Consider the following 56339-nt stretch of genomic DNA (forward strand, 5'->3'; position numbering starts at 1 on the left):
CGCAGTCGCTGATCCAGCGCTTCTCCGAAACACGCCGCCGTCATCCGCTGTCGGGTTCTACCGCGCATGATGCGGACGTCGGCCTGCTCACCTCGCTCGCGGAAGCGATCGAACGTGAACGCGAATTCGTCGCGGGTCTCGCGGAATTCGGGCATCAGATCGACACCAGCAATCTGCGCGCGAACGTGTTGCGCGCGTGGGTCAAGCGTTTCATCGAGCAGGAAGATGCGGGGCTCGTGCTGATGTTCGAGTCGTTCGGCTTCAAACGCGGCGTGCCGCTCGACGCCGATTTCGTCTTCGACGTACGCACGCTGCCGAACCCGTATTACGATCACGAATTGCGGCCGCTTACGGGCCTCGACAAACCGGTGATGGATTTTCTCGATGCATTGCCGGTTGTGCATGAAATGATCGACGATATCGAGAAGTTTCTCGCCAAATGGCTCCCACATTTCCGCGACGACAATCGTAGTTATCTGACCGTCGCGATTGGTTGCACGGGTGGCCAGCACCGTTCGGTGTTCATCGCGGAGACGCTTGCCGCGCGTCTCGCAGCCTCGGCGAATGTCATTGTGCGGCACCGCGATGCGCCGGTCGACGCCAGCGCATCATCGAAGTTAGTGGCTTAACCGGCCGCATCGCGCGGCCTTAACTCGAAGCGTTGCGCCATGTCTTCTACTTCTACTGTGCTTGCCGATGTGCCGCTGTTTCCGCTGCATACGGTGCTGTTTCCCGACGGCCTGCTGCCGTTGAAGATCTTCGAAGCGCGCTATCTCGACATGGCGCGCGACTGTCTGCGCGAGAAAACGCCGTTCGGCGTGTGTCTGCTGAAAAGCGGCGCCGAGGTCGCGCGTGAGCAGGAGCCTTCGGTGCCCGAAGCAATCGGCTGTCTGGCCGAAATCGAAGAGTGCGATGTCGAAGCCTTCGGCATGCTGCTGATTCGCGCACGCGGCACGCGGCGCTTCCGGCTGCTGTCGCATCGGGTGGAACACAATGGCTTGCTGGTCGGCATGGCCGAACCGCTCGGCGAGGATATGCCGCTCGAAGGCAACGAACTGCTGGCCAAATTCGGCGCATGCGCGGAAGTGCTCGAGCGGATCATTGCCACGATCCGCGAGCGGGACGCCGATAGCCTGCCGTTCGCGGAGCCGTTCAGGCTCGAAGATCCGTCGTGGGTGTCGAACCGGCTCGCCGAAGTGCTGCCGATCGCGTTGCGCGCGCGTCAGAAATTGATGGAATTGCAGGACGCCGGCGCACGGATCGATGTGGTTCATCACTACATGCAGCAGCATCAACTGCTTTGAGTGCGTTGCGAAGCTAGCGCTAAAGAGGCACGTTCCCGGCAGACAGACGTACAAGCCACTTCTCGCCGGCGATTGGCCGGCGATTGATCAGATCAACGAACCCTGCAAGCCTTCCAGCAGCTTGCGCACCGGCGCCGGCACACCAAACGAATCGAGATCGCTCAACGGGACCCACGCGGTGTCCGCGTCACCTAGCACGGCCAGCGCGCCTACCTCGCGATCCAACTCGGCGAGGCGTGGCTCGATATCCAGCTTGAAGTGCGTGAACACATGCGTGAGCGGCGCCAGCGGCGAGACCGCGCCGTCGCCGCCGAACGCGCGCGCACGCTCGGCGAGCGCGGCTTCGTCGGGAGCTTCGGGCAGGCTCCACAAGCCGCCCCAGATGCCCGACGGAGGCCGCTTCTCCAGCATCACCGCGTTGCCGTCGCGCAGCACCAGCATCCAGGTGCGACGCGTCGGCACGGTTTTCTTCGGACGTGCCGTGGGCAGTTCGCGCTGACGTCCCGTTACGTTGGCTACACAGTCGACCGCATACGGGCAGCGCAAACAATCCGGCTTGCCGCGCACGCACAGCGTGGCGCCGAGGTCCATCAGACCTTGCGTGTAGGCGCTGACTTCGTCGTCCGACGCGTTGAGCGGGAGCAGCGATTCCGCCAGCGTCCACATCGCGTTTTCGACTTTCTTTTCGCCGGTAAAACCTTCGACGCCGAATACGCGCGCCAGCACGCGCTTCACATTGCCGTCGAGAATCGTCGCGCGCGCGCCGAACGCGAACGACGCGATCGCCGCCGCCGTCGATCGGCCAATGCCCGGCAATTCCGCAAGCTCTTCGACCGAGGCCGGAAACGCGCCGCCATGCCGCTCGACGACGGTTTGCGCGCAGCGATGCAGATTGCGCGCACGCGTGTAGTAACCGAGGCCGGCCCACAGCGCCATGACGTCGTCGACCGGCGCGGCGGCGAGCGCGGCGACATCCGGACAACGCGCGAGAAACTTCGCGTAGTACGGAATCACCGTCGACACCTGGGTCTGCTGCAGCATGATTTCTGACAGCCAGATGCGGTACGGATCGCGCGTGTTCTGCCACGGCAGATCGTGACGCCCATGCTGACGCTGCCACGCGATCAGCCGCGCGGAAAAATCAGACATGACCGGGAAAGCAGCCTGGGGCGCAGCGGACGAATTCAAACGCGGTGTTAAGCGAGAAGGCATTGAGGAATTAACGCTGACAGGTGGGACAGAAATACGTGGAGCGCTGCCCCTGCACGATCTGTTTGATCGGCGTTTCACACACGCGGCACGGCAGCCCCGCGCGATCATAGACGAAATAGTCGAGCTGGAAGTATCCGCTTTCGCCGTTGCTGCCGACGAAATCGCGCAGCGTGCTGCCGCCCTTCTCGATCGCGGCGGCGAGCGTTACGCGCACGGCGTCAGCAAGCAGGTCGTAGCGCACCAGCGAGACGCGGCCCGCCGCCGTGGTCGGCCGGATGCCGGCGCGAAACAGACTCTCCGACGCGTAGATATTGCCCACACCGACCACGATTTCACCGGCCAGCAGTGCCTGCTTCACCGACACCTTGCGCCCGCGCGTGAGACGATGCATCAGCGCACCGGAGAACGCCGGCGAAAACGGCTCGACGCCAAGCCCGGCGAGCAGCGGATGCTCGAGCACGTCGCCGGCTTCACGCGAATGCCATAGCACCGCGCCGAAGCGCCGGGGATCGCGATAGCGCAGAATGAATTCGTCGAAAATCCAGTCGACGTGATCGTGTTTCGCCGCGGCCGGCGGATGCGGCACGTGACGCAGCACCCGCAGCGTGCCAGTCATGCCAAGGTGCACAATGAACCAGCCCGCGTCGATTTCGAACAGCAGATACTTGCCGCGCCGCTCGACCTTACGGACCACACGGCCGCGCAAGGTTTTCGCAAGCTCGGCCGGAATCGGCCAGCGCAGCGCGGGCGTGCGGATATCGACGCGTTCAACCTTGCGGCCGGACACATACGGTTCGATTCCCCGTCGGGTAACCTCAACTTCTGGCAACTCTGGCATGTCTAACTGGTCTGCAACTTGCGTGAGTGGTTGTGCGCGTATTGTAGCGAGCGCGTTACAATCGACCGAAACATTGAACGGATTTCCATGAACTTGTCCTTCGTGAAGCTGTTTTCGAAGCGCCCGGCTAGCGCATTCCGCGTGCCGCACGCCGTGTCCGCCCGCCGGATGCTAGGTGCTGCCGCGCTCGCGGTCTGGGCGCTGGCCGCCGTGCCCGCGCACGCGCAGGACCCTTCCCCAGACTCGGATGACACTTCGGTCACCCTGCCGGACCCGCTTGGGCCCGCATCGGCTGAAGACCAGAAGTCTCTGCCGAATGTGCCGCTGACAAGTCAGATCGTATTCCAGGTGCTCGCCGCCGAAGTCGCGTTGCAACGCGACCAACCCGCGCCCGCCTACCAGACCTATCTCGCGCTCGCGCGCGACACGCACGATCCGCGCATGGCGCAGCGCGCCACCGAAATCGCGCTGGCCGCGCAAAGCCCGTCGGACGCACTGGCCGCCGCGCAGTTGTGGCAGCAGTATGCGCCGAGTTCGGAGCGCGCCGCGCAACTCGACGCGTCGCTGCTCGTGTTGTCCGGCAAGCCTGACGACGCCGAGCCGATCCTCGCCCGCGAACTCACCAAGGTGCCGGCCGAAAATCGCGGCAGCGCGATTCTGGCGTTGCAGTTGCTGCTCTCGCGCGGACCGAATCGCGTTGGCGGGCTGCACGTGCTGCAGGACCTGTTGAAGAACGACATGGACCGGCCGGAAGCGCAATTGGCTATCGCACGTCAGCAGATTCAGGCGGACGACGCGCCGGGTGCGCGCAAGTCGCTCGAACAGGCGCTCACGCTCAAGCCGGACTACCTGCCGGCCGCGTTGATGCTGTCGCAAATGGGCCCGGAAGAGCGCAAGGAAGGCATTGCGTCGCTCGAAAAGTACGTGCAGCAGAATCCGAAATCGCATGACGCGCGTCTCGCGCTCGCGCAGATGTATCTCGCGAGCGACCGTCTGGACGACGCGCAGAAGCAGTTCGAGACCATGCACAAGAACGACGCGAAAGATCTCACGCCGCTCATGGCGCTCGCGTTGATCAAGATCCAGCAGAAGAATTTCACCGACGCGCAAACGTATCTGACGCAGTACGCGCAGCAGGCCGAGAAAACGCCCGGCGCGGATCCGGGCCAGGCGTATATCTACCTGGCGCAGTTGTCGCTGGAGCAGAAGAACGAGGCTGCCGCGGGCGACTGGCTGAACAAGATTTCGCCGCAAAGCCAGCAATACGTGCCGGCGCAGATCACGCGCGCCCAGTTGCTCGCCAAGCAGGGCAAGACCGACGACGCACGCAAGCTGCTGGCCAATTTGCCGGCGTCCGATCCGCGTGACCAGGCGCTGATTGCCCGCACCGACGCGGCGATCCTGTTCGACGCGAAGCGCTACCCGGAAGCGGAGTCGCGCCTGCAGCAAGCCACGGCGAACTTCCCCGACGATCCCGATCTGACCTATGACTACGCGATGGCCGCCGAAAAAACCGGCCATTACGACGTGATGGAAGCGCAGTTGCGCAAGCTGATCCAGACGCAGCCGGACAATCCCCAGGCGTACAACGCACTGGGGTATTCGCTGGCCGATCGCGGCCAGCGTCTCGCGGAAGCGGACAAGCTGGTCGAGAAGGCGTCGTCGCTGGCGCCTAACGACGCATTCATCATGGACAGCGTCGGCTGGGTCAAATACCGCATGGGCGATACGTCGGACGCGATCAAGCTGCTGCGCAAGGCGTACGACATCCAGCCGAACGCCGAAATCGGCGCGCATCTCGGCGAAGTGTTGTGGAAAACCGGCGCGCAGGACCAGGCGCGCGCGGCCTTCCGCGACGCCCGCAAGCTCGAACCGGATAACGACACGCTGGTCAAAACGCTTCAACGACTTCAGGTGAACGATCTTTGATGCGTCTTTCCCGTTTGCTTTCCTTTCCCCGGGCGCCGCGTGGCGCGGTGCTCGGATTCGCAGCGGCGACGGCTGTCGCGTTGGCTGGCTGCGCGTCGGTCACGCCGAAAGGGCCGTCCACGTCGAATGCGGCGACTTCCGTGACCGCGCAAACCACCCGCGCTTATCAAGGCCGCTTCGCGATCCAGTACAACGATCAGAACGGCCAGCAGCGGAACGCGTACGGCAACTTCATCTGGCAGGAAACCGGCGACACCGTGACCCTGCAGTTGCGCAATCCGCTTGGCCAGACGTTGGCAATCGTGACGTCGTCGCCGGCGTCGGCCACGCTCGAACTGCCGAACAAGCAACCGCTCACCGCGGATAACGTCTCCACGTTGATGCAGAACGCGCTCGGCTTCGCGTTGCCGGTCGAAGGGCTGCGTTATTGGCTGCAACCGTCGCCGGCGCCGACTTCGCGCGCCAGGACCGAGAAGGATCCGGACCAGCCGTCGCGTCTGAAGCAGATCACGCAAGATGGCTGGACGATCGACTACCTCGCGTATGCCGACGCTCCGGCCACTGGCGTGAAGCGCCTGAACCTGAGCCGCTCGGAACCGCCGCTCGACATCAAGCTCGTGCTGGATCAGTAACGCATCGACTCGCGCCGCGCCTCGACTGATGTCGTCGCGCGGCCTTGCTTTTTAGCGCCCCTATGGCGCACGTAGCCTCGAATCACTCATGATTGAAACCAGCGATTCGCTGCGCGATTGCCTCGCGCCCGCGAAACTCAACCTCTTCCTGCACATCACGGGCCGTCGGCCGGATGGCTATCACACCCTGCAAACGGTCTTCCAGTTGCTCGACTGGGGCGACACGCTGCACTTCAAACGTCGCGACGACGGACTGATCACGCGTAGCACCGAGATCACCGACGTACCGGCGGAACACGACCTCACAGTACGCGCCGCGACGCTATTGAAGGCGCATACGGGCTCGCGCGAAGGCGTCGACATCGAAATCGACAAGCGCCTGCCGATGGGCGCCGGCCTCGGCGGCGGCAGCTCCGACGCGGCGACCACGCTGCTTGCGCTGAACCGTCTGTGGAAGCTCGATCTGCCGCGCCTGGAACTGCAGGAACTGGCGCTGAAACTCGGCGCGGACGTGCCGTTCTTTGTTTTTGGAAAAAATGCGTTCGCAGAGGGTGTCGGCGAAGCATTAGCCGTTGTACAATTGCCGCCGCGCCATTTCCTAGTAGTGACGCCGAGAGTTCAGGTTCCCACTGCAGCGATTTTTTCCGAAAAAGCGTTGACAAGAGATTCGAAACCTCTCATAATTACGGACTTTCCTGCAGAACTTAGCTGCAACACTGAATGGCCGGAAAGTTTTGGCCGGAATGATATGCAGCAGGTTGTCGTAGGAAAATACGCGGAAGTAGCGCAAGTGCTGCGATGGTTTGAAAACGTCGCGCCAGCGCGGATGTCTGGATCAGGTGCAAGTGTCTTTGCAGCGTTTCGTAGTAAAGTTGAGGCAGAGGCGGCGCAAGCCAATCTACCCAGCGAATGGAACAGCGCAGTGGCCGCCAGTCTAGAGCAACATCCACTCTTTACTTTCGCGTCATAGTTTTGCGTCATCGAACGAAACTCCACGTTCGGTGAGGCTCAAAGTTAGTGTAGGGGAGTCGCCAAGTTGGTTAAGGCACCGGATTTTGATTCCGGCATTCGAAGGTTCGACTCCTTCCTCCCCTGCCAAAAATTCTCGCATTTCCCTCGCCCCCAGCCTGAAGTAGGTGCACGATGAGCAGCCATGACGGCCTGATGGTTTTTACTGGCAACGCAAATCCCGCGCTTGCACAGGAAGTCGTCAAAATCCTCGGTATTCCCCTCGGCAAAGCAATGGTTAGCCGTTTCTCGGACGGTGAAATCCAGGTCGAGATTCAGGAAAACGTGCGTGGCAAGGATGTTTTCGTCCTGCAGTCCACATGCGCACCGGCGAACGACAATCTGATGGAACTGATGATCATGGTCGATGCGCTCAAGCGCGCATCCGCTGGCCGGATCACCGCAGCCATCCCCTACTTCGGTTATGCCCGTCAAGATCGTCGCCCGCGTTCCGCGCGCGTCGCCATTTCGGCGAAGATCGTGGCGAACATGCTGGAGATCGCGGGCGTCGAGCGGATCATCACAATGGATCTGCACGCTGACCAGATTCAAGGTTTCTTCGACATCCCGGTCGACAATATCTACGCTACGCCCGTGCTGCTCGGCGATCTGCGCAAGCAGAACTACGAGAACCTGCTGGTCGTTTCGCCGGACGTCGGCGGCGTGGTGCGTGCCCGGGCTTTGGCGAAGCAACTGAACTGCGACCTCGCGATCATCGACAAGCGTCGCCCGAAGGCGAACATTGCCGAAGTGATGAACATCATCGGTGAAGTCGAAGGCCGTACCTGCGTGATCATGGACGACATGGTCGACACCGCCGGCACGCTCTGCAAGGCAGCTCAGGTTTTGAAGGAACGCGGTGCGAAGCAGGTGTTCGCTTACGCTACCCACCCGGTTCTGTCGGGCGGTGCAGGCGAGCGTATCGCCGCTTCCGCACTCGACGAACTCGTTGTCACGGACACGATCCCGCTCGGCGAAGAAGCCCGCTCGTGCGCAAAGATCCGTTCGCTGACCAGCGCCGGTTTGCTGGCCGAAACGTTCTCGCGGATTCGCCGCGGCGACTCGGTCATGTCACTGTTCGCTGAAAGTTAAGTATTTGCGAAGGCGCCGCGCGCCGCTTCAGGCGGCCCGCGGCGCTTTTGCACAATCGGCATGAACGAACGAAGGTTTGTGCCGCAGCTCTGGGGCCTCAGCCATAAAGGCTTGGAGGCCCCGTTTTTACTGCCTGGTCGCGGGCAGTGCATTGGAGATTCAACATGAAAGTAGTCGCTTTCGAGCGTTCTTTGCAAGGTACGGGTGCGAGCCGCCGCCTGCGTATCGCGGGTAAGACCCCCGGTATCGTATATGGCGCTGGTGCTGACACGCAATTGGTCGAACTGGACCACAACGCACTGTGGCACGCGCTGAAGAAAGAAGTTTTCCACTCGTCGATCCTCGAATTGGAAGTGGCAGGCAAGTCGCAACAGGTTCTGCTGCGCGACGTGCAATACCACCCGTTCCGTCAGCTCGTGCTGCACGTGGACTTCCAACGTGTCGACGCGAAGAAGAAGTTGCACACCAAGGTGCCGCTGCACTTCATGAACCAGGAATCGAACCCGGCAGTCAAGCTGTCGAGCGCGGTGATTTCGCACGTCATCAACGAAATCGAAATCGAGTGCCTGCCGTCGGCACTGCCGGAATTCCTCGAAGTTGATCTGGCAACGATCGAAGCAGGTCACTCGGTTCACGCCAAGGACATCAAGCTGCCGGCAGGTGTGTCGCTGGTTGCTCACGTCGAAGCGGAAAATCCGGTGATCGCAGCTGCAACGATCCCGGCTGGCGCAATCGCTGAAGGCGACGCTGCCGCTGCTGCTGAAGGCGAAAAGCCGGCTGCTTAAGAATGCCTCAGGCAAAGAACAAGTAATCCTCTCGATCCGTTTCAATGAAACGGTCGACGTGACCCGCCGAGGTTCGCCCCGGCGGGTTTTTTTTCGTTTTCTTTTCGGCACGGCGGCGTTCAGCTACCGGGCCAGACGGACCAACGCAATCATGATCAAGCTGATCGTCGGGCTCGGCAATCCGGGCGCCGAATACACCGCGACGCGCCACAACGCCGGCTTCTGGCTGGTCGATCAATTGGCGCGCGAAGCAGGCACGACGCTGCGCGACGAGCGGCGCTTCCACGGTTTCTACGCGAAGGCGCGGCTGCACGGCGAGGAAGTGCATCTGCTGGAACCGCAGACCTATATGAACCGCTCCGGTCAATCGGTGGTGGCGGTGGCGCAGTTCTTCAAAATTCTGCCCGACGAGATTCTGGTCGCGCATGACGAGCTCGACATGCCGCCCGGCAGCGTCAAGCTGAAACTGGGCGGTGGCAGCGGCGGCCATAACGGTCTGAAGGACATCACCGCGCATTTGTCGTCGCAGCAATATTGGCGACTGCGGATCGGCATTGGACATCCGCGTGACCTGATTCCCGAAAGCGCGCGTGCCGGCGCCAAGCCGGATGTCGCCAATTACGTGCTGAAGCCGCCGCGGCGTGAAGAGCAGGACGTCATCGATGCATCGGTTGAACGCGCGCTCGCTGTCATGCCGCAGATCATCAAGGGCGAACTGGAACGGGCGATGACGCAGCTGCATCGCAATCCGTGACCGATCTCTGATCTGCCCTGCGTTGGCCTGGTATAGGTTGACTTGCCCCGTCTCGCCCCGCTCATAGCGGGGTTTCACGCCGCATCGCCCTCGATAGGAGAATCGCTTGAGCCGCTATTGGAGTGACGTCGTTCATCGCCTGACGCCGTATGTGCCGGGCGAACAGCCCGTGGCCGCGCATCCGGTGAAGCTGAATGCGAACGAGAATCCCTATCCGCCGTCACCGCGCGTGGTCGAGGCAATCCGCCGCGAGTTGGGCGAAGCCGGCGAGTCTCTGCGGCGCTATCCGGATCCGACGGCGCTCAAGCTGCGCGAAACAGTGGCCGCGCATCATGGCATCCGCGCCGAGCAGATCTTCGTGGGCAACGGCTCGGACGAAGTGCTCGCGTTCACGTTCCAGGCGCTGCTGAAGCACGACGAGCCCTTGCTGTTCCCGGATATCACGTACAGCTTTTATCCGACCTACGCGCGGCTGTTCGAGGTGGAATATAAAACCATTCCGCTGGACGACAGCTTCGCCATTCACGTCGACGATTACGCGACGCCGAATGGCGGCGTCCTGCTCCCGAATCCGAACGCGCCGACGGGCCGTCCGCTGCCGCTCGCCGATATCGAGCGTCTGGTCGCGCGCAACACCGATTCCGTCGTGGTGATCGACGAGGCCTACGTGGATTTCGGCGCGGAGTCAGCCATCGCGCTGCTGGACCGCTATCCGAATCTGCTTGTCATTCAGACCGTGTCGAAGGCGCGATCGCTTGCCGGTATGCGCGTCGGCTTTGCGTTCGGCCATCCGGCGCTGATCGATGCGCTGAACCGCGTGAAGGACAGCTTCAACTCGTATCCGCTCGACCGGCTGGCGCAGGTCGCCGCCACCGCAGCCTATGAAGACGACGCGTGGTTTCGCGACCATTGCGCCAAGGTGATTGCGAGCCGCGAGCGGCTGGCCGCGGGACTGACGGCGCTGGGTTTCGAGGTGGTGCCGTCGGCCGCGAATCTGCTGTTCGCGCGCCATGAGGGTTACGACGCCGCCACGCTCGTGTTGCGGCTCAGGGAGAGGGAGATTTTCGTGCGCCATTTCAAGGCGCCGCGCATTGACCAGCATTTGCGGATATCGATCGGCACCGAGGCCGAATGCGAGATTCTGCTGGCCGCGCTGCGCGATATTTTCAGCGCGTACATCGGGTAACCGAGCGCGCAAAGCAGGACGCGCGGGGATTAGGGCTCTGCACCTAGTGCGTCACGCAAAGCTCAACCCCAAAAGCAAACGGCGAGGCCCAAGCCTCGCCGTTCATCCACTCTCGCACCGCGCTAACTCACGCGATCACGCCTCTTTCGCCGCCACCAGCGCGTGGTACTTCGCCATCAACCCATCGGGCGTTTCCAGATGCTCGGGATCGCGCGGAATGCACTCCACCGGACACACCTGAATACACTGCGGCTCGTCGAAATGGCCGACACATTCGGTGCATTTCTTCGGGTCGATCACATAGATTTCCGGGCCCATCGAAATCGCGTCGTTCGGGCACTCGGGCTCGCACACGTCGCAATTGATGCACTCGTCGGTAATCATCAAGGCCATACTTCTCTCACTTCGCGCCGGCCGCAGCCGGCTTTGATCCGTCAAACCAACAGTTTACGCCGGTTACGGTTGTCCCGCCGACGCCTCACCGCTGGTATCCAGCGCGGCGACCTTCTCTTTCAGCCATTTTTCGACGGACGGGAACACGAATTTGCTGACATCGCCGCCCAATTGCGCGATTTCTCGCACGATGGTGCCGGAGATGAACTGGTACTGATCGGACGGCGTCATGAACATGGTTTCGACGTCGGGCAGCAGATAGCGGTTCATGCCGGCCATCTGAAACTCGTATTCGAAGTCCGACACGGCGCGCAGGCCACGCACGATCACCCGCGCGTTATTGCTGCGCACGAAGTCCTTCAGCAGGCCCTTGAAGCTCATCACCTGAACGTTCGGGTAGTGCCCGAGCACTTCGTGAGCGATGTCGAGGCGCTCCTCCAGCGTGAAGAACGGCTTCTTGTTGCGGCTGTCGGCAACGCCCACCACCAGCGTGTCGAAAATGCTCGACGCGCGCCGCACGAGGTCTTCGTGACCGCGAGTCAGCGGGTCGAATGTGCCCGGGTACACGGCGACTACCATGAGACTTCTCCTCTCTTCAGACATAGGGGCACGTCAAAGCGTCCATCCGACGCCGTCGGCACCGACCGCGCACGTAACGGCAAACCGCCCGGCGCTTGTTATGGAACGCGCATTATTCCTTATTTTCGCGCTGCAGCAAATGAAAGTGGACAGCGCCCGCCTTCCCTTGCCGCACGATTTCCCAGCCGGCTAGCGTCTCGTTGCCTTCGAGTTCGAGCGCTTCGCCCGTTTCCACGTACAGGAAACCTTCGGCGCTGATCAACGGCACGGCCAGCGCGAGCGCCTTGTCGAGCAGACCGGCGTCGAATGGCGGATCGAGAAACACCACGTCGAACGAGCCGGGCGCAAGGCTTGCAGCAAGCCGCAGGCCGTCTGCTTCGGCGATTTCGATGGTCCGCGCCGCGAGGCGTTCCTGATTCGCGCGCAGCTGGGCGGCGGCGCGCGTATTGCGCTCCACCATCAGAACCCGCGCCGCGCCGCGCGAAGCCGCCTCGAAGCCCAGCGCGCCGCTGCCGGCGAACAGATCGAGGCAGCGCTGACCTTCCAGATCCTGGCCGAGCCAGTTGAAGAGCGTTTCGCGTACGCGGTCGGGCGTGGGGCGCAGGCCGTCGAGGTCGAGCACGGGCAAGGGTGTGCGCTTCCAGTCGCCGCCAATGATACGGATGGCGTGCGGCTTGCCGCCTTTGGACGAAGCGCCGTGAGCGCGTGAAGATGAAGAACGGGGCATGCAGTTTCAATGACGTGGTGTGGGCGCCCGCCACGCCGATGCGTGAGGGCCGGAGCGCCAACGTTACCACAGGGGCGCGCGGCGTCCAGCCTGGCCGTTCGGCCGATACGACGGGCGGCGGCGCGCCTGATAAAATGTGCGGTTTCCAGCGCCTTGCATCCCGCATCGCAACGCTGCCTGCCGCTCCCACCGGTCACCACGCCAGATCATGTTCAGCTTTTTCAAACGATTCAAGGGTTCGAAAGAGTCCGATAACGCGCCAGAAGAGTCGCAGTCCGCGCCGGAAGGCGAGGCGCCCGAGCGCGCGGTAGAGACGCCGGCCGCGCCTGTCGCGCCGGCGGCGCCACGTCCGGCGGTGGCTTCGGCCGCTCCTGCTTCTGCCCCGGCTCCTGTGGCCGCTCCAATCGAGCCGGAGCCGGAAGAAGCCACGCTCGAAGAAGAATACGAATCCGCGGAAACCCCAGAAACCGTCGAAATCGTCCCGCCTCCCGAGCAGGACGCAGGCGCCAAGCGCTCGTGGCTAACACGCCTGAAAACCGGCCTGTCGAAAACGAGTTCCAGCCTGACCGGCATTTTCGTCAACGCGAAGATTGACGACGACCTCTACGAAGAGCTCGAAACCGCGTTGTTGATGTCCGACGCGGGCGTCGGCGCCACCGAGTTCCTGCTCGAGTCGCTGCGTGAAAAAGTGCGCGCTGAGCGCCTCACCGATCCGCAACAGGTGAAAGCGGCGCTGCGCACTCTGCTGATCGACCTGCTCAAGCCGCTCGAAAAGTCGCTGATGCTCGGCCGCGCTCAGCCGCTCGTCATGATGATCGCCGGCGTGAACGGCGCGGGCAAAACCACCAGCATCGGCAAGCTCGCCAAGCATCTGCAGAGTTTCGACCAGTCGGTGCTGCTGGCCGCCGGCGACACGTTCCGCGCCGCCGCGCGCGAGCAATTGGCGATCTGGGGTCAGCGCAACAACGTCACGGTCGTGTCGCAGGAAAGCGGCGACCCGGCGGCGGTGATCTTCGACGCGGTCGGCGCCGCGCGAGCGCGCAAGATTGACGTGATGATGGCGGACACGGCCGGCCGTCTGCCGACCCAGTTGCATCTAATGGAAGAGCTGCGCAAGGTGAAGCGCGTGATCGGCAAGGCGCAAGACGGCGCGCCGCACGAAGTGCTGCTGGTGATCGACGCGAACAACGGCCAGAACGCGCTCGCGCAAGTGAAGGCTTTCGACGACGCGCTCGGCCTCACCGGCCTGATCGTTACCAAGCTCGACGGCACGGCAAAGGGCGGTATTCTCGCCGCAATCGCGCGGCAGCGGCCGATTCCGGTGTATTTCATCGGCGTTGGCGAAAAGGTCGAGGATTTGCAGCCGTTCAGCGCGGAAGAGTTTTCGGACGCGTTGCTGGGCGGTTGAACGACGCGAACCTCCTGACGCAGCCGTAGGCGAAACGCAGCGACAAACGAAACTCGGCAACAAGAAGACGCAACAAGCAAAAAGGGCACTCCGCGGAGTGCCCTTTTTACCTTCAACCCCTCACCTCACTCAGCGTCCGGCTGCGCGCCAGGCGCCGCGCGAGCAAACGGGTCGAGCTGCATCGCGTGATCGTAGATGCGCTGAATCGTCGGAAACTTCGCCGTATCGACCTTGAAGCGCTGCGCATTGAACACTTGCGGGATCAGACAGGCGTCCGCGAGCGTCGGTGTGTCGCCGAAACACAGCTTGCCGGTACGTGGGTCGCCGGCCAGATGGGTCTCCAGCGTCGCGAAACCCGCTTCGACCCAATGCTTGTACCACGCGTCTTTCGCATCTTCATCCACGCATAGCGTGTGCTTCAGATACTTCAGCACGCGCAGATTGTTCAGCGGATGAATCTCGCACGCCACCTGCAACGCCACCGAGCGCACATACGCGCGCTCGGCCGGCGTCCCCGGCAACAGCGGCGGCTCCGGATGCGTTTCCTCCAGATACTCGATGATCGCGAGCGACTGCGGCATCACCTCATTGCCGTCGACGAAGGTCGGCACGATGCCGTCCAGGTTCACCTTGCGATACTCCGGCTTCAACTGCTCGCCGCCATCGCGCACCAGGTGCACCGGCACGTAGTCGTACGGCAGGTTCTTCACGTTCAATGCAATGCGCACGCGGTAGGACGCCGAGCTGCGGAAGTAGCTGTAGAGCTTCATATTGTCTGTCTCCTCCGGCATGCCCTCAGACCACGCGCACACTGAATTCGCCGAGTCCGTCCACGCCGCCCTTCATCAGGTCGCCCTGCACCACCGCGCCAACCCCTTCCGGCGTGCCGGTGAAAATCAGATCGCCGGTTTGCAGTTCGAACAGCGTCGACAGATACGCAATCGTCTCGGCCACCGACCAGATCAGTTGCGACACGTCCGAGCTTTGCTTTTCCTCGCCGTTCACCGACAACCAGATCGCGCCCTTGCCGACGTGATCCACCGTCGTCACCGGATGAATCGGGCCCAACGGCGCCGATTGGTCGAAGCCCTTCGCGGTATCCCACGGACGGCCCAGCTTTTTCGCCTCGGCTTGCAGATCGCGGCGCGTCATGTCGAGACCGAGCGCGTAGCCATAGACGTGATCGAGTGCGCTGTCAGCCGGAATGTTCTTGCCGCCCTGGCCGATCGCCGCCACCAGCTCCATCTCGAAGTGAACGTTTTTCGACCGGGACGGGTACGGGAACTCGCCGGTCGTGCCGGGTGCGACGTATAGCACGGCATCGGCCGGCTTGCTGAAGAAGAACGGCGGTTCGCGGTCGGGATCATGTCCCATCTCGCGCGCGTGCGCCTCGTAATTGCGGCCCACACAGTAGATGCGACGCACCGCGAATTGCTCGCTGGATCCCACGACCGGCACCGCGACCTGCGGTGCGGGTGCAAATACGTAACTCATCCCGTTCTCCGTTGCTTGATGTGTACCGCTGCGGTGTGCCGCCGCGGCGGCGCTAAAACATCGAGTGTAACGCGCGGAAAAGCGCCACGCGCGGCAGTCGGGCAAGCGCGCGCGGTGGCGGCGAATCCGGCGCGCGGTCTCGCCAAAGCGTCATAGATGCGATACTCACACCGAACACCGTCCTTTGAATACCGTGGCAGACCGCTCCAGGCGGCACGCCACCTCGTCCCCCGCGCCCGATGACCGACTCCGCCGACACCGTCACCCCCTTCCCTTGCGCCCGATTCATCAAGGAAATCGGCCGCGGCCCGAACGGCGCCCGCGCGCTGACCGCCGACGACACGCGCTCGCTCTACAGCGCGATGCTCGATGGCCGCGTGGCCGAGCTCGAACTCGGCGCGGTGCTGCTTGCGTACCGCGTAAAAGGCGAGACCGCCGATGAACTCGCCGCGATGCTGGCCGGCGCCCATGCGTCGTTCGAGCCGATTCATCTGCCGCACGGCGAGTTCCGGCCGGTGTCGATCCCCAGCTACAACGGCGCGCGCAAGCAACCCAACCTGGTACCGTTGCTCGCGCTGCTGCTGGCGCGTGAAGGCGTGCCGGTGCTGGTGCACGGCGTCACCGAAGATCCGGGTCGTGTGACCAGCGCGGAAATCTTCACGCATCTGCAGATTCCTCACGCACACGAGCACGCCGATATCGAAGACGGTCTCGCCGAGCGGCGTCTCGCGTTCGCGCCGATCGGCGTGCTCGCCCCGAAACTCGCGCGCCTGCTCGCGCTGCGGCGACGTATGGGCGTGCGCAATTCAACGCATACGCTGGTGAAGATCCTGCAGCCGTTCGCGCCGGCTGGACTGCGCCTCGTGAATTACACGCATCCGCCGTACCGGGACAGTCTCACGCAACTGTTCAACACGCATCCCGACGCGGCCACGGGCGGTGCGCTGCTGGCGCGCGGCACCGAAGGCGAAGCGGTGGCCGACACGCGGCGTCAGGTGCAGGTCGACTGGTTGCACGACGGCGTCTGCGAAACGCGCGTGCCGCACGAGCGCTCGTCGCCGGATGCGCCCGAGGTCGACTTGCCTGAGGCCAAAGACGCGCCGACCACCGCCGCATGGATCGCCGCCGTGTTGCGTGGCGAAGCGCCCGTCCCGAGCGCGATCGAGCGGCAAGTCGAACTGATCGTCGACGTCGCGAGAATGCCGGTTTGATGGACGCTACGCTCAGCAGCTCGGCCCGCAAAACGGCACTCGTTTCAGGAGACGCGGGCGCTGCGGGTTGACACACCGCCGCGCGCTGTCTTAAATTAGCTCCCATGCGTTCCCTTCCGAACCCCCTCCGAATTAGCTTCGGCCGCCTGGCGCGGCCCCTATCGCTACGTCTAGCGTAAGTCAGACGTAGCGCTGCGCAGCGGCCACCCGCAGGGGTTGCGCCACGCACAGTCCTCCCGGCAGTCCCAGCAGTTTCCGCGTCACCCCAAACCGTAGTTCTTCACAACCTGTAGTCGTTTGCATTCGTCCGTTTACCGTTCGGACGAAGCGCGAGGGTCATATGCACGTTGCATGGGCATCATCCACGTCCGTTTTCGTCGTCACCATGACGCTGTTCGTTCGCGCCCGTTCGTTGGTGCCGCTAGCCATCGGCTGGCGGACCGTGCACCCGTGGCAGTCCGCCAACCGCTCGACGCCACACCCTTTCGCACACGACACAACGAACGAGGCCCGACATGTTGCGCAATCCCGCTGAAAAATACCGTCCCTTCCCCACCGTGCGGCTGACCGGCCGCAAATGGCCGAGCCGCACGATCGACCACCCGCCGGTCTGGATGAGCGCCGATCTGCGCGACGGCAACCAGGCGCTGATCGAACCGATGAACGCCACGCAGAAGCTCGAATTCTTCGAGATGCTGGTGGCGATCGGCTTCAAGGAGATCGAGGTCGGCTTTCCGTCGGCCTCGCAAACCGACTTCGATTTCGTGCGCAAGCTGATCGAGGAAAAGCGCATTCCCGACGACGTGACCATCGAAGCGTTCGTGCCGTCGCGCGCCGAGTTGATCGCGCGGACCTTCGACGCGCTCGCGGGCGCGCCGCGCGCCATCGTCCATTTGTATAACGCGATCTGTCCGTCGTTCCGGCGCATTGTCTTCAACCAGTCGAAGGCCGAGATCAAGGCGCTGACCGTGGAAGGCACGCGCGTCATCAAGGAACACGCGCAGGCGCGGCCGGAGACGCAGTGGACCTTCCAGTACTCGCCCGAGACGTTCAACACGGCGGAACTGCCGTTCTCCCGCGAGGTTTGCGACGCGGTCGCGCAGACGTGGCGGCCCACGCGCGATCGCAAGATGATCGTCAACCTGCCCGCGAGCGTCGAAGCGGCGACGCCGAACGTGTTCGCCGATCAGATCGAATGGATGCACCGCAATCTCGGCTATCGCGACAGCATCGTGTTGTCGGTGCATCCGCATAACGATCGCGGCACGGCGGTGGCCGCGGCGGAGCTGGCGCTGATGGCGGGCGCGGACCGCGTCGAAGGATGTCTGTTCGGCAACGGCGAGCGCACCGGCAATCTGGATCTCGTCACGCTCGCGATGAATCTCGACGCGCAGGGCGTCGATTCAGGTCTGGATTTCTCGGATATCGACGCGGTGCGGCGTGTCGTGGAGCGCTGTAACCAGCTTCCGGTGCATCAGCGGCATCCGTATGCGGGCGTGGCGGCGATGCAGGTAAAGGCACAGCGAGGCGATAGCGTCACGGGCGAGGAAACCGTGACCGAGGAAGAAACCCTGACCCATGGGGCTGGTGTCGGGGTGGGACAAAGCGGCGCAGGTCAGCAACGCATTGCCGCGTGAGATTGGCACGCCAGGCGAGGTGAGGTGAGATGAGGCGTTGCAACCCACGCGCCCTCGCCTCTGAAGGCCGCGCGCTCACAAGGCGCAACCGGCCGTGAAAAATAAAGCGTGAGCCCACAAGGCTCACTCGATTGCACAACGGGTCGCCTGCCACGCGATCAACCGCCATTGCCCGTCTTCCTGCGTATGAATGGCCGTGTAGGCAATCGGAAACAACAGCGCGCCGTTATTCGCTTCCATCTCGATCAACGCACGGCCGGTCACGACGCAGGTCTCGCGGCCGACCGGCAGGACCTCTTGCGACTGCACCTCGATCTGCCGGTAACGCCGCCGCCCGGCGGTGATTCCGTCGATGAACTGCCGCTTCGTTTCCCGCTTGCCGTTCGTATGGACATAGCTGACGTTATCCGCGAGCAGCGCGTCGAGCGAGGGCCCGTCGCCGTCGACCATCGCACGGAAGCGCTCTCGCTCGAGCCCGCGAATCGCTTCGATCATCTTTGCCACCATCGCTCAGCCCCTCGCACCGGTGAGCCGAACGTGGCCACGGTCGTCAGAAGTTATATTGCAGATATAGCTGGTGGAAATTTATACCAGGATTCGGCTCTTTGATACCACCGTTGGAAACATGCTGGAAACGGTAGCCCGCCTGGTACTGCTGGTGGCTGCCGAACTGCAGGCCCACGCCCGCCATGTCGGCGAACTGGAACGCGGTGCCGAGCGTGAACTTCTCGGACAGCCGCGGACTCGACAGCAGCCGGATGCCCGCGCCCAGTTCGGCGTACGGACGCAGCGACCCGCTTCCCTTGATGAAGCGGATGATCGGCGTCACACCGACTTCGCCGATGTTGTCGTGCACATTGCCTTCGTTGGTGTGCCACCAGGCCACGTGCGCTTCGCCGATCAGCGAGAAATGCCAGTCGCCGATCTGCCACCAGGTCAGATTCGGATCCCAGACGAAGCCGAGATCGAGTTTCTTGACGTGCCGGTCGCCGAGACCGCCGGCGATCTGCACGCCGAACTGGTCGGCCGAAGCCGCCGCCGAAGCGCCGATCAACAACGCCGCACACGCGGCTTTTAGCGCCAGACCACGCAACACATCGTTCTTATTGTTCATCTAACACCCGATCTCCGCCGAACGTTAAAGAATCTGCAACCGTTCCCTTATTCTAAAGACAAAGTCGGATCGATGGATCGTATGAAGAAACCTAAGTTTTCACAATTAGTCACTTCAAAATCAGCAAAAATCGGTCAGTTATAAGAGTGAAGGCGAATTGTCAGGTAAGTTATACGACTCGAGCATGGCCTGCGCGGGAAGCGTATCATGGCTATTGAAATCCAAATTTCAATAGGGATTTACGGAACTTGGATGTCCCTACGGCCTCTAAGTATTAGCACTCGGGAAATCAGAGTGCTAACATCCAACGCTGGAGTCGTTTACCTGAATACGCTTTTGTCTGATTCCAAAGGAGTTTTCCACGTGAGCCATGCAATGACCCTTCCGAGTACTCTGAGCCCGTCGGCGGCTAAGGCCGCTTCGGCAGGTGCACTGGCGCTCTCGCATTCCTCGCTGCTGCCCGGTCAACTGGGCAATATCGACGCCTACATCCAGGCCGTTAATCGGATTCCGATGCTGACGCCGGCGGAAGAACGCCAGTTCGCCACCGAATTTCGCGAGCAGGACAACCTCGAGTCCGCGCGCCGTATGGTGCTGTCGCACTTGCGGTTGGTCGTGTCGATCGCGCGCAACTATCTCGGTTACGGCCTGCCGCACGCCGACCTGATCCAGGAAGGCAATATCGGCCTGATGAAGGCCGTGAAGCGCTTCGACCCGGAGCAGAACGTGCGCCTCGTGTCGTACGCCATGCACTGGATCAAGGCTGAGATCCACGAATACATTCTGCGCAACTGGCGGATGGTGAAGGTCGCCACCACCAAGGCGCAACGCAAGCTGTTCTTCAACCTGCGCAGCCACAAGCAGGGACTGGGCGCGTTCACGCCGGACCAGATCGACGATCTGGCCAAAGAGCTGAACGTGAAGCGCGAAGAAGTCTCCGAAATGGAAACGCGTTTGTCGGGCGGCGATATCGCGCTCGAAGGCCAGGTTGAAGACGGTGAAGAAGCGTACGCGCCGATCGCCTATCTGGCCGACTCGCATAGCGAACCGACCGCCGTGCTGGCTTCGCGCCAGCGCGACAAGCTGCAAAGCGACGGTATCGCGAGCGCGCTGGACGCACTGGACGCCCGCAGCCGCCGCATCATCGAGGCACGCTGGCTGAAGGTGGAAGACGACGGTTCGGGCGGCTCGACGCTGCACGAACTCGCCGACGAGTTCGGCGTATCGGCGGAACGGATTCGCCAGATCGAAGCCAGCGCCATGAAGAAGATGCGCGGCGCGCTGACCGAATATGCGTAAGGCTTAAAACCTTCGCAAAAAAGGCACGCCGCCAGGCCAACGCCAACTGGCCGCAAAGCCCCGCCCTCGCAAGACGGCGGGGCTTTTTTTCGTCCGCGCGGCGACGCCTTCACTGCGCTCAACCCCTTTCGTGGCCTTGCCCACCCGGCATACGTTTTCTTGACGTAACACAAACCAGATAGCAATACTGTTCAGACGGGGCGAGCCTAGCGACCCAATGCCGCAGCGCTTAAATGATGCGCATAGGGTTCTGCTCCTAGAATCGGGATGCACTCGCCAGACCGCTCGAAGCGGCCTGGATCCAGCCGGACTCACCGGCGTGAAGTCGCCTTCGACCGATCATGACCATAGCCCTCAAACGCAACAGCCGCCCCCGCTCGAACCTGCGAAAACGGTTCGACCGCTGGGTGCGCGGTCCGACGTTGGCGCGGGACATCGCCATCGTCCTCGCCATCAAATTTGCACTGCTGATGGCGCTCAAATACGCATTTTTCAATCATCCGCAGGCGGAGCATATGTCGCTGCCGCCTGAACAAGTCGCGCAGATGCTGCTGTCCGTGCCTGCCTCGCATTCGTCCCAAGGTGATCAACATGCCCGTTAGCGAAGTCGTAGAACTATCGCGCCTCCAGTTCGCCATCACGGCGCTTTATCACTTTCTGTTCGTGCCGCTCACGCTCGGCCTGTCGTGGCTGCTCGTCATCATGGAATCCGTCTATGTGATGACCGGCAAGCAGATCTACAAGGACATGACCCAGTTCTGGGGCAAGCTGTTCGGGATCAACTTCGCGATGGGTGTGACCACCGGGCTCACGCTGGAATTCCAGTTCGGCACCAACTGGTCGTACTACTCGCATTACGTCGGCGATATTTTCGGCGTGCCGCTCGCCGTTGAAGGCCTGATGGCGTTCTTCCTGGAATCGACCTTCGTGGGGCTGTTCTTCTTCGGCTGGAAACGGCTCTCGAAAGTGCAGCACGTCATGGTCACGTTCCTCGTCGCGCTCGGCTCGAATCTGTCCGCGTTGTGGATTCTGGTGGCCAACGGCTGGATGAACAATCCGGTCGGCGCCACCTTCAACTACCAGACCATGCGGATGGAGCTCGACAGCATTTTCTCCGTGCTGTTCAACCCGGTCGCGCAGGTGAAGTTCGTGCACACCGTGTCGGCCGGTTATGTGACAGCGTCGATGTTCGTGCTCGGCGTGTCGTCGTGGTATCTGCTCAAGCGCCGCGACACCGAGTTCGCGCTGCGCTCGTTCGCGATTGCCGCCGGCTTTGGTCTGGCATCGACGCTGTGCGTGATCGTGCTCGGTGACGAGTCCGGCTATCGCACCGGTGAAGTCCAGCAGGTGAAACTGGCCGCGATCGAATCCGAATGGGACACCGCGCCGGCACCGGCACCGTTCACGATCATCGGTATTCCGAATCAGAAGGAAGAACGCACGGACTACGCGGTCCGGATTCCGTACGCGCTCGGCCTGATCGCCACCCGTTCGGTCGATGAACCCGTGGTCGGCCTGAAAGACCTGATGGCGCAAAACGAAGTGCGCATCAAGAACGGCATGCTGGCCTACGCCGCGCTGCAAAAGCTCAAGCAGGGCGACGCCACCGACGAAGCCAAAGCCGCCTTCGACGCGCACAAGAAAGACCTCGGCTACGGCCTGATGCTCAAGCAGTTCACCGCGAACGTCACCGACGCCACACCGGACCAGATCGTCCAGGCGGCGAAGAAGACGATTCCGCCGGTCGCCCCCGTATTCTTCTCGTTCCGTCTGATGGTGGGCCTCGGCATCCTGTTCCTTGCAACCTTCGTGACGGCGTTCTGGTTCTGCGCGCAACGCTCGTTGCTGCTGGAAAAGCGTCGCTGGTTCCTGCGCTGGGCCGTGTGGGCGATTCCGTTGCCGTGGCTCGCGGCCGAGTTCGGCTGGATCGTCGCGGAAGTGGGCCGTCAACCGTGGACGATTGCCGGCATCTTGCCGACCAACCTGTCCGTGTCGAGCCTGACGCCGACCGATCTGTATCTGAGCATCGGCGGCTTCGTGGTGTTCTACACCGTGCTGTTCATCATCGAAATCATGCTGATGTTCAAGTACGCGCGCCTGGGACCGTCGTCGCTGCATACGGGCCGCTACCACCACGAACTGGAACAGCCGCTGAATCAGCCGCTGCCGACCAACACGGCCGCCTGATGCGCCGCCACTGAGCATCAAGGGAAAAGATCATCATGGATTACGCAACCCTCAAACTGATCTGGTGGGTGCTGATCGGCGTGCTGCTGATCGGCTTCGCGCTCACCGACGGCTTCGACATGGGCGCGGCGATTCTGCTGCCGTTCATCGCGAAGACCGACGCCGAGCGACGCATTGTCGTGAACACGGTCGGCGCGACGTGGGAAGGCAACCAGGTGTGGTTCATCACGGCCGGCGGCGCGATGTTCGCGGCATGGCCGCTGGTGTACGCGGCCTCGTTCTCGGGCTTCTACTTCGCGATGTTGCTGGTGCTGTTCTCGCTGTTCTTCCGGCCGGTCGGCTTCGACTACCGCAGCAAACGCGAAGACCCGCGCTGGCGCAGTGCATGGGACTGGGCGCTGTTCGTCGGCGGCTTCGTGCCTTCGCTGGTGATCGGCGTCGCGTTCGGCAACCTGCTGCAAGGCGTGCCGTTCTCGTTCGATACCGACCTGCGCGTCACCTATCACGGCGGCTTCTTCGCGTTGCTCAATCCGTTCGCGGTGTTGTGCGGACTGGTGAGCGTGTCGATGCTGGCGGCGCACGGCGCGGCCTTCGTGAAGATGAAGTCGGACGGCGTGGTGGCCGAGCGGGCCTCGCTCGCGCTGCGGATCGCGTCGCTGGTGGGCGTGGTGCTGTTCCTGATTGCCGGTGTGTTGATCGCGACGGTGATCGGTGGCTATCAGGTGATCGACGCGCCGCCGCTCGATTCCGTCGCTAACCCGCTGATGAAGAACGTGATCGGCGCGCCTGGGTTGTGGCTCACCAACTACGCGAACTATCCGTGGATGGTCGCCGCGCCGGTGGCGGGTCTGGTGGGCGGTGTGCTGGCTTTGCTGCTGGCGCGCTCGCGGTTCGAGAAGAGCGCGTTTCTGGCGACCTCGCTGATGATCATCGGCGTGATTCTGACGGCGGGCTTTTCGATGTTCCCGTTCATCATGCCTTCGTCGCTCGACGGTCGCAGCAGTCTCACCGTGTGGGATTCGACGTCGAGCCGCATGACGCTGCAGATCATGCTGGTGGCCGTCATCATCTTCCTGCCGCTGATTCTGATCTACACCAGTTGGGTGTATCGCGTGATGCGCGGCAAGGTGACCGCCGCAGCACTCGAAGAAAACCAGCATTCGATGTATTGACCGGCACTACGCTTTTAATGGGAGTTTGTGATGTGGTATTTCAGTTGGCTGCTTGGGATCGGCGTGGCGTTGGCGTTCGGCATCATCAATGTGATGTGGCTGGAGTCGCGCAAGCCGGTGGAAGCTAAGGTTAAGACGCGCTGAGGCGATGTGGACCGGCTGCGATGAAGCCGGTCGGTTAACGCAAAAACGGCACCTTGAAGAAACTCAAGGTGCCGTTTTTTATTGCTGCGTGCTGCGTCGGCTTGAGTCGGGACGGCGCGAGCCGCCCCACTCCGTTACGACGCAGTTACGCCATCACCGCATCACGCCGGCAAAGGCGAAGCAGCGCCGCCATTTGACGACATACGCGTCGCCAGCACCGCCGCATAGCGCTGCGCCGAATCGCCCACTACGATATGGAACGTATCCGCCGAGATCCATGCCGTATCGAGCGTAGCGAGCCGCTGACGATCCACAGCCGACGGATCGCGCACGACCACACGCAAACGCGTTGCCGCGACCGCATCCAGCGACACCACGTTGCCCGCGCCGCCGAACACGGCGAGCCAGCGCAGCGGATCCGGGTCGAGCGGACCACCGTGCCCACCCGCAACCGCCGCAGCAGCCACCGGCGCAGCAGCAGGCGCAACACTCGCCGCCCTCACCGCCTCACCACCACCCTGCGCGATCACCGTACGAATTTCATCCGCGATGATGTCCGCTTCCGGCCCGATGATCACCTGCACATTGCCCGAACCGCGCTTGAGCACACCACGCGCGCCGATCGTCTTCAGATCGTTCTCGGAGACCAGATTCGAATCGACCACCGACAAACGCAAACGTGTCGTGCAAGCATCCACGTTCGACAGATTCGCCGCGCCACCCAGCGCCGCGATATACCGCTGCGCACGCGGCACTGCCGCACCGGCCACCGGCGAAACGAAACCGCCGGCCTCGAACGATCCGACCTGCTCGTCAGCGGCAGCGGGTTCGCGACCCGGCGTCGCCATGTTGAACTTGCGGATGAAGAAGCGGAACAGCCCGTAATACACCACCGAATACACGATACCGATCGGAATCGCCATCCAGCCCTTCGTCGACAGGCCGTAGTTCAGCACGTAGTCGATCGCGCCGGCCGAGAACGTGAAGCCGAGGTGGATGCCGAGCGCCGAGCAGATCGCAAGCGACAAGCCGGTCAACAGCGCGTGAATCACATACAGCACCGGCGCGAGGAACATGAAGCTGAATTCGATCGGCTCGGTCACGCCCGTCAGGAACGAGGTCAGCGCCATCGAGAACAGCAAGCCGCCAACCATCGCACGGCGTTCCTTCGGCGCTTCATGGAACATGGCCAGACACGCGGCCGGCAGACCGAACATCATGATCGGGAAGAAGCCCGTCATGAACGTACCGGCAGTCGGGTCGCCCGCGAAGAAGCGGTGCAGGTCGCCCGTCACCGCGACGCCGCCCGGCGGCGTGAACGTGCCGAACACGAACCACGTCAGCGAATTGAGAATGTGATGCAGACCCGTGACGAGCAGCAGACGGTTCAGCACGCCGAACACGAACGCGCCGAGCGCACCCGCGGTGGTCAGCCAATGGCCGGCCGTATCGATCACGGCTTGCACCGGTTGCCACACGTACCCGAACGCTATGCCGAGCACCAGGCAGACCAGCCCCGTGACAATCGGCACGAAGCGTTTCCCTCCGAAGAACGCGAGGTAATCGGGCAGCTTGATGTCCTTGTACTTGTTGTACAACAAGCCCGCGACAACACCCGCGATGATCCCCGACAACACGCCCATGTTGAGCTTGTCGTTGATGTCCTTCATCACCGCGACTTCGATCAGATAACCGATCGCGCCCGCGAGACCCGCCACACCGTTGTTGTCTTTCGCGAAGCCGACCGCCACGCCGATTGCGAACAGCAGCGGCAGGTTGTCGAAAATCGCGCCGCCGGCGTCGGCGATCATCTTGATGTTGAACACATCAGGTTGGCCGAGGCGCAGCAGCAGGCCGGCAACCGGCAGCACCGCAATCGGCAGCATCAGCGCGCGTCCCAGGCGCTGAATCTTCAGAAACGGATTCCCATCCATCGATACCTCCAATCCTTAGTCTCGTGGTCGACTGTTTGTCGTTGAATTTTCTAGCTACACGTCATCGTTGTGCGAAGCTGGCTGCGGACTATGTAGTGCTCAGTCCAGCGGCCAGGTTTCGCGGCTTACTGCTCTTACCGCCTGTGCCGATTCGAGCGCCAAGGCATCCTGGGCGCGCTGGCGACACAACTGATAATCGAGATTGCGCACGCGCGCTTTGATGCCCGGCACCGACACCGGATCGACCGACAGTTCGGTCACGCCGAGGCCGACCAGCAGCGGCATCGCCACCGGATCGCCCGCCAGCGCGCCGCACACGCCGACCCACTTGCCGTGCTTCGCCGCGCCTTCTACCGTGGCCGCGATCAGGCGCAACACGGCCGGATGCAAGCCGTCGGCTTGCGCGGCGAGGTCGGCCTGGCAGCGGTCCATCGCGAGCGTGTACTGCGTCAGATCGTTGGTGCCGATCGACAGAAAGTCCGCGTACTGCGACAGTTGATCGGCCAACAACGCCGCCGACGGCACTTCGATCATTACGCCCACTTCGATCGGCTCCGTGCGGCCCAGTTCGCGGGCGAATTCGTCGATACGTTTGCGGATGCGGATCAACTCGCCGGCGTCGGTCACCATCGGCAGCAGAATGCGTACGGCGCCGAGCGGCTGCACAGCCAGCAGACCGCGCAACTGATCGTCGAGCAGATCCGGGCGCACTTGCGCGAGGCGAATGCCGCGCAGGCCGAGCGCCGGATTCGGTTCGGGTGGCAGCGTCAGGTAATCGACTTCCTTGTCGGCGCCGACGTCGAGCGTGCGAATGATCGCGGTGCGGCCGCTCAACGCGTCGACGATCGACTGATAGCTCTGCCGATGTTCGTCCGTGGTCGGTGCCGCCGCGCGGTGAATGAACAGCAGTTCGGTGCGCAACAGGCCGACGGAATCGGCGCCGTTGTCGACGGCGATCTTGGCGTCGTCGAGCGTGGCGATGTTCGCGGCTACTTCGATCGCGCGACCGTCGGCGGTCACGGCGGCTTGCTGCGACGTGCGGCGGTTCACTTCACGCACGTTAGCGAGGCGGCTGCGTTCCGTGCGAGCACGTTCCACATCGACTTCGGTCGGCGCGAATTCCAGACGGCCGGTGGTCGCGTTCACCACGACTTGCGTGCCTTCGGGAATCGCGTGCAAGGCATCGCCGACTGCGACGAGCGCGGGAATCCCGGCCTGACGCGCGAGAATCGCCGCGTGCGAGGTCGCCCCGCCGCGTGCCATCACCAGTGCCGTGACGCGCGAGCGATCCAGCGTCGACAGATCCGACGGCGTGAATTCTTCCGCCGCGAGCACGGCTTCTTCCGGCAGCACACGTGCCGCCGCGTTCGTATAACCCAGCGCACGCAGCACGCGCTTTTCAATGTCGCGCAGATCGGCGGCACGTTCGGCGAGCAACGCGTCTTCAATATTCGACAGGATCGCGATCTGCGCGCGAATCGCATCGCGCCACGCAAAACCGGCGCTCTTGCCGAGGCTGATCAGATCGCGCGCCGCGTCGAGCAGCGTCGGATCTTCGAGCAACACGCGATGCACCGCGAAAATCCCCGCCTCGCCGACCGCGCCGCGTTGCGACGCATCGCGCACCGTCGTGCCGAGGTCGGCGTCGACGGTGGCAATCGCCTTGTCGAGCAAACGGCTTTCCGCCGCCGACGTGCCGTTCGCCTTCTCCGGCGGATCGATGTCCGCGTCGTCCCAGCGCACCAGCTTGCCGACCGCGACGCCCGGCGCCGCGCACACACCCGCGAGCGTATTCGGCGCGAGCGCTTCACCCGCCGGACGCGCCACCGCTTGCGGCGCGGGCGAGCTTTGACGTGCCGGCTTCTCTTCGACTTCGCCGTGCGCTTCACGCGTCAATTCATGGGCGATCGCTTCGATCGCGGCCTTGGCTTGCGGGCCGACGCCGAGCAACTCGACGGTCGCACCTTCGCCCGCACCCAGGCCGAGCAAACCGACCACGCTTTCGATCGCCGCCTTGCGTCCTTCGTAACGCACTTCGACGCGCGCGTCGAAACCGCGTGCCGCTTCACGGGCACGCGCCGCCGGACGCGCATGCAAACCGCCCGCGTGAACCAGCGTGACCTGCTGACGCGCTTCTTCCGTCACATTCGTGGCACTCGCCTGGCGCGACGCTTCGGCGACTGCGCCGTCGCGGGCACGCAGCACCAGCAGCGGCGTTTCGCCGGCCTTCAGCATGCCGCCTTCCACGCGTTCGACGATTTCGAACGCATCCGAATTGGCAATCGCGATCACCGACACGAGGCTCGGCGCATTCAGCGCGACCTGGTCCTGATCGAACTCGATCAGGATGTCGCCGGCACGCACATGGGCGCCTTGCGCGACCATCGGCGCAAAACCCTTGCCGTTCAGTTCGACTGTGTCGATACCGATATGCAGCAGGATCTCCGCGCCTTCGGCGGTGGCCAGCGTGACCGCATGACCCGTGCGCGCGAGATGCGTGACGGTGCCGTCGCACGGCGCGACGAGTCGCCCCTCGAGCGGATCGACGCCGATGCCGTCGCCGAACATGCCGCCCGAAAACACAGGGTCGGGCACCTTCGCCAGCGGCACGACCGGACCGGTCATCGGCGCGAGCAAAACAATATGGCCTGCAGTGGGGCTCATCAAGCGGGACTCCTCGACACGTCGCATCTGATTTCTCGTCAGTGAGTTTCGGTGACTTTGTTGAGATGGCGCGGCGCATCGGGATTGCGCCCGCGTGCGGCGGCAAGGCCGGCGGCCATCACGTAAAAGGACAGGATCGCGGCGATCGGATCGAGCGCCGCATGAGCGGTAGTCGCGAGCGGCAGCGTGGCTTCCGCCACGTCGGCGGGCGCCGCGAGCAGCACGTTGGCGCCCCGCGCGCGCATGTCGCGGGCGAGTTGCAGCAGGCCGGCCTGCTCGGGTCCGCGCGGCGCGAACACCAGCAGCGGATAGTCGCGGTCAATCAATTCCATCGGACCATGACGCACTTCCGCGCTCGAAAACGCTTCGGCCTGAATGCCGGAGGTTTCCTTCAGCTTGAGGGCGGCTTCCTGCGCGATCGCGAGACCCAGACCACGGCCGATCACGATCATGCGTTCGACGCCGCGCAATTCGTCGACGGCCTTCGACCAGTCGAGCGTACCCGCCGTTTGCAGCGCGTCGGGCAGCGTGTTCAATGCGGCGAGGAGGTCGGCGTCTTGCTGCCAATGCGCGACCAGTTGCGCGGAGATCGACAGCATCGCGATATAGCTTTTGGTGGCCGCGACGCTCAGTTCCGGACCGGCGACGAGCGGCAGATGCCATTCGCACGCATCGGCCAACGGCGAGTTCGGCGCGTTCACCGCGGCGACGGTCAGCGCGCCGGCTTCGCGGAGCGCTTGCATCGTGCCGACCAGATCCGGGCTCTTGCCCGATTGCGAGAACGCCAGCGCGAGCTGATCGCGCACTTGCAGCGGCGCCTGCTGAAGCGTCGCGACCGACATCGGCAGCGACGCGACCGGCACGCCGAGGCGGCTCATGGTCAGGCTGGCGAAGTAGCTCGCCGCATGGTCCGAGCTGCCGCGCGCGACGGTGAGCGCGACATGGCGCGGCTGCTGCGCAAGCTTCGCGGCCAAAGCCTCCACGCGCGAGGTGTCCGTGAGTTGCGCGGCGACCGTTTCAGCGGACGCCAGCGCCTCTTTAAGCATATTCGACAATTGCTTCTCCTTCGACGTAAGTCGCGCTCAACGCCAGTTCACGATCGAACACGACCACATCGGCCCACGCGCCGCGCGCGATGCGGCCGCGGTCTTCGATGCCGAGATAGTCGGCGGCGTAGCGCGACAAACGGTTTGATACATCGGCGATCGGCAGGCCGATCGAGACGAGATTGCGCAGCGCCTGATCCATGGTCAGCGTGCTGCCGGCGAGCGTGCCGTCGGCGAGACGCACGCCGCCGAGGCACTTGGTGACGTGCTGGCTGCCGAGGCGGTATTCGCCGTCCGGCATGCCGGTGGCCGAGGTGCTGTCCGTCACCACATACAGACGCGGAATCGCGCGCAACGCGGCGCGGATCGCGCCCGGATGCACGTGCAGCAGATCGGGAATGATTTCGGCGAATTCGGCGTGCGCGAGCGCGGCGCCGACGAGGCCGGGATTGCGGTGATGCAGCGGCGACATCGCGTTGAACAGATGCGTGAAGCCGCAGGCGCCGTGCTTGAGCGCGGCGACGGCGTCGTCGTAGGTGCCGAGCGAATGGCCGAGCTGCACGCGCACGCCGCGCGCCGCCATCGCGGAGATGATCTCCATGTGACCGGCAATTTCCGGCGCCAGCGTGACCACGCGAATCGGCGCGATCGACAGATACTTCAGCACTTCGTCCATCACCGCGGAGACCGCGGCGTCCGGTTGCGCGCCGAGTTTGCCGGGGTTGATGTACGGCCCTTCCAGATGCACGCCGAGCACGCGCGCGCCGCCTGGCGTGCGGATTCGCGCGACATCGCCGAGACCGGCGACCACGGCCATCAGTTCGTCGCGCGGCGCGGTCATGGTGGTGGCCAGCAGGCTGGTGGTGCCGTAGCGCGCATGCGTGCGGGTGATCGTTTCGATCGCGTCGCCGGCTTCCATCACGTCGGAACCGCCGCCGCCATGCACGTGCAGATCGATGAAGCCGGGCAGGATGTACGGCGCGTCGTTCGTCGACGGATCGGCGCGAACGCCGGTCAGTGCCGTGATGCGGCCGTTTTCGTATTCGAGCGTGCCGTGAATCCACCCATCGGTGGTGAGTATGTTTCCGGTCAGCATGAGTCTCTCTGGTCAGGCGTAATACGGGGTGTGGCTGAATCGCGCTCGATGTCGCCGCGTCGCCCGGTGGGCCTCGCGGCTCGCCGGCAGATCAGCCAGTCAGGTTCGCAATTCAGCGACGAAGTCGTAGTAATCGTCGCGGCAATAGGTGTCGGTCAGTTCGATGGCGCGCTGGTCCGCGCTATAGCCGATACGGGTAATGACCAGCAGCGCGGAGCGCGGTTCGATATCCATCAGCGAAGCAATCTCGCTCGACGCGTTGACCGCACGGAAGTGCTGCAATGCACGGACCACGGCCTGGCCGCGTTGTTCCAGATGCGCGTAGAGCGACACGCCGATCGCTTGCGGGTCGGGCACGATCGCCGCCGGCAGCGCGGAATGCTCGACCGCCATCACGATGCCGTCCGCGCGCCGCAGGCGCCGCAAACTCGCCACCGCCGCGCCGGGCGACAGACCCAGATGCACCAGTTCGTCCCGATTGGCGGCGCGGATATCGCGCTCGAGCCACACCGAATCCGGCCGGAAACCGCGTTGCTGCATCTTCTTCGTGAAACCGGTGAGACGCGACAGCGGATCTTCGACCCGCGGCGTAATGAAGCTGCCCGCGCCGCGAGCGCGCCGGATCAAGCCTTGCTCGACCAGCAGTTCGATCGCCTTGCGCGCGGTGATGCGCGACACGCCGATCGCGTCCGACAACGTGCGCTCCGACGGCAGCGCCTCACCCGCCGACCAGACGCCACAATGGATCGCCGTCGCCAGATTGCGCGCGAGCTGCAAATAGAGCGGCGTGACGTTGCGAGCGTCAGGCATCAGTGCGGACCAGCGAGTTTCCATGGGGCTCCGGGGGCCGTTGCGGGGATGTCGGCCAACGAAAAATGAGAGCCCATTATATAACCAACATAATACCAGTCAATCAACTGGTATCACGCTGGTCTGGATCACCTGAAAGCCTTATCCCGCAAGCGTTTGCGCGATTTTTGAAGGTGCTGGGCGGGGCTTTCCGGAGCCCAGGACTTACCCGTATTCGGGCTTCTGAAAGCGTGTTGGCGGAGCCCATGCGGGCTCTCAACTGGTCTGATGAAAACCGCGCTCGATACCTGTCTGATACCAGTGCGTCTACCTCGGGGTCGGCGCGGCTTTTTTAATGGGATACGTTCCAATATAGTGCTGGATACGAGGTCATAAAAATTCCCCGGGGAGCAGCATTTGACAGATTCCGAGGCGCTGCGGCGCGCTCAGGCCGTCCGCCATTTCAACCGCTTCTACACCCAGCATATCGGCGCGCTGCATGAGCATTTGGCAAGGAGCGCGTTCTCGCTGACGGAAGTGCGCGTGCTGCACGAACTCTCCCGTGGACGTGCGCAAACGGCCTCGGTGCTCGGGCGCGCGCTCGGCCTCGACAGCGGTTATCTGAGCCGCCTGCTGACCAGCTTCGAACGACGCAATCTGATCACGCGGCGCCCGTCGGATACGGATGCGCGGCAGTCGCTGATCGCCCTCACCGACAACGGCCACGCGGCCTACGCGCCGCTCGATACCGCCGCGATCGAAGAAGTGTCGGCGCTGCTCGAAGGTCTTACGCCACTCTCCCAGGAACAGTTGATCGGTGCGATGAAGCTGATCGAGCGGCTGTTGCGCGCCCAGCCGTCGCACGAACTCGTGCTGCTACGGCAACCGCGTCCCGGCGAATGCGGCTGGCTCGTGCATCGGCAGGCGCAGTGGTTTGCGGCGCAATACGGCTGGGATCGTTCGTTCGAGGGGCTGCTCGCGCGGGTCGTCGCGGATTACACGCAGCGTGGCGATCCGGTGCGCGAGATGTGCTGGGTCGCCGATCAGGAAGGCGTGGTGGTCGGCTCGGTGTGCATCGTCGGCGTGTCGACGACGGTGGCGGGCGTGCGGCTGTTGTGGGTCGAGCCGGATTTGCAGCGGCTCGGCATCGGCACGCAGCTGATCGGCGAATGTGTGCGCTTCGCGCGGCGCGCGGGCTATACGAAGCTCACGTTGACCACCGCGCTTTCGCTTGCCGAGCCACGACGCTTGTGCGAGCGCGTCGGTTTTACGCTGGCCGGCACGGCGCCGGAGCGCCGCTTCGGCAGGGATCTGACGATCGAGCGATGGGAATTGGAGTTGTAGAAGCGAGGCGGCAGCACGGAACGCTGCGCTGCTCGATGCGCTCGCTTTGTTGCCCGTGTCGAGCGGTGCTCATGGGCTTGCGGAAGCGGGCGGCGCTGTGTCGGCACACGCCCCTGCTACGGCTCGGGTGATTCAGCCGCTTAGAACGACGGCACCATCGAACCCTTGAACTGCGTCCTGATGAACTGGCGCACCTCTTCCGACTGATACGCGGCGACCAGCTTCTTCACCCACGGCTTGTCCTTGTCCTGCGCGCGCACGGCGATCAGGTTCGCGTACGGGCTGTGGATGTCTTCGAGCGCGATCGCGTCTTTGGTCGGCTGCAGGCCGGCGGCCAGCGCGAAGTTCGTGTTGATCACGGCGGCGTCGACGTCCGACAGCGAACGCGGCAGTTGCGCGGCGTCGAGTTCGATGAGCTTGACCTTCTTCGGATTCTCGGCGACGTCGAGCGGCGTGGCGTTATTGCCGTTCGTGCCGGCACCGGCCTTCAGCTTGATCACGCCTTGCGCCTGCAGCAACAGCAGCGCGCGATTTTCGTTCGACGGGTCGTTCGGCACCGCGACCTTCGCGCCTTGCGGCAGATCCTTCACCGACTTCAGCTTCTTCGAGTAGATGCCGAGCGGCGAGATGTACGTGAGACCGGCGTTGACGATCTTGTAGCCGCGTTGCTTGACCTGGCTGTCGAGGTAGGGCTGATGCTGGAAGCTGTTCGCGTCGAGATCGCCCGCGTCGAGTGCGGCGTTCGGCTGCACGTAGTCGTTGAATTCGACGACCTTCACGTTGAGACCTTCGCGCTTCGCTACCTTGGTGACGACTTCCCAGATTTGCGCGTCCGGGCCGCCGATGGTGCCGACCTTGATCACTTTGTCGTCGGCATGTGCGCCGACGCTGGTCACGATCGCCGCGCCGGCGATCACTGCGGAGAGGGCTTTGAGGATGTTTCTGCGCTGCATTTGATTCTCGCTGGTTCCAGTCGATCCGATGGGCTGATCGACGCTCTGATCGGTGTCAGATTCGGGTGAAAGTTGGCGCGCGTGCTGCTTTTGGCAGTGCGGCGCCAACTGGACCGCAAATGGTCTCATATGCCCGGCGAGATGGGAAATATCACGATCGCATATAGGTATGCATCGTGAGGGGCCGCGTGCGGGATGGGCACGCGGCTGGGTTGGGTTGCGGCTTCGGCTACGTTAGAACGTGGTCCAGTCCTCGTCCGAGGAGGCGGACTTTGCAGGTTCGGCGAAGACGCGCGTCGGTGCCGGCGTTGGCCTGGAGTTCGCGGCGGGCTTCGCGCTCGCTACCGTCGCATTCGATGCCGTGGATGCCGCCGAAGCGGACGCCGACAGCTTCGGTTCAACCTGCACCAATGCCGATGCCGATGCCGGCGTATGAGTCCGCGCCGAACCCGTCGCGTTAGCGACCCGCTTCGAAGCGCTTTGCGCCGTCGCCGGTTTGGCGTCGCGCGAAGTGACCGCCGCCAGTCGCGTCGCAGCCAACGAAACCGATGAACCCGTCGCCACCGTCGCCCCGCCATTCACCCGAAACGCACTCACCGTATCGCGCAACCGGCCTGCCTGATCCTGCAACGAAGCGGCGGCCGCCGCAGCCTGTTCGACCAGCGCCGCGTTCTGCTGCGTGACTTCATCCATCTGCGTGACGGCGCGGCCGACCTGCGCGATGCCCGTGCTTTGCTCTTCAGACGCCGCCGCGATTTCGCCCATGATGTCGGTCACGCGCTGCACGGCCTGCAGAATCTCGCCCATCGTCGTGCCGGCCTGCTGCACCAGCGTCGAGCCGTTATGCACGCGCTCCACCGACGCGCCGATCAACTGCTTGATCTCCTTGGCCGCCGTGCCGGAACGCTGCGCGAGGCTGCGCACCTCGCCCGCGACGACCGCGAAACCACGGCCCTGTTCGCCGGCGCGCGCGGCTTCCACGGCCGCGTTCAACGCGAGAATGTTGGTCTGAAACGCAATCCCTTCGATCACGCCGATGATGTCCGCGATCTGCCGCGAGCTGTCGTTGATCTCGCCCATCGTGCCGATCACGCGGCTCACCACGTCGTTGCCGCGGGTCGCGATTTCGGACGCGTTGTGCGCGAGCCCGCTCGCCTGACGCGCGTTGTCGGCGTTCTGCTTGACCGTCGCGGTCAGCTCTTCCATGCTCGCCGCGGTCTCCTGCAACGAAGCCGCCTGCTGCTCGGTGCGCTGCGACAGATCGTTATTGCCCGCGGCAATCTGCTGCGTCGCCGACGCGATCGATTCCGACGACCGACGAATCTCGCCGATGGTCCGCTGCAAGCGGTCCTGCATGCCGTGCATCGCCGCCATCATGCTGGTCGTGTCCTGCGGACGCACGTCGACGACCTGCGTCAGATCGCCTTGCGCGATGCTCGCCGCGATCCGCGCCGCCTGATCCGGCTCGCCGCCGAGGCTCGCGCGCACGTTGCGGATGATCAGCAACATCGCAAGCGTGATGATCGCGCCGATCACCAGCACCACGGCCAGATGCAACGCCAAGGTCTCGTAGTAGACGGTGTCGATGTCCTTGATGAACACACCGCTCGTGATATTCCAGTCCCACGGCGCGAAACGCACCACGTAGCTGATCTTCGGCACCGCCGTTTCGCTGTGCGGCAAACGTCCGCGATATTCGGCGAAGCCGCGGCCGCTTGCTTTGGCCGCGTCGACGATCGCGACGTACAGCAGCTTGCCGTCCGGGTCCTTGAAATCGCCGACGGGTTTGCCGGTCATTTGCGGCAACGTCGGATGCATCAGCACAACTGGCTTCGAATCCATCACGAACAGATAGCCGGATTCGCCGTAGCGCATGGTCGCGAGACGGGCGAGCGCTTCGCGCTGCGCGTCGGCCTCGCTCATCTTGCCGCCCTGCGACAACGTGTAATAGCCGTTCACGACGCCCTGCGCCGCGTCGACGAGATTCACCATGCCCGCCTTGCGCTCGGCCAGCATCGTGCTACGCGTTTCGACCGCGCTCCACAGCCCGACGCCGAGCAAACCCAGCCAGACAAGTGCGAGCGACAGCCACAGTTTGCGATTCAAACTCATCCTGCTCATTGTTATGGTCTCTCTCGTGTGATCCGTTTTCAGCTTGCTTCAGCTTGCGAATGCGGGCGCGTGGTTCGTCACCGTGACTGCCCGCAAACGATTGCTCCATTTATAACGGCATGGCAGGCGGCCAACTTGAGGGAGCTTGTAAGGAAACTGATTGCTTTGCGGCGTCTCGCGCGCTCGGGTTGATCGCGCGCAATAAGTCGTCCGCTGACCGATAATCGACGCCTGGGAGAAAAGAGAACCATCATGTACGTCATCAACCTGAGCTATATCGCATCGCTCGAACGCGTCGACGACGTGCTCGACGCGCATCGCGCGTTTCTGACAAAGCAGTTCGAAGCCGGCGTGTTCGTCGCGGCCGGACCGAAGGTGCCGCGCGATGGCGGCGTCATTCTGGCGGTGGGCGTCGAGCGTGAAAAACTGGATGCGATTCTCGCCAGCGACCCGTTCGCGGTGCAGCAGATCGCACGCTACGAGGTGACGGAGTTCAAGGCGACGCGGCTAGCGCCGGGTTTGAATTTGCCGATGCCGGCCTGAGCGTTACGGCGGAAGGAATGAAGCGAGCGGGGTTGAAGCGCTGAAGTCTGAAGCGACGCCAATTCAACTGAGACGCAGAGTCAAAAACGGGCACCTGCTTCAAGCACGCGCCCGCTTCCATCACAGCATCAATCGAGCAGCAGCTTGATATCGTGCACCCAGGGCGTTGCACCCTGGCCGTCGCGCGCGAACAGACGCAACTTGCCGTCGGTATCGAACACGTAGCTCGCGGCCGTGTGATCCATTGTGTAGCTGTCCGGCGTCTTGCCCGGCACCTTCGCATAGTAGACGCGGAAGTCTTTCGTGATCTTGGTGAGCTGCGCCTGATCCGCCGGACGCAAGCCGACGAACGTCGGGTTGAACGCCGGCACATATTGCGCGAGCAACGCTGGCGTATCGCGTTCGGGATCGACGGTGACGAACAGCACCTGCACGCGCTTCGCGGCGTCTGGGCCAAGTTGCTGCAGCGCCTGCGAAAGCTCGGCCATGGTGGTCGGGCAAACGTCCGGGCAATGCGTGTAGCCGAAGAACAGCACCACCACTTTGCCCTTGTAGTCGGCCATGGTGCGAACCTGGCCGGACGTGTCGGGCAACGAGAAGTTACTGCCGAATTGCGTGTTGCCGGTGATGTCGAGATTCGTGAACGCCGGCGGCTGTTTGCCGCAGCCTGCGGCGATCAACGCGGCGCCGAGCGCGCAAGCCATCACAGCGGCACGCGTGCTGCGTGCGAAGCGGTTCTTGAACATGGTGTGGTGTTACGCGCCGATCAGGACGCGCGCATAGTGGTCGATCAGCAGCGCGGCGAACAGCAGCGACAGATAGACGATCGAATAACGGAACATCTTGCGCGCCAGATCGTCCGAGTACTCCCGGTAGATCTTCCAGGCGTACGCAAGGAATAGGGCGCCGAGCAGCACAGCGGCCGCGAGGTACACCACGCCGCTCATGCCGGAGATGAACGGCATCATCGTGACCGCGAACAGGATCACCGAGTACAGCAGAATATGCAGGCGCGTGTACTGCTCGCCGTGCGTGTTCGGCAGCATCGGCAGGCCGGCATTTTCGTAGTCTTTGCGGCGATACAGCGCGAGCGCCCAGAAATGCGGCGGCGTCCACACGAAAATGATCAGCACGAGAATCCATGCGTCGCCCGGCACGTGACCGGTGACCGCGGCCCAACCGAGCGCCGGCGGCATGGCACCCGAAGCGCCGCCGATCACGATGTTCTGCGGCGTGGCCGGCTTGAGCAACAGCGTATAGATAACCGCATAGCCGACGAAAGTGGCCAGCGTGAGCCACATGGTCAGCGGATTCGCAAACGTGTAGAGCGTCCACATGCCGAGCCCGCCGAGTACGGCGGAGAACGACAGGATTTGCAGGGTGGTGATTTCGCCGCGTGCCGACGGACGCCATGACGTGCGCCGCATCTTCGCGTCGATTTTCTGTTCGACGAGACAGTTGATCGCGAACGCGGCGCCGGCCAGCAGCCAGATACCGACAGTGCCGCCGATCAGCTTGGTCCACGGCACCATGCCGGGCGTAGACAGAAACATACCGATGACGGCGCAGAACACGGCGAGTTGCGTGACGCGCGGTTTCGTCAGGGCGAGATACTGGGAGACCCGGCTACCGGGCGTTTGGGAGAGTGTTGTGCTGTCCATGTGGAGTCACGCTGGCGCGGCATCGCGCGCAGGAAGCGCGGCGCGGCCGGGACGGCTATAAGCGATCCGAAAGTTTAACATAACGAGCAGAAGCAGCAGGATCGCGGCCCCCCCGTTATGCGCCACTGCAATGGGCAACGGCCATTGCAGAACGATATTCGACAACCCGGTGATGAACTGGATCAGCACCACCAGCAGCACGCCATTCGCCGGCCGTCGCAGCGACTCGAAACGGCGCAGTTTCAACGCGAACCAGACCAGATACGCGACCACCACGATCGCAAACGTGCGATGCGTCCAGTGGATCGCGACCAGCGCGTCCTGCGTGATCATCTCGCCGTCGCCGGTCATGCCGAGCGCGCGCCACAGGTGAAAGCCATGCGCGAAGTCCATCGGCGGGACCCATTGGCCGTTGCAGGTCGGGAAGTCGGTACAGGCGAGCACCGCGTAGTTCGTGCTGACCCAGCCGCCCAACGCGATCTGCGCGACCAGCAGCACGAGGCCGGCGAGCGCCGCGACGCGCCAGCGCGCGGCTTCGGGCTCGTAGGCGGGCAGCGGCGTTTGCCGCGCGGCCAGCCAGCCGAGCGTGCCGAGCAGCGCGAGACCGAGCAGCAGGTGGGTCGTGACGATGATCGGTTGCAGCTTCATCGTCACGGTCCATGCGCCGAACGCACCCTGCACGAGGATCAGCAGCAGCAGCGAAGTCGGCCACCACGGCGACACATGCAGCGGACGGCGCTTGATACGCGCGGTCCACGCAATGATCGTCTGCGCGATGATCAACACGCCGATCGCCATCGCAAAGTAACGGTGGATCATCTCGATCCAGGCCTTCGTCAAACTCACCGGCCCGGTGGGCATCAACTGATGCGCCGCGCTGATCGCCGCATGCGCGATAAACGGCGACGACGTGCCGTAGCAGCCCGGCCAGTCGGGACAGCCAAGCCCGGAATCGGTGAGGCGCGTGAAGCCGCCGAACATCACCAGATCGAGCGTCAGGAAAGTGGTGAGCCAGACCAGCTTGCGGAATTTGTTGTCGTCGGCCTTGACCCACACATAGGACAGCGGCAACAACGCGATACATAAGCCGATCAAGGCCAGTTGCAGTACGAACATCTCTCTTACCCTGGTTGCGGCATCAGCCGATGCTCGACCATTTGAGCAGCTTGGTCACGTCGCCCTTGATCTTGCTCGGGTTCGGATCTTTCGGGAAACGCATCATCAGATTGCCGTTCGGATCGACCAGATAAATGTGGTCGGTCACCTGGGTGCCGGTGTCGGTCGGCAACCAGGCGGAGACCTGGGCCGGATCGGCGATCAGCATGTCGGTGTCGGGATACGCCTTTTGTATCACGTCACCGACATTGCCTGCATCCGTGCGCAGCCACACTTGCACGACGCGCTCGCGTTCCGGGCCCTGAGCTGTGCGGATTTGTCGCATGAAGTACAGCTTCGTGACGCAGGCTTTGTCGCACGCGCTGTTGTCGACCGAGATCATCAGCCACTTGCCGCGCAGCGACTCGAGCTTGAGCGGCTTGCCGTCTTCACCGGTGACCGTCAGCGAGTCTGGAATCGGCCGCTGGGGCTCGACCAGCGTGCCGTAACTCGTGCCGCCGCCGGTCGGCTTGATCACGTAGTAAGTGAAATACGACACGGCGATCGGCGCCGCGCAGATCACCGCCAGCAGCAGCAGGATCCAGCGGCCACGTTGCCATGAGCCCTTGCCGTTGGGTTGGCCCGGCATCGCTTTCGGTGCGGCGGGTTTGCCGGCTTGCGGCGTACGGGGAGATTGCGTCGACACTACGGGACCTCACTTCAATGAATGCGCGGTTTGCGTCGTGCTCTCGCGAAACCGCTTGTGCTGTGTTTGCGTTATACGCCGGACACCGGGGCTTTTCTGCCCGCCCGGCGCGCGGCATACAGACCGAACACCAGCGCGGCGGCGGCCATGCCCCACCACTGGAACATGTAGCCGTAATTGCGCTCGACGCCGTTGTCCGGCGCGGGCCAATCGCGCACCAACTTGTCGCCGTCGTCGCTCAATTGCTGGATCACGAACGGTTGCAACGGCAGCCCGGTTTCCGCGGCGTACGCGGCGGTATCCAGATTCTGACGGATCAACTGATGCTCGGCCGAGCCGCCCTGCCCCAACTCGAACGCGCGCGTGGCATCCGCCCGCGCAATGCCTTCGATCTGGATCTCGCCCTGCGGCGTGCTGTACGGCGCGATGGTTTCCCGATTATTCATGTTGCGCGGCAGCCAGCCACGATTGACCAGCACGTAGCCGCCGTCGGCCAGTTTAAAAGGCATCACGACGTAAAAGCCCGGCTGATCGTTATACGGACGATTATCGAGGTAGACCACCTTGTCCGCGACGAAACTGCCACGCGCTTTCACCCGATGAAATTCGATGTCCTTCAGTGCCACCGGCGTACCGCTCAGCGTCTGCGCGGGCGCGTTCTCGAACTGCGAGATGTGCGCCTCGAGCGCTTCTTTCTGATGCGCACGATCGCGCTGCCAGAAACCGAGTCGCACCGTCACCACGATCACCAGCAGAATCAGCAGCGCGGGAATGAGGCGGAATTTCATTGACGGCACTCCGCTGTCACCGCTCGCGACGCCGCCTGGAAGCGACGGCAAACGCCGGCGCGCGGTGCGATAATAAACGCCTTGCCTCTGCGCTTTCGGGTTTCAGCTGCTTCCATGCACATTCTCGTTCCCATCGCCTTCGTCCTGATCATCGCCAGCATGGTGTCGGCGCTGTATTTCATGATGCATGACAAGGGCAAAACCAAGCGGATGGTCTGGTCGCTCGCCACGCGGGTGGGTCTGTCGATCTCGTTGTTCCTGTTCATCCTGTTCGCTCACTGGATGGGCTGGATTCAGTCGACCGGCATTCCCTACGGGCGCTGAGCCCGGCGGGACTTTATCAAGCCTTCCAAGCGTTCCACGCCGCCAAACAAAACGCCGCCCTGACAGGGTCGAGGGCGGCGCTGCTTACGTGCTTTGCATACTGCTCGTGCGCCACGCCCCAAAGAACGTCACGCGAGCGGCCTGCACACATTCCGGACTACCGGTAGGCGCAGGCCAGACTGCCAGACCACCTGCTTACAGCCAGTACACGACGATGTACAGCCCGAGCCACACAACGTCCACAAAGTGCCAGTACCACGCCGCGCCTTCGAACGCGAAGTGATGCTCCGCCGTGAAGTGGCCGCGAATCAATCGCACCAGCACCACCGCCAGCATCGTGCCGCCGAGGAACACGTGGAAACCGTGGAAGCCCGTCAGCAGGAAGAAGGTCGATCCATAGACGCCCGACGACAACGTCAGATTCAATTCGTTGTACGCGTGGAAGTACTCGAAGGCTTGCAGGAACAGGAAGCAGACGCCGAGCACCAGCGTAGCCGCCAGCCAGATGATCGCCTTCTTGCGATGATCTTCACGCAGTGCATGGTGCGAGACCGTCAACGTCGCGCCCGACGACAGCAGCAGCGCGGTATTGATAGTCGGCACCGGCCACGGCTGCATCGACTTGAAGGTCGAGACCAGCGCTGCCGGACCGTTGTTCGGCCACACCGCCGAAAAGTCCGGCCAGATTAGCTTGTAGTCGAGGCTGCCCAGTTGATGCAGCGCAATTTCACGCGCATAGAACAACGCGCCGAAGAACGCACCGAAGAACATCACTTCGGAGAAGATGAACCAGCTCATGCTCCAGCGGTACGACTTGTCGACATTTTTGCCGTACATGCCGCTTTCCGATTCCGCGATCGCGTCGCCGAACCAGTGCCACAGCGTAAAGAGCAGCCACAACAAACCGACTACCACGCCGATCGGCGCCCAGTCGTGGTCGTTGATCCAGGCCGCAAGCGATCCGAGCATGACCAGCAACCCGGCAGCGGCGCTGATCGGATGCCGCGACGGATGCGGTACGAAATAGTACGGGCTCTCGTTTTGACCGCTCATTCTTGATTCTCCACTTCAGTCCAGTTGTTCCGGAATCTCCGGCTGTATCTTCGGCGGCGCGTCGAACCCGCACCGCTTCACTCTAATTCGTGGGCCCTACTGCGCCCTTCACTACCGCTGCGTCCAACCGTCTCAGCCCACCACCGCGCGCACGACCAGGATCAGCACGCCAATGAAAATGGCCGCGCAGATCAGTGCCGCCGCGATCACATGCAGCGGATTCAGTTGCGTGGCGTCGGCTTCCAGATCGCGACGCTTGCGCACACCGAAAAACGACCAGAGCACGGCCCGCATCGACTGACCAAAACTACTCTTGCGCGGGGCGCTGCCGTTATCGCTCATCTTGTCCCGGTTTCCTTCGCCTGGGCGGGGGTAACCCGTCAGGCGGGATTGGCGGTGGTTGCCGCCGTGTTGGCCGTGTCAGCCGTGGGTGTGGCGCTTCCGGCCGTTGCCGCAGCCGGCGTGTTCAATTCAAAAAACGTGTACGACAACGTGATCGTCTTCACGTCTTTCGGCAGCTTCGGATCGACCACGAACACCACCGGCATCCGCCTCGTCTGATTCGCCGTCAACGTCTGCTGCGTAAAGCAAAAACATTCGATCTTCTTGAAGTATTCGGTTGCCTGCTTCGGCGCGTAGCTCGGAATGGCTTGCGCCTGAATCGTGCGCGCCTGTTCGTTGCTGACCTCGTACATCACGGTGGTCACTTCGCCCGGATGCACGTCGAGACTGCGCTGCTCCGGCTTGAAACCCAGCGGGCCGCGCGCGTTCGCATCGAATTCGATCGAAATCGTGCGGCTCATGTCGACCTGCGTGTTCTTCGCCTCGCGCACCGTGGCATCACGCTGCACGAGGTTGTTGATGCCGGTGATCTGGCAGATCGCGCGGTACATGGGCACCAGCGCGAAACCAAAACCGAACATCATCAACGCGACGACGAACAGCTTGATCAGCATCGAACGGTTAAAAGAGCGGTCGGCCTGAGCCGGCGGTTGCGTCGACATCTCAATCCTCAACAAACCAGCGAACAGACAGCAACGCCCGCTTCAGGTGAAGAAGCGCTGCTTGATGATGACGCTCGCGAAAAAGACCGCCGCGATGACGAACATCACCCAACCTATCCGCCTGTTGCCCGCGCGAATCTGCTCCGGCGATCGTCTTTCCTGTGGATTGCGCGTCATGCTCGATTTTCTGAATACTTTTGTGACTTGCCGGGTGACAGGCGGCTGGGCCGCTGCCCCGGTTCCGCTCGCGGCACGTTGCGCCGCAGCCGGAACCGGTTGCCTCCCCCACTGCCGATTTACTCGACCGTCGGCGGGTGTTCGAACGTGTGGAACGGAGCCGGGCTCGGCACGGTCCATTCGAGGCCCGTTGCGCCGTCCCACGGCTTGTCGCCGGCTTTTTCGAGTTCGCCGCCGCCACGGTAGGCCGGCAGCGCAACCGCGAACAGGAAGTAGACCTGCGCCAGACCAAAGCCGAACGCGCCGATCGAGATGACCTGGTTCCAGTCGGTGAACTGTGCCGGGTAGTCAGCATAACGACGCGGCATGCCAGCCAGACCGACGAAGTGCATCGGCAGGAACGCGAGGTTGAAGAAGAACATCGACGCCCAGAAGTGGATCTTGCCGCGCGTTTCGTTGTACATCCAGCCGGTCCACTTCGGCGCCCAGTAGTACCAGCCTGAGAAAAGCGCGAAGAGTGACCCCGCCACCAGCACGTAGTGGAAGTGCGCGACCACGAAATAAGTCCCGTGATACTGGATGTCGAGCGGCGCCATGGCCAACATCAGGCCGGACAGACCGCCGAACGTGAACACCAGCAGGAAGCCGACCGCGAACAGCATCGGCGTTTCGAAGCTCAACGAACCGCGCCACATCGTCGCGACCCAGTTGAACACCTTCACGCCGGTCGGCACGGCGATCAGCATCGTCGCGTACATGAAGAACAGCTGGCCCGTCACCGGCATGCCGGTGGCGAACATGTGGTGCGCCCAGACCATGAACGACAGAATCGCGATCGACGAGGTTGCGTACACCATCGAGCTATAGCCGAACAGCGGCTTGCGCGAGAACGCCGGAATCACCTGCGACACGATCCCGAACGCCGGCAAGATCATGATGTACACCTCGGGGTGCCCGAAGAACCAGAAGATGTGCTGGTACATGACCGGGTCGCCGCCGCCTGCCGCGTTGAAGAACGACGTGCCGAAGTGGCGATCGAACAGCACCATGGTGATCGCGCCTGCCAGAACCGGCATCACGGCGATCAGCAGGTACGCGGTGATCAGCCACGTCCAGACGAACATCGGCATTTTCATCAGCGTGAGGCCAGGTGCGCGCATGTTCAGGATCGTCACGACGATGTTGATCCCGCCCATGATCGACGAAGCGCCCATCAAGTGGATCGCGAAAATCGCGAAGTCCATGCCCGGGCCCATCTGCGTGGAGAGCGGCGCGTACAGCGTCCAGCCCGCGGCGGTCGCGCCGCCCGGTGCGAAGAACGAGCCGACCAGCAACACAGCGGCCACCGGCAGCAGCCAGAAGCTGAAGTTGTTCATACGCGCGAACGCCATGTCCGACGCGCCGATCTGCAGCGGAATCATCCAATTCGCGAAGCCGACGAAGGCCGGCATGATCGCGCCGAACACCATGATCAGGCCATGCATGGTGGTCAGCTGATTGAAGAACTCGGGACGCATGATCTGCAGACCCGGTTCGAACAGTTCGGCACGGATCATCAGCGCCATCACGCCCCCGGAGAGGAACATGGTGAACGAGAAGATCAGGTACAGCGTACCGATGTCCTTGTGATTGGTTGCGAACAGCCAACGACGCCAGCCATGCGGCGTTTCGTGGGCATGGTCGCCGTGTACGTGCTCGTGGCCCGCGGTTACATCGTGTCCGATGCTAGACATGACAATCTCCTAATGCGAATACTGCGGTGCTGACCATGAACACGTCAGGCGGCCGGGCTGATCTGAACACGCCGGGCTTCTTTCGCGTCGCTGCCGCCCGTGATCGTTTCTGGCTTCTTTAAAATAATATGGTCTTCGGCAATGCCGGCTGCTTTCAGTGCGTCGCGAACGGCTTCGGCGCGGGTCTTCGCGAGCTTCGCGTTGACGTCGGCGGAGCCGGTTGCGTCGGTGAAGCCCGACAGCGTGAATTTCGCGTCCGGATGCGCCTTCGCGAAAGCGGCGGCCGCGTCGACCGCCGCTTTCGCGTCGGCCGGCAGCGTGCTCTTGCCGGTGTCGAAGTAGATGCTGGCCGGCAGCGCCGCTTGCGTGGCCGCCGCGCTGTCCGAGCCGGCTGCCGCTGCGTCCGCGCCCGAAGCGCCCGATGCTGCCGCCGCGCCCGACGCCGCTTCCGCGCCGCTTGCCGCTGCGCCGGCACCTGCTGCGTCGGCCAGATGGTTGCCGCCTTCCGGCAGCTTGCCGTTACGGGCGTCCAGAATCTGCTTCGGCTGGAGAATGTCGCCGGTGTGGTTGCCCCACGAGTTACGTTCGTACGTGATCACCGAAGCGATTTCGATGTCGTTCAGCGTAGGCGCCCACGACGGCATTGCGTTCTTGCCCTTCAGCACCAGGCTGACGTGCTCGGCGATCGGGCCGTTGGCGATCTTGCTGCCGTCGAGCGCCGGGAATGCGCCCGCGCCCTTACCGTTCGGCTGGTGGCAGACCGCGCAGTTCGCCGTGTACACCTTGCCGCCGCGCTCCATCAACTCGGCCATCGTGTAGGTCTTGTTCGGGTCGTCCTGGCTGGCGGCCATTTTCGCCTTTTGCGTTTCGACCCACTTCGCGTAGTCGTCGGCGGACAGCACTTCGACCACCACCGGCATGAACGCGTGTTCCTTGCCGCACAGTTCGGTACAGAAGCCGCGGAACGTGCCGGTCTTGTCAGCCTTGAACCACGTGTCGCGCACGAAACCCGGGATCGCGTCCTGCTTCACGCCGAAAGCCGGCACGTACCAGGAGTGGACCACGTCGTTCGCGGTGGTGATGATGCGGATTTTCTTGTCGACCGGGACGACCAGCGGATTGTCGACTTCCTGCAGATACGTGGTGGAAATCGGCAAGCGACCATCGGTTTCCGCACGCGGCGTGGCCAGCGTGGACAGGAAGTTGATGCCTTCGCCCGGGCCCTTCACGTAGTCGTAGCCCCATTTCCACTGATAGCCGGTGACCTTGACGGTGAGGTCGGCATTCGTGGTGTCTTTCATCGCGACGACGGTCTTGGTGGCCGGCAGCGCCATCAACACGACGATGACGAACGGTACGATCGTCCAGATGATTTCGACGGTGGTGCTTTCGTGGAAATTCGAAGCTTTGTGGCCTTTCGATTTGCGGTGCGCAAAGATCGAATAGAACATCACGCCGAACACGCCGACGAAGATGACCAGGCACAGAACCAGCATGAACATGTGGAGGCTGAAGAGCTCCTCAGCGATTTTCGTCGCCGGCGGCTGGAGATTGATCTCGTTGACGGCAGGGCCGCCCGGAACATCGCCCACTGCCAGGGCGGCACCGGCGAAAAGCAGTCCGCTCATCGCCAGCACACCCATGAGGGCTCGCTTGATTGTTTTCATAGCTTCCTTACCCAAATTTTCCATTCAAACCCTCGACCCCACCGACTGGCTGTCTCGCGCTCCCCTTGAACGCCGCGCGTCTCAACGCATCTAACAACGCGTGAGCCACATACGCAATTCACCTGCGAACTGCGCGCGCCGATACTGCGCGAGATGTTGCCCAATCATGATCGTCTGGCCACGCGAGACCAGTTTGATCTGGTCACGCGGCGTTGCGCCCGGCTCGATCCGCACCCAGCGCGGATTGAATTCGAACTGCGTGAGCTTCTCGGCGCTGACCTGCTCGATCACGAGCCGGTTCGGAAACAACCGGATGCGCTCGTAATCCACAGCATGACGCGCGTATATGGCAAACGCGATACCCACCGCCAGCAATTCGATACCGGTGAACGGCAACACCAGCCAGGCGCCGACCAGAACCAGCATGAAAGCAATTGCCAACGAGAACAACGCAAGCGACACGTAGAAACCGACGAACTGCCGCGGCGATATCGAACAGTTGCGTTTCATGGTCCAGTCTTTGAGGACTGGTTCTGAATCCGCCAGCAGATCTGATGCTTCCATCGCTGCCTCCTGCGAACCGCCGCTTTCGGTCATGTGGCGCGGCCTTCTGAACCAGCCGCCCGATCACAACCGAGTCTCCTCATCATGCAGTACTTTGCCTCCGGCCTGCCGCCCCAAATGTGGGGACTCCGGGCGACAAACTGACGCATTATAGGCGCGATCCATAGCATCCACAAGCAAGGGCCAAATGGCCCAAAAGCCCGGTGCGACAAGCCTCCGCGCCGTTTTGACGCAGCTTTTGCGCGTCTTTTGAAGCGGAAATTTCAGACATAACAGATGTCGTCTTTACCGCCTCAACGATTCCTCGACGAGCTTCGTCCGATGTCCTCGATTCGCACGATCCCGTGACCTTCGGCGGTGGTGCGCGGCACGGCTTTCCATGCGTGTCCGTAGATCACCTCGAAGGTCAGCGCGAGGGTGCCGTCGGCGCGCCGGCGCGCTTCGAGCGCCGCCAGCAAAGCCTTATGCAGCCGACGTGCAGCGCCGCCCGCGGACGCTTCACGCTCGAATGCGCGCTCGAACGGATAGGCGCCCCAACGACGCACGTCCGCGAGCAGCGACTCCGGCGACTTATAGGTAATGGTGAGGACTTCCTGATCCATCACCGGAATTTCGAAGCCGCTCTCCACCAGCATATCGCCCAGATCGTGCATATCGACAAAGTCGATCACATGCTTGCGCGAGGCGACGCCGTGCGCGGCCTCGACCTCGGCGTATGCGCCGCGCAATTCCTTGAGCGTGTCGGGGCCGAGCGTGCTGAACATCAACAGGCCGTTGACCTTGAGCACGCGCTGCCACTCGGGAAACACGAGATCGGGCCGCGAGTGCCAATGCAGCGCGAGGTTGGACCAGATGAATTCGAAGGCGCCGGCCGCGAACGGCAGCGCCGAGAAGTCGGCCTGCGCGAAGCGCGGACCGCGGGCGCCGAGCGCTTTGCCGAGCGAAGCCGGCAGGAAGCGCCGCCAGCTCGTGTCGCCCGAGTCATGGTGTAGCGCACGGGTCAGCATGCCGTGCGACAGGTCGGTGCCGAATACCAGCGCTTCAGGGAAGCGCTCGCGCAGCGCGGGCAGGTCTTCGCCCGCACCGCAACCGGCGTCGAGCACACTGGCCGGCGTGACCTTGATGTAATCGAGCCGCTCACGCATGCGCTGCGCGATCTCGCGCGGCAGGAACGCGACGTCGTCGAAGGTCACCGCGCGGCGGTCGAAAATGCGCCGGAGACGCCGTGAATCGTAGGCCGGACGGCCTGATTGAGCGGGAGTTGGGGACATGGGTGTCGTGCTGGCGTAGAGCAGGAAGTATACTCGTTCGTTTCCTTCCATTCAGTGGGGACGGCCTGCGCGGGCCTTCCAATCGTGGCACTCCGACCATTTTCTTCGTCATCCGGCGGCCGGTTCGCGCGTTTCGCGCGCGGCCTTCGTTCGGCGTGGCCGCACGCCATGCAGGCCGCATTGCCGAACCTGTGTGCGTTATGCGGCAATTTGTCGCATAACACGCTGTGCGCCTATTGCGACGAAGCGTACTGGAACGAGAGCCGCGTGCGCTGCACCACGTGCGCAGCGCCGCTCGCGTCGACGCGCTGGGCAGGCCACACGCAATACCGGTGTGCTGACTGCATCAGCGAGCCGCCGCCGTTCGACGCGACTTTCGCCCTCGCCGACTACCGCGCGCCGCTCGACACGCTGGCGGTCGGTCTGAAATTCCGCGCCCGGCTGATGCTGGCGCGCGAGTTCGCGCAACGCCTCGCGCGTCTGGCGCAAGACTCGTGGCGCGATGCGTCGGACATGCCCGACGTGATCGCGCCCGTGCCGCTGGCGCGGCAACGTCTCGCCGAGCGCGGCTATAACCAGGCCTGGCAGATCGCCAGACCGTTGGCTCGCGCGCTGAAACTGCGCAGCGACGCCACCTTGCTGCAGCGGGTGATCCATACCGCGCCGCAGTCGCGGCTCGACCTCGACGCGCGCCGCCAGAACGTAGGCCGCGCGTTCAAGGTCAGGGCAAGTGTCTGCGGTCTGCACGTGGGCATCGTCGACGATGTGATGACGACCGGCGCAACCCTTGAAGCGCTGGCGCGCACGCTCAAAGCAGCCGGCGCGTGCCGGGTCACCAATTTCGTCGCGCTGCGCACCCCGAAAAACTAGTCTCCACCCGATCTCATCCCATCATGTTCAATGTCGTTCTCGTCGAACCCGAAATCCCGCCGAACACCGGCAACGTGATCCGCCTGTGCGCCAACACTGGCGCGCGGCTGCATCTGATCGAGCCGCTCGGTTTTCCGCTCGACGACGCCAAGCTGCGCCGCGCCGGCCTCGACTATCACGAGTATGCGCAGATGAACGTGCATGCCGACTGGGCCGCGTTCGTCGCCAAAGAAACACCGGACCCGGCGCGCATGTTCGCGTTCACCACGCGGGGCTCGGGCCGCTTTCACGAGCACGCTTTTCAATCGGGCGACTGGTTCGTGTTCGGCGCCGAAACGCGCGGCCTGCCCGACACGGTGCTCGACCAGTTCGCCAACGAACAGCGCGTGCGCCTGCCCATGCGGCCGGGCAACCGCAGCCTGAATCTGTCGAATACCGTCGCGATCGTGGTGTTCGAGGCGTGGCGTCAGACCGGCTTCGACGGCGGCGCCTGACGGCGCGTCAGTTCGGCCAGATACCGCGCGAGCATCGCGTCGTCGAAACAGGCGAACACGACTCGCTCGATCCGCGGCGTGTTCGGCAAGGTGTCGAGCACCGTGCCGACCGCGATCCGCACCGCATCGTCGGCGGGAAAATGGTAGATGCCGCAACTAATTGCGGGAAACGCGATGCTCGTGCATTGCGCCTCGCGCGCGACCTCGAGCGAGCGCCGATAGCAGGACGCCAGCAACCCGGCCTCGCCCTGCGCGCCGCCCCGCCAGACTGGCCCGACTGCGTGAATCACATAGTGGGCCGGCAAGTGGTGCCCGCCGGAGAGCTTCGCGTCGCCGGTTGCGCAACCGCCGAGCGCCTCGCATTCGGGCAGCAAGTCCTTGCCGGCCGCCCGATGAATCGCGCCATCCACGCCGCCGCCACCTAATAAGGACGTATTCGCGGCGTTGACGATCGCATCCACGGCGAGCGTGGTGATGTCGACCCGGCGCGCTTCCAGCGTGCAGCCATTGATATTGAGCATGGGAACCTCGCTAGTCCGAAGCGTCGATAACAACGTGGACCGCGAAGGCAGCCAGCCGTTCAGCGCTTTTGCGCGCTAAACGGCTGAAACACAACGCTTATTCAGCTTTGGAATCGCGCCGCAAGAGGGCGCTGACGGCGTCGCGCGGGGCCACGCCGTCGAACAACACGGCGCAGACCGCCTGCGTGATCGGCATCTCGATCGCATGCGCACGCGCGATCGCCAGAACAGCTTGCGCACAACGCACGCCTTCAGCCACGTGGCCGAGACCGCCGAGAATGTCGTCGAGCGTGCGGCCCGCGGCGAGTTGCACGCCGACCGTACGATTGCGCGACAGGTCGCCGGTGGCGGTCAGGATCAGATCACCCAAGCCGGTGAGCCCCGTGAACGTTTCCGCCCGTCCGCCGAGGGTCACGCCGAGGCGCGACATTTCGGCCAGACCGCGCGTGATCAGCGCGGCCCGCGCGTTCAGACCGAGCCCGAGACCGTCGGCAATGCCCGTGGCGATCGCCAGCACGTTCTTCACCGCGCCGCCCACTTCCACGCCGACGACGTCGTCGCCGGTATAGATGCGCATCGCGCCATGATGAAACGCGGCGACCGTACGTTCGCGGCACGCCGCCGAACCGCTCGCGATCGTCAACGCGACCGGCAAGCCCTGGCCGACTTCGCGCGCGAAACTCGGACCGGACAGCACGCCATTGCTGGCATGCCCCGCCAGTTCGGCCGCCACCACCTGATGCGGCAGCAACTGCGAATCGGCTTCGAAACCTTTGCACAACCACACCACATGCGCCGGCACTTTGCCCGCGTCGCGCATCGCCTGAAACAGACCGCGCAGACCCGCCACGGGCGTTGCCACGACACACAAGGCTTCGTCTGACAGCGCGTGGTCGAGCGCCGCGTTCAGGTCGGCTTCATAGCGAAGCGCCGCGGGCAAAGCAACGCCCGCCAGATAGCGGGCGTTTTCGTGCGAGGCGGAGAGGTCGGCAATGAGCGCGGCTTCACGCGCCCACAACACCGTGTCGTGCCGTACGGCCAGATGGCCGGCGAGGGCTGTGCCCCATGCGCCGGCGCCAAGGACAGCAACCTTCATAGCCGGCACTGCCTCGGACACTTAGTGCGTGACGCCGTTCTGCGCCGCGCCTTCCTGGCCGCCCATCTGCGCGAGACGCTGCTCGTACAGCGCCTGGAAGTTGATCTCGGCGAGGTGGATCGGCGGGAAACCGGCGCGGGTGATCGCGTCGGCAATGTTCGAGCGCAGGTACGGGAACAGGATCGTCGGGCAGGCAATGCCGACCAGCGGATCGATCTGGTCAGCCGGAATGTTGCGGATGTCGAAAATGCCGGCTTGCTTGGCTTCGATCAGGAACGCGACCTTGTCCGACACCTTGGCCGTGACCGTGCCCGTGACGAGGATTTCGAACACGGTGTCGGCGAGGCGCTCGGCCTTCACGTCGACTTCCACTTCCACCGACGGCATTTCCTGCTCGAGGAAGATACCCGGCGAATTCGGCTGCTCGAGCGACATGTCCTTCAGGTAAATGCGCTGGATGTTGAAGAACGGCTGGTTATTCTCGTCGGACATGATGAAGTGATTTCCTGATAGATATGCAAGGCGGCGGCCCACGTGCATGGGCCGCCAGATCGTTGCGGCGCGCCGCCCGCCCGGATCGGGCGAGGATGCGCCGGCTTGGTTTTCACCCGCCCATTCAGGCGCCCGCAGGCGCGCGAATTCAGGCGGTTGCTTCGAGCAGCGGCATCAAACCGCCCGCGCGATCGAGCGCGGACAGGTCATCGTACCCGCCGACATGCGTCTCGCCGATGAACACCTGCGGCACCGTGCGACGACCCGTCCGGGTCATCATTTCTTCACGACGGGCCGGGTCTTTGTCGATCAGTACCTTCTCAACGTGCTCGACGCCGCGCGACTTTAAAAGACGTTCGGCCATCTGGCAATACGGGCACACCTGGGTGCTGTACATGATCACTTTGTTCACTTGGCTGCTCCTTGTTTCACGACCGGCATACCGGCTTTCTGCCAGGCGTCGACACCGCCTTCGAGAACATGGACTTCGGCATACCCTGCATCCTGCACGATACGCGCTGCCTTGTTCGACTGCTGGCCGGTCTGGCAAACCAGCAGCACCGGGTTGTTCTTGTTTTTGACGAGTTGCGCGACTTTCGCCTGCAATTCGGCAAATTCAAGCTGCCGTGCCGCGGGCAAATGGCCCTTGGCGAACTCGGCGGACGGCCGCAGATCGATGACCGCCGCATTGCGCCGGTTGATCAGTTGGGTGGCTTCAGCAGCCGACAGGCCGCCGCGTCCGCGCCGGCTGATCGTTGGCCACAGCAGCAACCCACCGGAGATGAGGACGATCGCGATCAGTACAAGGTTTGTGTAATCAGTGAAAAACTTCACGGAAAATCCGCCGAAAAAGAGAGAAATCGAAAAGGGCAATCCAGCCATTATAAAATAACCGTCTGACGCGATGGCGACGCTCCGTCAAACGAGCCCTCGCAACGCTTTTACCGCTTCCTTACTACCGACCGGCAATCTCATGTACAAACTCGTTCTCATCCGCCACGGCGAATCGACGTGGAACAAGGAAAACCGCTTCACCGGCTGGGTCGACGTCGACCTCACCGAACAGGGCAACCGGGAAGCGCAGCAGGCAGGCGTGCTGCTGAAGGAATCGGGCTACACGTTCGATATCGCCTACACGTCGGTGCTCAAACGCGCGATCCGCACGCTGTGGCACGTGCAGGACAAGATGGATCTGATGTACCTGCCGGTCGTGCATTCGTGGCGTCTGAACGAGCGCCACTACGGCGCGCTGTCGGGTCTGAACAAGGCCGAAACCGCCGCGAAGTTCGGCGACGAACAGGTGCTGGTCTGGCGCCGCAGCTACGACACGCCGCCGCCGGCGTTGGAGCCGACCGACGAACGCGCACCGTACGACGATCCGCGTTACGCCAAGGTGCCGCGCGAACAACTGCCGCTGACCGAGTGCCTGAAAGACACGGTCGCGCGCGTGCTGCCGCTGTGGAACGAATCGATCGCGCCGGCCATCAAGTCGGGCCGCAAGGTGGTGATCGCCGCCCACGGCAACTCGATCCGCGCGATGGTGAAGTACCTCGACAATATTTCCGACGACGACATCGTCGGGCTGAATATTCCGAACGGCGTGCCGCTCGTCTACGAACTCGACGAGAACCTGAAGCCGCTCAAGCACTACTACCTGGGCGACCAGGAAGCGATCGCCAAGGCGCAAGCCGCGGTCGCCAAGCAGGGCAAGGCCGGCTAATCAGCGTCACCGGCGAAGGCCCATGTTCCGGCCTTCGCCCTCTCTTGCAGCACGGCCATTTCCCAGCCACTCTGCTGCCATTTTCCAGCCATGTGCAAGCGGCCTTCCGGCTGCTTCGCATGCGCTTTGGCCGTTACCGCACATTACTTCGGCGTCGCGGGTACGATCTCACGAACCAGGCTTGGCCTGCGCTGTCGAATCACGATTGCCTGCGCTGCGCCCTTTGTGGGCGGGTGTGCAGTTATACTTGTCCGTCCCCATCTCTATCGACGCTGCCACGCGCTTCCGACCGCAACAGACTCTATGCGAAAGAACCTGAAAAATATCGGCCTGATTGCCGCGGGCCTTGCTACCGGTGTATTTGCCACCCTGCAACTTTCGGCCTCGGCCCAGCAACCCGCCAGCGCCGCATCAAGCACCGCCACGCCGCTGCCGCTGGACCAGCTCAGGCTCTTTGCCGAAGTGTTCGGGCAAATCAAGCACGAGTACGTCGAACCGGTTGACGACAAGAAGCTCCTCACCGCCGCCATCAAAGGCATGGTGGCGAGTCTCGACCCGCACTCGTCGTATCTCGACAAGACCGATTACGAAGAACTGCAGGAGCAGACCAAAGGTCGCTTCGCGGGTCTCGGCATCGAAATTTCGTCGGAAGACGGCCTGATCAAGGTGATTTCGCCGATCGAAGACACGCCCGCGTTCCGCGCTGGCATTCGTCCGGGCGACCTGATCACGCGTATCAACGACAAGCCGGTGCGCGGCATGACGCTCGACCAGGCGGTCAAGCAGATGCGCGGCGACCCCGGCACCAAGGTCACGCTCACGATCTTCCGCAAGACCGACGACCGCACGTTCCCGCTCACGGTCACGCGCGCAATCATCAAGGTCCAGTCGGTCAAGATGAAGATTCTTGCGCCGGGCTACGCGTATATCCGCATCACGAGCTTCCAGGAACGCACCACGCCTGATCTGGCCGCCCGTCTGCAAGACATCGCGCGTCAGCAGCCGAACCTGAAGGGCCTCGTGCTCGATCTGCGTAACAACGGCGGCGGTCTGCTGCAAAGCGCGGTCGGCGTGGCCGGCGCGTTCCTGCCGCCGGATTCGGTGGTGGTGTCGACCAACGGCCAGATTCCGGATTCGAAGCAGGTCTACCGCGATACCTACGACAACTACCGTCTGCAGTCTTTCGACAGCGATCCGCTGAAAGACGAAGCGCCGATCTTCAAGACCGTGCCGATGGTCGTGCTGACCAACGCGTACTCCGCGTCGGCGTCGGAAATCGTCGCGGGCGCGCTGCAGGATCAGCACCGTGCGCTGATCGTCGGCAAGACGACCTTCGGCAAGGGCTCGGTGCAAACCGTGCGCCCCATGACCGCGGACACCGCGCTGCGTCTGACCACGGCGTACTACTACACGCCGAGCGGCCGTTCGATCCAGAACAAGGGCATCCGTCCTGACGTCGCGGTCGACCAGTACGCCGAAGGCGATCCGGACGACGCACTCGTCACGCGCGAAGTCGACTACTCGAATCACCTTGCGAACACGCAAGACCCGAACGAGAAGAAGGAAGCGGAACAGCGTGAAACGGATCGCATGGAACAACTGCGTATCCTCGAAGAGCAGAACGACAAGAAGACGCCGGAACAGCGCCAGAAGGATCGTGAGCGCAAGCCGGTGGAATTCGGTTCGAACGACGACTTCATGCTGCAACAGGCGTTGAACAAGCTGGAAGGCAAGCCGGTGCAGGAATCGAAGTCGCTGAGCGAGCGGCGTCTGGCGCAGAGCAAGCCGGCAACGTCGGCGTCCGCGCCGGTCGCAGTCAAGCCGACCCAGCCGGTTCCGGGTGCATCGGCTCCGGCCGCCGCGCCGAGCAAGTAAGCAGCAAGCTTTAGCGTGCGCCTCCGGGTGTCTTCGCCGCAAACCATCGCGGCGAAGACACCCGGGATCACCCGCACGCCATCAGCCATTCTCTTCGCGCGATTAAAATAACGACAACGCGCACCGCAGACCACCTGTCTGCGTTTCACCGCGCGCACACTCACACGCGCCCCGCCATGAATGACGATCAACTCCTCCGCTATTCCCGCCATATCCTCGTTGACGAAATCGGTATCGAGGCGCAGCAGCGTTTTATCGACGCGCACGCGATCATCGTCGGCGCGGGCGGATTGGGCTCGCCGGCGGCGATGTATCTCGCAGCGGCAGGTGCAGGCCGTTTGACGCTGGTCGATGCCGACACAGTCGATCTGACCAATCTGCAGCGGCAGATCCTGCATGTGACGGCATCGGTCGGGCGCAAGAAGGTGGAGTCCGGGCGCGACGCGCTCGCGCAGATCAATCCCGAGGTCGTGGTGAACGCGGTCGACGAGCGCATCGACGATGCCTGGCTCGATCGCGAAGTGCCGCACGCGACCGTCGTGCTCGATTGCACCGATAACTTCGCGACACGCCACGCAATCAACCGCGCCTGCGTGAAGCACGGCGTGCCGCTGGTGTCGGGCGCGGCGTTGCGCTTCGACG

The 56339-nt window shown here is 63.2% G+C and carries 58 protein-coding genes, 1 tRNA gene and 1 pseudogene (2 of these 60 only partly in view); 26 read left to right on the plus strand and 34 right to left on the minus strand.

The features are described 5' to 3' along the window. Window positions 1-629, plus strand: the 3' portion of a protein-coding gene (gene rapZ / locus FA94_RS17840; RefSeq protein WP_035562446.1) for an RNase adapter RapZ. The gene continues 265 nt to the left of window position 1, outside the view; only the last 629 of its 894 coding nucleotides appear in the window; its start codon lies off the left edge, out of view; the stop codon is at window positions 627-629. Between the two features lie 39 nt (window positions 630-668). Next, window positions 669-1304: an LON peptidase substrate-binding domain-containing protein gene (locus FA94_RS17845; RefSeq protein WP_035553568.1), complete on the plus strand. Its 636-nt coding sequence runs from the start codon at window positions 669-671 to the stop codon at window positions 1302-1304. Between the two features lie 87 nt (window positions 1305-1391). On the opposite strand, the gene mutY is transcribed toward FA94_RS17845, so the two are convergent. Next, a complete protein-coding gene (mutY, locus tag FA94_RS17850; RefSeq protein WP_408305700.1) occupies window positions 1392-2516 on the minus strand; it encodes an A/G-specific adenine glycosylase in 1125 nt (374 codons plus the stop codon). Window positions 2517-2523: 7 nt separating this feature from the next. Next, window positions 2524-3354 carry a bifunctional DNA-formamidopyrimidine glycosylase/DNA-(apurinic or apyrimidinic site) lyase gene (mutM, locus tag FA94_RS17855; protein WP_035553573.1) on the minus strand — a complete coding sequence of 277 codons (831 nt, stop codon included), beginning with the start codon at window positions 3352-3354 and terminating at the stop codon, window positions 2524-2526. 87 nt (window positions 3355-3441) lie between these two features. On the opposite strand from mutM, the gene FA94_RS17860 reads away from it, so the two are divergent. The 8 genes from FA94_RS17860 (at window position 3442) to hisC (ending at window position 10740) form a co-directional block, all read left to right on the plus strand. Further along, the gene (locus FA94_RS17860) at window positions 3442-5283 is read left to right on the plus strand and encodes a tetratricopeptide repeat protein (protein WP_035553576.1); all 1842 of its coding nucleotides are present in this window, start codon (window positions 3442-3444) and stop codon (window positions 5281-5283) included. After that, complete coding sequence (gene lolB / locus FA94_RS17865) at window positions 5283-5915, plus strand: lipoprotein insertase outer membrane protein LolB (RefSeq protein ID WP_035553577.1); 633 nt, start codon at window positions 5283-5285, stop codon at window positions 5913-5915. The genes FA94_RS17860 and lolB overlap by 1 nt, the downstream gene beginning before the upstream one ends. Before the next feature lie 88 nt (window positions 5916-6003). Beyond that, on the plus strand, window positions 6004-6885 hold the full coding sequence (gene ispE, locus FA94_RS17870; RefSeq protein WP_035553579.1) for a 4-(cytidine 5'-diphospho)-2-C-methyl-D-erythritol kinase: 882 nt from the start codon (window positions 6004-6006) through the stop codon (window positions 6883-6885). A 51-nt stretch (window positions 6886-6936) separates the two neighbouring features. Continuing rightward, window positions 6937-7013, plus strand: a tRNA-Gln gene (locus FA94_RS17875). Window positions 7014-7058: 45 nt separating this feature from the next. Further along, window positions 7059-8015, plus strand: coding sequence for a ribose-phosphate pyrophosphokinase (locus tag FA94_RS17880; RefSeq protein ID WP_035553584.1), 957 nt, complete (start codon window positions 7059-7061; stop codon window positions 8013-8015). A 164-nt stretch (window positions 8016-8179) separates the two neighbouring features. Then, window positions 8180-8800, plus strand: a complete 621-nt coding sequence (locus tag FA94_RS17885) for a 50S ribosomal protein L25/general stress protein Ctc (RefSeq protein WP_035553586.1) — start codon at window positions 8180-8182, stop codon at window positions 8798-8800. Between the two features lie 151 nt (window positions 8801-8951). Beyond that, window positions 8952-9554, plus strand: coding sequence for an aminoacyl-tRNA hydrolase (pth, locus tag FA94_RS17890; protein ID WP_035553589.1), 603 nt, complete (start codon window positions 8952-8954; stop codon window positions 9552-9554). Between the two features lie 106 nt (window positions 9555-9660). Then, window positions 9661-10740: a histidinol-phosphate transaminase gene (hisC, locus tag FA94_RS17895; protein WP_035553592.1), complete on the plus strand. Its 1080-nt coding sequence runs from the start codon at window positions 9661-9663 to the stop codon at window positions 10738-10740. Window positions 10741-10875: 135 nt separating this feature from the next. On the opposite strand, the gene FA94_RS17900 is transcribed toward hisC, so the two are convergent. The 3 genes from FA94_RS17900 to rsmD all read right to left on the minus strand — a co-directional run bounded on the left by FA94_RS17900 (window position 10876) and on the right by rsmD (window position 12439). Then, window positions 10876-11133, minus strand: coding sequence for a YfhL family 4Fe-4S dicluster ferredoxin (locus FA94_RS17900; RefSeq protein WP_035553594.1), 258 nt, complete (start codon window positions 11131-11133; stop codon window positions 10876-10878). 63 nt (window positions 11134-11196) lie between these two features. Next, complete coding sequence (gene coaD / locus FA94_RS17905; protein ID WP_035553596.1) at window positions 11197-11712, minus strand: pantetheine-phosphate adenylyltransferase; 516 nt, start codon at window positions 11710-11712, stop codon at window positions 11197-11199. A gap of 112 nt (window positions 11713-11824) precedes the next feature. Further along, the gene (gene rsmD, locus FA94_RS17910; protein WP_035553599.1) at window positions 11825-12439 is read right to left on the minus strand and encodes a 16S rRNA (guanine(966)-N(2))-methyltransferase RsmD; all 615 of its coding nucleotides are present in this window, start codon (window positions 12437-12439) and stop codon (window positions 11825-11827) included. 208 nt (window positions 12440-12647) lie between these two features. On the opposite strand from rsmD, the gene ftsY reads away from it, so the two are divergent. After that, window positions 12648-13847 carry a signal recognition particle-docking protein FtsY gene (ftsY, locus tag FA94_RS17915; protein WP_035553601.1) on the plus strand — a complete coding sequence of 400 codons (1200 nt, stop codon included), beginning with the start codon at window positions 12648-12650 and terminating at the stop codon, window positions 13845-13847. 125 nt (window positions 13848-13972) lie between these two features. Here ftsY and maiA read toward each other — a convergent pair whose 3' ends face one another. Further along, complete coding sequence (gene maiA, locus FA94_RS17920; protein WP_035553603.1) at window positions 13973-14617, minus strand: maleylacetoacetate isomerase; 645 nt, start codon at window positions 14615-14617, stop codon at window positions 13973-13975. Between the two features lie 25 nt (window positions 14618-14642). Beyond that, on the minus strand, window positions 14643-15341 hold the full coding sequence (locus tag FA94_RS17925; protein WP_035553606.1) for a fumarylacetoacetate hydrolase family protein: 699 nt from the start codon (window positions 15339-15341) through the stop codon (window positions 14643-14645). A gap of 239 nt (window positions 15342-15580) precedes the next feature. Here FA94_RS17925 and ybiB point away from each other — a divergent pair, with 239 nt between their 5' ends. After that, window positions 15581-16552 carry a DNA-binding protein YbiB gene (gene ybiB, locus FA94_RS17930; RefSeq protein WP_035553609.1) on the plus strand — a complete coding sequence of 324 codons (972 nt, stop codon included), beginning with the start codon at window positions 15581-15583 and terminating at the stop codon, window positions 16550-16552. Window positions 16553-17067: 515 nt separating this feature from the next. Continuing rightward, window positions 17068-18048 (plus strand): annotated as a pseudogene (locus FA94_RS17935) (2-isopropylmalate synthase); the annotation flags it as partial. Between the two features lie 264 nt (window positions 18049-18312). On the opposite strand, the gene FA94_RS17940 reads toward FA94_RS17935, so the two are convergent. After that, the gene (locus FA94_RS17940; protein WP_035553611.1) at window positions 18313-18696 is read right to left on the minus strand and encodes a nuclear transport factor 2 family protein; all 384 of its coding nucleotides are present in this window, start codon (window positions 18694-18696) and stop codon (window positions 18313-18315) included. A 43-nt stretch (window positions 18697-18739) separates the two neighbouring features. Continuing rightward, window positions 18740-19303, minus strand: a complete 564-nt coding sequence (locus FA94_RS17945) for an acyloxyacyl hydrolase (protein WP_035553613.1) — start codon at window positions 19301-19303, stop codon at window positions 18740-18742. A gap of 363 nt (window positions 19304-19666) precedes the next feature. Here FA94_RS17945 and rpoH point away from each other — a divergent pair, with 363 nt between their 5' ends. From rpoH to cydX, 5 genes are all read left to right on the plus strand, one after another. Then, window positions 19667-20602, plus strand: coding sequence for an RNA polymerase sigma factor RpoH (gene rpoH / locus FA94_RS17950; RefSeq protein WP_035553615.1), 936 nt, complete (start codon window positions 19667-19669; stop codon window positions 20600-20602). A gap of 341 nt (window positions 20603-20943) precedes the next feature. Continuing rightward, window positions 20944-21204 (plus strand): cytochrome oxidase putative small subunit CydP, encoded by a 261-nt coding sequence (cydP, locus tag FA94_RS17955; RefSeq protein ID WP_035553617.1) that lies wholly within the window; start codon window positions 20944-20946, stop codon window positions 21202-21204. Beyond that, window positions 21194-22789, plus strand: coding sequence for a cytochrome ubiquinol oxidase subunit I (locus tag FA94_RS17960; RefSeq protein WP_035553619.1), 1596 nt, complete (start codon window positions 21194-21196; stop codon window positions 22787-22789). Before cydP ends, FA94_RS17960 begins: the two co-directional genes overlap by 11 nt. A gap of 35 nt (window positions 22790-22824) precedes the next feature. After that, a complete protein-coding gene (gene cydB / locus FA94_RS17965; protein ID WP_035553622.1) occupies window positions 22825-23961 on the plus strand; it encodes a cytochrome d ubiquinol oxidase subunit II in 1137 nt (378 codons plus the stop codon). Between the two features lie 30 nt (window positions 23962-23991). Further along, window positions 23992-24105 carry a cytochrome bd-I oxidase subunit CydX gene (gene cydX / locus FA94_RS17970; protein WP_035553624.1) on the plus strand — a complete coding sequence of 38 codons (114 nt, stop codon included), beginning with the start codon at window positions 23992-23994 and terminating at the stop codon, window positions 24103-24105. Window positions 24106-24266: 161 nt separating this feature from the next. Here the strand turns inward: cydX and nagE are convergent, their stop codons facing one another. From nagE to FA94_RS17995, 5 genes are all read right to left on the minus strand, one after another. Then, window positions 24267-26039 carry an N-acetylglucosamine-specific PTS transporter subunit IIBC gene (gene nagE, locus FA94_RS17975; RefSeq protein ID WP_035553627.1) on the minus strand — a complete coding sequence of 591 codons (1773 nt, stop codon included), beginning with the start codon at window positions 26037-26039 and terminating at the stop codon, window positions 24267-24269. A gap of 99 nt (window positions 26040-26138) precedes the next feature. Beyond that, entirely contained in the window at window positions 26139-28730 is a 2592-nt protein-coding gene (gene ptsP, locus FA94_RS17980) for a phosphoenolpyruvate--protein phosphotransferase (protein WP_051980636.1), read from the minus strand. 11 nt (window positions 28731-28741) lie between these two features. Next, window positions 28742-29749, minus strand: coding sequence for an SIS domain-containing protein (locus FA94_RS17985; RefSeq protein ID WP_035553632.1), 1008 nt, complete (start codon window positions 29747-29749; stop codon window positions 28742-28744). Then, window positions 29742-30845: an N-acetylglucosamine-6-phosphate deacetylase gene (gene nagA, locus FA94_RS17990; RefSeq protein WP_035553635.1), complete on the minus strand. Its 1104-nt coding sequence runs from the start codon at window positions 30843-30845 to the stop codon at window positions 29742-29744. Before nagA ends, FA94_RS17985 begins: the two co-directional genes overlap by 8 nt. Before the next feature lie 99 nt (window positions 30846-30944). Beyond that, window positions 30945-31679, minus strand: coding sequence for a GntR family transcriptional regulator (locus tag FA94_RS17995; RefSeq protein ID WP_035553637.1), 735 nt, complete (start codon window positions 31677-31679; stop codon window positions 30945-30947). Window positions 31680-32051: 372 nt separating this feature from the next. Here FA94_RS17995 and FA94_RS18000 point away from each other — a divergent pair, with 372 nt between their 5' ends. After that, on the plus strand, window positions 32052-32978 hold the full coding sequence (locus tag FA94_RS18000; RefSeq protein ID WP_035553641.1) for a bifunctional helix-turn-helix transcriptional regulator/GNAT family N-acetyltransferase: 927 nt from the start codon (window positions 32052-32054) through the stop codon (window positions 32976-32978). A 140-nt stretch (window positions 32979-33118) separates the two neighbouring features. Here FA94_RS18000 and FA94_RS18005 read toward each other — a convergent pair whose 3' ends face one another. After that, window positions 33119-33931 (minus strand): MetQ/NlpA family ABC transporter substrate-binding protein, encoded by an 813-nt coding sequence (locus FA94_RS18005; RefSeq protein ID WP_035553642.1) that lies wholly within the window; start codon window positions 33929-33931, stop codon window positions 33119-33121. 234 nt (window positions 33932-34165) lie between these two features. Next, the gene (locus FA94_RS18010; RefSeq protein WP_035553645.1) at window positions 34166-36043 is read right to left on the minus strand and encodes a methyl-accepting chemotaxis protein; all 1878 of its coding nucleotides are present in this window, start codon (window positions 36041-36043) and stop codon (window positions 34166-34168) included. Window positions 36044-36295: 252 nt separating this feature from the next. Between FA94_RS18010 and FA94_RS18015 the strand changes: the two genes are divergently transcribed. Beyond that, entirely contained in the window at window positions 36296-36586 is a 291-nt protein-coding gene (locus FA94_RS18015) for a YciI family protein (protein WP_035553646.1), read from the plus strand. A gap of 128 nt (window positions 36587-36714) precedes the next feature. Here FA94_RS18015 and FA94_RS18020 read toward each other — a convergent pair whose 3' ends face one another. From FA94_RS18020 to FA94_RS18040, 5 genes are all read right to left on the minus strand, one after another. Beyond that, window positions 36715-37332 (minus strand): SCO family protein, encoded by a 618-nt coding sequence (locus FA94_RS18020; RefSeq protein ID WP_035553650.1) that lies wholly within the window; start codon window positions 37330-37332, stop codon window positions 36715-36717. Between the two features lie 9 nt (window positions 37333-37341). Next, window positions 37342-38247, minus strand: a complete 906-nt coding sequence (gene cyoE / locus FA94_RS18025) for a heme o synthase (protein ID WP_035553653.1) — start codon at window positions 38245-38247, stop codon at window positions 37342-37344. A 6-nt stretch (window positions 38248-38253) separates the two neighbouring features. Then, entirely contained in the window at window positions 38254-39363 is a 1110-nt protein-coding gene (locus FA94_RS18030; RefSeq protein WP_035553656.1) for a COX15/CtaA family protein, read from the minus strand. A gap of 22 nt (window positions 39364-39385) precedes the next feature. Beyond that, window positions 39386-40048, minus strand: coding sequence for a redox-active disulfide-containing membrane protein (locus tag FA94_RS18035; protein ID WP_035553658.1), 663 nt, complete (start codon window positions 40046-40048; stop codon window positions 39386-39388). A gap of 71 nt (window positions 40049-40119) precedes the next feature. Beyond that, complete coding sequence (locus FA94_RS18040) at window positions 40120-40836, minus strand: SURF1 family protein (RefSeq protein WP_035553660.1); 717 nt, start codon at window positions 40834-40836, stop codon at window positions 40120-40122. 114 nt (window positions 40837-40950) lie between these two features. Between FA94_RS18040 and FA94_RS18045 the strand changes: the two genes are divergently transcribed. After that, window positions 40951-41160 carry a twin transmembrane helix small protein gene (locus tag FA94_RS18045; protein ID WP_007179452.1) on the plus strand — a complete coding sequence of 70 codons (210 nt, stop codon included), beginning with the start codon at window positions 40951-40953 and terminating at the stop codon, window positions 41158-41160. A 195-nt stretch (window positions 41161-41355) separates the two neighbouring features. Here FA94_RS18045 and FA94_RS18050 read toward each other — a convergent pair whose 3' ends face one another. The 8 genes from FA94_RS18050 to FA94_RS18085 form a co-directional block, all read right to left on the minus strand. Beyond that, window positions 41356-42213, minus strand: coding sequence for a cytochrome c oxidase subunit 3 (locus FA94_RS18050; protein WP_035553662.1), 858 nt, complete (start codon window positions 42211-42213; stop codon window positions 41356-41358). A gap of 132 nt (window positions 42214-42345) precedes the next feature. Then, complete coding sequence (locus FA94_RS18055; RefSeq protein WP_035553665.1) at window positions 42346-42555, minus strand: DUF2970 domain-containing protein; 210 nt, start codon at window positions 42553-42555, stop codon at window positions 42346-42348. A 38-nt stretch (window positions 42556-42593) separates the two neighbouring features. Beyond that, window positions 42594-43217 (minus strand): cytochrome c oxidase assembly protein, encoded by a 624-nt coding sequence (locus FA94_RS18060; protein ID WP_035553667.1) that lies wholly within the window; start codon window positions 43215-43217, stop codon window positions 42594-42596. Window positions 43218-43259: 42 nt separating this feature from the next. After that, on the minus strand, window positions 43260-43394 hold the full coding sequence (locus FA94_RS39490; protein WP_035553669.1) for a cytochrome oxidase small assembly protein: 135 nt from the start codon (window positions 43392-43394) through the stop codon (window positions 43260-43262). Window positions 43395-43513: 119 nt separating this feature from the next. Further along, window positions 43514-45127, minus strand: coding sequence for a cytochrome c oxidase subunit I (gene ctaD / locus FA94_RS18070; protein ID WP_035553671.1), 1614 nt, complete (start codon window positions 45125-45127; stop codon window positions 43514-43516). A gap of 44 nt (window positions 45128-45171) precedes the next feature. Continuing rightward, on the minus strand, window positions 45172-46818 hold the full coding sequence (gene coxB, locus FA94_RS18075; protein WP_035553673.1) for a cytochrome c oxidase subunit II: 1647 nt from the start codon (window positions 46816-46818) through the stop codon (window positions 45172-45174). A 66-nt stretch (window positions 46819-46884) separates the two neighbouring features. Continuing rightward, a complete protein-coding gene (locus FA94_RS18080; protein ID WP_035562454.1) occupies window positions 46885-47358 on the minus strand; it encodes a DUF2244 domain-containing protein in 474 nt (157 codons plus the stop codon). A gap of 293 nt (window positions 47359-47651) precedes the next feature. After that, window positions 47652-48629 carry a methyltransferase domain-containing protein gene (locus tag FA94_RS18085; protein WP_035553676.1) on the minus strand — a complete coding sequence of 326 codons (978 nt, stop codon included), beginning with the start codon at window positions 48627-48629 and terminating at the stop codon, window positions 47652-47654. Window positions 48630-48797: 168 nt separating this feature from the next. On the opposite strand from FA94_RS18085, the gene FA94_RS18090 reads away from it, so the two are divergent. Together FA94_RS18090 and trmL are read left to right on the plus strand one after the other, a co-directional pair. Continuing rightward, window positions 48798-49499, plus strand: coding sequence for a ComF family protein (locus FA94_RS18090; protein ID WP_156126666.1), 702 nt, complete (start codon window positions 48798-48800; stop codon window positions 49497-49499). Between the two features lie 23 nt (window positions 49500-49522). Further along, window positions 49523-49993, plus strand: coding sequence for a tRNA (uridine(34)/cytosine(34)/5-carboxymethylaminomethyluridine(34)-2'-O)-methyltransferase TrmL (gene trmL, locus FA94_RS18095; protein WP_035553679.1), 471 nt, complete (start codon window positions 49523-49525; stop codon window positions 49991-49993). On the opposite strand, the gene FA94_RS18100 is transcribed toward trmL, so the two are convergent. From FA94_RS18100 to FA94_RS18120, 5 genes are all read right to left on the minus strand, one after another. Further along, window positions 49966-50514, minus strand: a complete 549-nt coding sequence (locus FA94_RS18100; RefSeq protein WP_035553682.1) for an O-acetyl-ADP-ribose deacetylase — start codon at window positions 50512-50514, stop codon at window positions 49966-49968. The genes trmL and FA94_RS18100 overlap by 28 nt on opposite strands. A 97-nt stretch (window positions 50515-50611) precedes the next feature. Continuing rightward, the gene (locus FA94_RS18105; RefSeq protein ID WP_035553685.1) at window positions 50612-51610 is read right to left on the minus strand and encodes an NAD(P)H-dependent glycerol-3-phosphate dehydrogenase; all 999 of its coding nucleotides are present in this window, start codon (window positions 51608-51610) and stop codon (window positions 50612-50614) included. Window positions 51611-51631: 21 nt separating this feature from the next. Beyond that, the gene (gene secB, locus FA94_RS18110; protein WP_035553688.1) at window positions 51632-52102 is read right to left on the minus strand and encodes a protein-export chaperone SecB; all 471 of its coding nucleotides are present in this window, start codon (window positions 52100-52102) and stop codon (window positions 51632-51634) included. A gap of 148 nt (window positions 52103-52250) precedes the next feature. Beyond that, window positions 52251-52514: a glutaredoxin 3 gene (grxC, locus tag FA94_RS18115; protein WP_007179466.1), complete on the minus strand. Its 264-nt coding sequence runs from the start codon at window positions 52512-52514 to the stop codon at window positions 52251-52253. Further along, complete coding sequence (locus FA94_RS18120) at window positions 52511-52936, minus strand: rhodanese-like domain-containing protein (protein WP_035562459.1); 426 nt, start codon at window positions 52934-52936, stop codon at window positions 52511-52513. Before FA94_RS18120 ends, grxC begins: the two co-directional genes overlap by 4 nt. A 139-nt stretch (window positions 52937-53075) precedes the next feature. Between FA94_RS18120 and gpmA the strand changes: the two genes are divergently transcribed. From gpmA to FA94_RS18135, 3 genes are all read left to right on the plus strand, one after another. Further along, window positions 53076-53822, plus strand: a complete 747-nt coding sequence (gene gpmA, locus FA94_RS18125; RefSeq protein WP_035553690.1) for a 2,3-diphosphoglycerate-dependent phosphoglycerate mutase — start codon at window positions 53076-53078, stop codon at window positions 53820-53822. A gap of 303 nt (window positions 53823-54125) precedes the next feature. After that, entirely contained in the window at window positions 54126-55697 is a 1572-nt protein-coding gene (locus FA94_RS18130; RefSeq protein WP_035553692.1) for a S41 family peptidase, read from the plus strand. A gap of 176 nt (window positions 55698-55873) precedes the next feature. After that, window positions 55874-56339 carry the 5' portion of a HesA/MoeB/ThiF family protein gene (locus FA94_RS18135; protein ID WP_035553694.1) on the plus strand. The gene runs 293 nt beyond the window's last position, so the window shows 466 of its 759 coding nt (coding positions 1-466); it begins with the start codon at window positions 55874-55876; the stop codon falls past the right edge of the window.

Origin of the sequence: Burkholderia sp. 9120 (assembly GCF_000745015.1) — a bacterium.
Classification (GTDB): Bacteria; Pseudomonadota; Gammaproteobacteria; order Burkholderiales; family Burkholderiaceae; genus Paraburkholderia.

Coding starts and splice junctions, on each gene's coding strand:
- FA94_RS18080 (WP_035562454.1), bottom strand. CDS start 47,358: ATGGAAGCATCAGATCTGCTGGCGGATTCAGAACCAGTCCTCAAAGAC.
- FA94_RS18005 (WP_035553642.1), bottom strand. CDS start 33,931: ATGCAGCGCAGAAACATCCTCAAAGCCCTCTCCGCAGTGATCGCCGGC.
- FA94_RS17995 (WP_035553637.1), bottom strand. CDS start 31,679: ATGGAAACTCGCTGGTCCGCACTGATGCCTGACGCTCGCAACGTCACG.
- FA94_RS17960 (WP_035553619.1), top strand. CDS start 21,194: ATGCCCGTTAGCGAAGTCGTAGAACTATCGCGCCTCCAGTTCGCCATC.
- cydB (WP_035553622.1), top strand. CDS start 22,825: ATGGATTACGCAACCCTCAAACTGATCTGGTGGGTGCTGATCGGCGTG.
- FA94_RS18130 (WP_035553692.1), top strand. CDS start 54,126: ATGCGAAAGAACCTGAAAAATATCGGCCTGATTGCCGCGGGCCTTGCT.
- ctaD (WP_035553671.1), bottom strand. CDS start 45,127: ATGTCTAGCATCGGACACGATGTAACCGCGGGCCACGAGCACGTACAC.
- FA94_RS17945 (WP_035553613.1), bottom strand. CDS start 19,303: ATGAACAATAAGAACGATGTGTTGCGTGGTCTGGCGCTAAAAGCCGCG.
- FA94_RS18055 (WP_035553665.1), bottom strand. CDS start 42,555: ATGAGCGATAACGGCAGCGCCCCGCGCAAGAGTAGTTTTGGTCAGTCG.
- nagA (WP_035553635.1), bottom strand. CDS start 30,845: ATGCTGACCGGAAACATACTCACCACCGATGGGTGGATTCACGGCACG.
- FA94_RS18100 (WP_035553682.1), bottom strand. CDS start 50,514: ATGCTCAATATCAATGGCTGCACGCTGGAAGCGCGCCGGGTCGACATC.
- rsmD (WP_035553599.1), bottom strand. CDS start 12,439: ATGCCCCGTTCTTCATCTTCACGCGCTCACGGCGCTTCGTCCAAAGGC.
- FA94_RS17845 (WP_035553568.1), top strand. CDS start 669: ATGTCTTCTACTTCTACTGTGCTTGCCGATGTGCCGCTGTTTCCGCTG.
- lolB (WP_035553577.1), top strand. CDS start 5,283: ATGCGTCTTTCCCGTTTGCTTTCCTTTCCCCGGGCGCCGCGTGGCGCG.
- maiA (WP_035553603.1), bottom strand. CDS start 14,617: ATGAAGCTCTACAGCTACTTCCGCAGCTCGGCGTCCTACCGCGTGCGC.
- mutM (WP_035553573.1), bottom strand. CDS start 3,354: ATGCCAGAGTTGCCAGAAGTTGAGGTTACCCGACGGGGAATCGAACCG.
- FA94_RS18090 (WP_156126666.1), top strand. CDS start 48,798: ATGCAGGCCGCATTGCCGAACCTGTGTGCGTTATGCGGCAATTTGTCG.
- cyoE (WP_035553653.1), bottom strand. CDS start 38,247: ATGGACAGCACAACACTCTCCCAAACGCCCGGTAGCCGGGTCTCCCAG.
- ybiB (WP_035553609.1), top strand. CDS start 15,581: ATGACCGACTCCGCCGACACCGTCACCCCCTTCCCTTGCGCCCGATTC.
- mutY (WP_408305700.1), bottom strand. CDS start 2,516: ATGCCTTCTCGCTTAACACCGCGTTTGAATTCGTCCGCTGCGCCCCAG.
- coxB (WP_035553673.1), bottom strand. CDS start 46,818: ATGGAAAATTTGGGTAAGGAAGCTATGAAAACAATCAAGCGAGCCCTC.
- FA94_RS18060 (WP_035553667.1), bottom strand. CDS start 43,217: ATGTCGACGCAACCGCCGGCTCAGGCCGACCGCTCTTTTAACCGTTCG.
- FA94_RS39490 (WP_035553669.1), bottom strand. CDS start 43,394: ATGACGCGCAATCCACAGGAAAGACGATCGCCGGAGCAGATTCGCGCG.
- FA94_RS18050 (WP_035553662.1), bottom strand. CDS start 42,213: ATGAGCGGTCAAAACGAGAGCCCGTACTATTTCGTACCGCATCCGTCG.
- ptsP (WP_051980636.1), bottom strand. CDS start 28,730: ATGCGACGTGTCGAGGAGTCCCGCTTGATGAGCCCCACTGCAGGCCAT.
- FA94_RS18045 (WP_007179452.1), top strand. CDS start 40,951: ATGCACATTCTCGTTCCCATCGCCTTCGTCCTGATCATCGCCAGCATG.
- ispE (WP_035553579.1), top strand. CDS start 6,004: ATGATTGAAACCAGCGATTCGCTGCGCGATTGCCTCGCGCCCGCGAAA.
- FA94_RS18105 (WP_035553685.1), bottom strand. CDS start 51,610: ATGAAGGTTGCTGTCCTTGGCGCCGGCGCATGGGGCACAGCCCTCGCC.
- cydX (WP_035553624.1), top strand. CDS start 23,992: ATGTGGTATTTCAGTTGGCTGCTTGGGATCGGCGTGGCGTTGGCGTTC.
- FA94_RS17900 (WP_035553594.1), bottom strand. CDS start 11,133: ATGGCCTTGATGATTACCGACGAGTGCATCAATTGCGACGTGTGCGAG.
- ftsY (WP_035553601.1), top strand. CDS start 12,648: ATGTTCAGCTTTTTCAAACGATTCAAGGGTTCGAAAGAGTCCGATAAC.
- FA94_RS18085 (WP_035553676.1), bottom strand. CDS start 48,629: ATGTCCCCAACTCCCGCTCAATCAGGCCGTCCGGCCTACGATTCACGG.
- FA94_RS18020 (WP_035553650.1), bottom strand. CDS start 37,332: ATGTTCAAGAACCGCTTCGCACGCAGCACGCGTGCCGCTGTGATGGCT.
- cydP (WP_035553617.1), top strand. CDS start 20,944: ATGACCATAGCCCTCAAACGCAACAGCCGCCCCCGCTCGAACCTGCGA.
- secB (WP_035553688.1), bottom strand. CDS start 52,102: ATGTCCGACGAGAATAACCAGCCGTTCTTCAACATCCAGCGCATTTAC.
- FA94_RS18040 (WP_035553660.1), bottom strand. CDS start 40,836: ATGAAATTCCGCCTCATTCCCGCGCTGCTGATTCTGCTGGTGATCGTG.
- FA94_RS17885 (WP_035553586.1), top strand. CDS start 8,180: ATGAAAGTAGTCGCTTTCGAGCGTTCTTTGCAAGGTACGGGTGCGAGC.
- FA94_RS17940 (WP_035553611.1), bottom strand. CDS start 18,696: ATGGTGGCAAAGATGATCGAAGCGATTCGCGGGCTCGAGCGAGAGCGC.
- FA94_RS17860 (WP_035553576.1), top strand. CDS start 3,442: ATGAACTTGTCCTTCGTGAAGCTGTTTTCGAAGCGCCCGGCTAGCGCA.
- FA94_RS17925 (WP_035553606.1), bottom strand. CDS start 15,341: ATGAGTTACGTATTTGCACCCGCACCGCAGGTCGCGGTGCCGGTCGTG.
- pth (WP_035553589.1), top strand. CDS start 8,952: ATGATCAAGCTGATCGTCGGGCTCGGCAATCCGGGCGCCGAATACACC.
- FA94_RS18015 (WP_035553646.1), top strand. CDS start 36,296: ATGTACGTCATCAACCTGAGCTATATCGCATCGCTCGAACGCGTCGAC.
- FA94_RS17985 (WP_035553632.1), bottom strand. CDS start 29,749: ATGCTTAAAGAGGCGCTGGCGTCCGCTGAAACGGTCGCCGCGCAACTC.
- FA94_RS18030 (WP_035553656.1), bottom strand. CDS start 39,363: ATGTTCGTACTGCAACTGGCCTTGATCGGCTTATGTATCGCGTTGTTG.
- gpmA (WP_035553690.1), top strand. CDS start 53,076: ATGTACAAACTCGTTCTCATCCGCCACGGCGAATCGACGTGGAACAAG.
- coaD (WP_035553596.1), bottom strand. CDS start 11,712: ATGGTAGTCGCCGTGTACCCGGGCACATTCGACCCGCTGACTCGCGGT.
- FA94_RS18010 (WP_035553645.1), bottom strand. CDS start 36,043: ATGAGTTTGAATCGCAAACTGTGGCTGTCGCTCGCACTTGTCTGGCTG.
- trmL (WP_035553679.1), top strand. CDS start 49,523: ATGTTCAATGTCGTTCTCGTCGAACCCGAAATCCCGCCGAACACCGGC.
- FA94_RS17880 (WP_035553584.1), top strand. CDS start 7,059: ATGAGCAGCCATGACGGCCTGATGGTTTTTACTGGCAACGCAAATCCC.
- nagE (WP_035553627.1), bottom strand. CDS start 26,039: ATGGATGGGAATCCGTTTCTGAAGATTCAGCGCCTGGGACGCGCGCTG.